The 55,900-nt window shown below is 49.3% G+C and carries 60 protein-coding genes and 2 riboswitches (2 of these 62 only partly in view); of the genes, 24 read left to right on the forward strand and 36 right to left on the reverse strand.

Features of this window, described 5'->3' with window-relative positions; translation table 11 throughout:
* From ACSZLD_RS12700 to ACSZLD_RS12710, 3 genes are all read left to right on the forward strand, one after another.
* Nucleotides 1-527, forward strand: partial view of a sulfite exporter TauE/SafE family protein gene (locus tag ACSZLD_RS12700; protein ID WP_444685389.1) — the 3' portion only. It extends 217 nt beyond the left edge of the window; 527 of the gene's 744 nt are visible here — the last part of the coding sequence; the start codon falls outside the window, past its left edge; it ends in the stop codon at nt 525-527.
* A 50-nt stretch (nt 528-577) separates the two neighbouring features.
* The gene (gene nei / locus ACSZLD_RS12705) at nt 578-1,405 is read left to right on the forward strand and encodes an endonuclease VIII (RefSeq protein WP_444685390.1); all 828 of its coding nucleotides are present in this window, start codon (nt 578-580) and stop codon (nt 1,403-1,405) included.
* A gap of 403 nt (nt 1,406-1,808) precedes the next feature.
* Nucleotides 1,809-2,243 (forward strand): hypothetical protein, encoded by a 435-nt coding sequence (locus ACSZLD_RS12710; protein ID WP_444685391.1) that lies wholly within the window; start codon nt 1,809-1,811, stop codon nt 2,241-2,243.
* Between the two features lie 165 nt (nt 2,244-2,408).
* On the opposite strand, the gene ACSZLD_RS12715 is transcribed toward ACSZLD_RS12710, so the two are convergent.
* From ACSZLD_RS12715 to ACSZLD_RS12725, 3 genes are all read right to left on the reverse strand, one after another.
* Complete coding sequence (locus tag ACSZLD_RS12715) at nt 2,409-3,083, reverse strand: adenine nucleotide alpha hydrolase family protein (RefSeq protein ID WP_444685392.1); 675 nt, start codon at nt 3,081-3,083, stop codon at nt 2,409-2,411.
* A gap of 34 nt (nt 3,084-3,117) precedes the next feature.
* On the reverse strand, nt 3,118-3,384 hold the full coding sequence (locus ACSZLD_RS12720; RefSeq protein ID WP_377909265.1) for a TIGR03643 family protein: 267 nt from the start codon (nt 3,382-3,384) through the stop codon (nt 3,118-3,120).
* A gap of 83 nt (nt 3,385-3,467) precedes the next feature.
* Nucleotides 3,468-3,668 carry a DUF2188 domain-containing protein gene (locus tag ACSZLD_RS12725; protein WP_168007251.1) on the reverse strand — a complete coding sequence of 67 codons (201 nt, stop codon included), beginning with the start codon at nt 3,666-3,668 and terminating at the stop codon, nt 3,468-3,470.
* A gap of 168 nt (nt 3,669-3,836) precedes the next feature.
* Here ACSZLD_RS12725 and ACSZLD_RS12730 point away from each other — a divergent pair, with 168 nt between their 5' ends.
* Nucleotides 3,837-4,718, forward strand: a complete 882-nt coding sequence (locus tag ACSZLD_RS12730; RefSeq protein ID WP_377909264.1) for an SDR family oxidoreductase — start codon at nt 3,837-3,839, stop codon at nt 4,716-4,718.
* A 112-nt stretch (nt 4,719-4,830) separates the two neighbouring features.
* On the opposite strand, the gene ACSZLD_RS12735 is transcribed toward ACSZLD_RS12730, so the two are convergent.
* On the reverse strand, nt 4,831-5,139 hold the full coding sequence (locus ACSZLD_RS12735) for a HesB/YadR/YfhF family protein (protein ID WP_377909263.1): 309 nt from the start codon (nt 5,137-5,139) through the stop codon (nt 4,831-4,833).
* Nucleotides 5,140-5,154: 15 nt separating this feature from the next.
* Nucleotides 5,155-5,394: a ferredoxin family protein gene (locus ACSZLD_RS12740; protein WP_377909262.1), complete on the reverse strand. Its 240-nt coding sequence runs from the start codon at nt 5,392-5,394 to the stop codon at nt 5,155-5,157.
* Nucleotides 5,395-5,539: 145 nt separating this feature from the next.
* Between ACSZLD_RS12740 and ACSZLD_RS12745 the strand changes: the two genes are divergently transcribed.
* Nucleotides 5,540-5,872, forward strand: a complete 333-nt coding sequence (locus tag ACSZLD_RS12745; protein WP_444685393.1) for a thioredoxin family protein — start codon at nt 5,540-5,542, stop codon at nt 5,870-5,872.
* Nucleotides 5,873-5,967: 95 nt separating this feature from the next.
* On the forward strand, nt 5,968-6,792 hold the full coding sequence (locus ACSZLD_RS12750) for a squalene/phytoene synthase family protein (RefSeq protein ID WP_377909260.1): 825 nt from the start codon (nt 5,968-5,970) through the stop codon (nt 6,790-6,792).
* 801 nt (nt 6,793-7,593) lie between these two features.
* On the opposite strand, the gene ACSZLD_RS12755 is transcribed toward ACSZLD_RS12750, so the two are convergent.
* Both ACSZLD_RS12755 and ACSZLD_RS12760 read right to left on the reverse strand, forming a co-directional pair.
* Nucleotides 7,594-8,283, reverse strand: a complete 690-nt coding sequence (locus ACSZLD_RS12755) for an RluA family pseudouridine synthase (protein ID WP_377909259.1) — start codon at nt 8,281-8,283, stop codon at nt 7,594-7,596.
* Nucleotides 8,280-8,936: an MOSC domain-containing protein gene (locus tag ACSZLD_RS12760; protein WP_377909258.1), complete on the reverse strand. Its 657-nt coding sequence runs from the start codon at nt 8,934-8,936 to the stop codon at nt 8,280-8,282. Before ACSZLD_RS12760 ends, ACSZLD_RS12755 begins: the two co-directional genes overlap by 4 nt.
* Before the next feature lie 102 nt (nt 8,937-9,038).
* Here ACSZLD_RS12760 and ACSZLD_RS12765 point away from each other — a divergent pair, with 102 nt between their 5' ends.
* Complete coding sequence (locus ACSZLD_RS12765) at nt 9,039-9,260, forward strand: hypothetical protein (protein WP_377909257.1); 222 nt, start codon at nt 9,039-9,041, stop codon at nt 9,258-9,260.
* Between the two features lie 21 nt (nt 9,261-9,281).
* Here ACSZLD_RS12765 and ACSZLD_RS12770 read toward each other — a convergent pair whose 3' ends face one another.
* The 6 genes from ACSZLD_RS12770 to ACSZLD_RS12795 all read right to left on the reverse strand — a co-directional run bounded on the left by ACSZLD_RS12770 (nt 9,282) and on the right by ACSZLD_RS12795 (nt 19,162).
* Entirely contained in the window at nt 9,282-10,148 is an 867-nt protein-coding gene (locus ACSZLD_RS12770; RefSeq protein ID WP_377909256.1) for a DegV family protein, read from the reverse strand.
* A gap of 863 nt (nt 10,149-11,011) precedes the next feature.
* Nucleotides 11,012-13,681 carry a pyruvate, phosphate dikinase gene (ppdK, locus tag ACSZLD_RS12775; protein ID WP_444685394.1) on the reverse strand — a complete coding sequence of 890 codons (2,670 nt, stop codon included), beginning with the start codon at nt 13,679-13,681 and terminating at the stop codon, nt 11,012-11,014.
* The gene (locus tag ACSZLD_RS12780) at nt 13,678-14,490 is read right to left on the reverse strand and encodes a pyruvate, water dikinase regulatory protein (RefSeq protein ID WP_377909254.1); all 813 of its coding nucleotides are present in this window, start codon (nt 14,488-14,490) and stop codon (nt 13,678-13,680) included. The genes ppdK and ACSZLD_RS12780 overlap by 4 nt, the downstream gene beginning before the upstream one ends.
* 308 nt (nt 14,491-14,798) lie before the next feature.
* Nucleotides 14,799-14,945 (reverse strand): anti-repressor SinI family protein, encoded by a 147-nt coding sequence (locus ACSZLD_RS12785; protein ID WP_444685395.1) that lies wholly within the window; start codon nt 14,943-14,945, stop codon nt 14,799-14,801.
* 35 nt (nt 14,946-14,980) lie between these two features.
* Nucleotides 14,981-15,068: riboswitch (cyclic di-GMP riboswitch) on the reverse strand.
* A 205-nt stretch (nt 15,069-15,273) separates the two neighbouring features.
* Entirely contained in the window at nt 15,274-15,957 is a 684-nt protein-coding gene (locus ACSZLD_RS12790) for a response regulator transcription factor (protein ID WP_377909252.1), read from the reverse strand.
* Nucleotides 15,944-19,162 carry an ATP-binding protein gene (locus ACSZLD_RS12795; protein WP_444685396.1) on the reverse strand — a complete coding sequence of 1,073 codons (3,219 nt, stop codon included), beginning with the start codon at nt 19,160-19,162 and terminating at the stop codon, nt 15,944-15,946. The genes ACSZLD_RS12790 and ACSZLD_RS12795 overlap by 14 nt, the downstream gene beginning before the upstream one ends.
* Before the next feature lie 309 nt (nt 19,163-19,471).
* Between ACSZLD_RS12795 and ACSZLD_RS12800 the strand changes: the two genes are divergently transcribed.
* The 6 genes from ACSZLD_RS12800 (at nt 19,472) to ACSZLD_RS12825 (ending at nt 24,855) form a co-directional block, all read left to right on the forward strand.
* Nucleotides 19,472-19,681, forward strand: a complete 210-nt coding sequence (locus tag ACSZLD_RS12800) for a hypothetical protein (protein WP_377909250.1) — start codon at nt 19,472-19,474, stop codon at nt 19,679-19,681.
* Between the two features lie 33 nt (nt 19,682-19,714).
* Nucleotides 19,715-21,220, forward strand: coding sequence for an EAL domain-containing protein (locus tag ACSZLD_RS12805; protein WP_444685397.1), 1,506 nt, complete (start codon nt 19,715-19,717; stop codon nt 21,218-21,220).
* 149 nt (nt 21,221-21,369) lie between these two features.
* On the forward strand, nt 21,370-22,215 hold the full coding sequence (locus ACSZLD_RS12810; protein ID WP_377909248.1) for an ABC transporter ATP-binding protein: 846 nt from the start codon (nt 21,370-21,372) through the stop codon (nt 22,213-22,215).
* A complete protein-coding gene (locus tag ACSZLD_RS12815; protein ID WP_377909247.1) occupies nt 22,148-22,909 on the forward strand; it encodes an ABC transporter permease in 762 nt (253 codons plus the stop codon). The genes ACSZLD_RS12810 and ACSZLD_RS12815 overlap by 68 nt, the downstream gene beginning before the upstream one ends.
* 16 nt (nt 22,910-22,925) lie before the next feature.
* Nucleotides 22,926-23,930 (forward strand): aliphatic sulfonate ABC transporter substrate-binding protein, encoded by a 1,005-nt coding sequence (locus ACSZLD_RS12820; RefSeq protein ID WP_444685398.1) that lies wholly within the window; start codon nt 22,926-22,928, stop codon nt 23,928-23,930.
* 328 nt (nt 23,931-24,258) lie between these two features.
* Entirely contained in the window at nt 24,259-24,855 is a 597-nt protein-coding gene (locus tag ACSZLD_RS12825) for an NAD(P)-dependent oxidoreductase (RefSeq protein WP_377909245.1), read from the forward strand.
* Here the strand turns inward: ACSZLD_RS12825 and ACSZLD_RS12830 are convergent.
* The 8 genes from ACSZLD_RS12830 to sat are packed head-to-tail and all read right to left on the reverse strand — an operon-like array spanning nt 24,834 to nt 33,619.
* Nucleotides 24,834-26,540 carry an NADPH-dependent assimilatory sulfite reductase hemoprotein subunit gene (locus tag ACSZLD_RS12830; protein ID WP_377909244.1) on the reverse strand — a complete coding sequence of 569 codons (1,707 nt, stop codon included), beginning with the start codon at nt 26,538-26,540 and terminating at the stop codon, nt 24,834-24,836. The genes ACSZLD_RS12825 and ACSZLD_RS12830 overlap by 22 nt on opposite strands.
* A gap of 22 nt (nt 26,541-26,562) precedes the next feature.
* On the reverse strand, nt 26,563-28,317 hold the full coding sequence (locus ACSZLD_RS12835; protein ID WP_444685399.1) for an assimilatory sulfite reductase (NADPH) flavoprotein subunit: 1,755 nt from the start codon (nt 28,315-28,317) through the stop codon (nt 26,563-26,565).
* A gap of 36 nt (nt 28,318-28,353) precedes the next feature.
* The gene (locus ACSZLD_RS12840) at nt 28,354-29,109 is read right to left on the reverse strand and encodes a sirohydrochlorin chelatase (protein WP_377909242.1); all 756 of its coding nucleotides are present in this window, start codon (nt 29,107-29,109) and stop codon (nt 28,354-28,356) included.
* An 11-nt stretch (nt 29,110-29,120) separates the two neighbouring features.
* On the reverse strand, nt 29,121-29,864 hold the full coding sequence (cobA, locus tag ACSZLD_RS12845; RefSeq protein WP_377909241.1) for a uroporphyrinogen-III C-methyltransferase: 744 nt from the start codon (nt 29,862-29,864) through the stop codon (nt 29,121-29,123).
* A 1-nt stretch (nt 29,865) separates the two neighbouring features.
* Nucleotides 29,866-30,558, reverse strand: coding sequence for a phosphoadenylyl-sulfate reductase (locus tag ACSZLD_RS12850; RefSeq protein WP_377909240.1), 693 nt, complete (start codon nt 30,556-30,558; stop codon nt 29,866-29,868).
* 19 nt (nt 30,559-30,577) lie between these two features.
* Complete coding sequence (gene cysC, locus ACSZLD_RS12855) at nt 30,578-31,189, reverse strand: adenylyl-sulfate kinase (protein ID WP_377909239.1); 612 nt, start codon at nt 31,187-31,189, stop codon at nt 30,578-30,580.
* A gap of 13 nt (nt 31,190-31,202) precedes the next feature.
* Nucleotides 31,203-32,450 (reverse strand): SLC13 family permease, encoded by a 1,248-nt coding sequence (locus ACSZLD_RS12860; RefSeq protein ID WP_444685400.1) that lies wholly within the window; start codon nt 32,448-32,450, stop codon nt 31,203-31,205.
* A gap of 20 nt (nt 32,451-32,470) precedes the next feature.
* Nucleotides 32,471-33,619, reverse strand: coding sequence for a sulfate adenylyltransferase (gene sat, locus ACSZLD_RS12865; protein ID WP_377909237.1), 1,149 nt, complete (start codon nt 33,617-33,619; stop codon nt 32,471-32,473).
* A gap of 583 nt (nt 33,620-34,202) precedes the next feature.
* Between sat and thpD the strand changes: the two genes are divergently transcribed.
* Entirely contained in the window at nt 34,203-35,129 is a 927-nt protein-coding gene (gene thpD, locus ACSZLD_RS12870) for an ectoine hydroxylase (protein WP_444685401.1), read from the forward strand.
* A 205-nt stretch (nt 35,130-35,334) separates the two neighbouring features.
* Here the strand turns inward: thpD and ACSZLD_RS12875 are convergent, their stop codons facing one another.
* Complete coding sequence (locus ACSZLD_RS12875) at nt 35,335-36,114, reverse strand: SDR family oxidoreductase (protein WP_444685402.1); 780 nt, start codon at nt 36,112-36,114, stop codon at nt 35,335-35,337.
* A 146-nt stretch (nt 36,115-36,260) separates the two neighbouring features.
* Here ACSZLD_RS12875 and ACSZLD_RS12880 point away from each other — a divergent pair, with 146 nt between their 5' ends.
* Nucleotides 36,261-36,791, forward strand: coding sequence for a PadR family transcriptional regulator (locus ACSZLD_RS12880; RefSeq protein WP_444685403.1), 531 nt, complete (start codon nt 36,261-36,263; stop codon nt 36,789-36,791).
* A 5-nt stretch (nt 36,792-36,796) separates the two neighbouring features.
* Nucleotides 36,797-37,279 (forward strand): DUF4188 domain-containing protein, encoded by a 483-nt coding sequence (locus ACSZLD_RS12885; protein WP_377909233.1) that lies wholly within the window; start codon nt 36,797-36,799, stop codon nt 37,277-37,279.
* Nucleotides 37,280-37,352: 73 nt separating this feature from the next.
* Here ACSZLD_RS12885 and ACSZLD_RS12890 read toward each other — a convergent pair whose 3' ends face one another.
* Nucleotides 37,353-38,096 (reverse strand): sugar phosphate isomerase/epimerase family protein, encoded by a 744-nt coding sequence (locus ACSZLD_RS12890; protein ID WP_444685404.1) that lies wholly within the window; start codon nt 38,094-38,096, stop codon nt 37,353-37,355.
* Nucleotides 38,097-38,261: 165 nt separating this feature from the next.
* Between ACSZLD_RS12890 and ACSZLD_RS12895 the strand changes: the two genes are divergently transcribed.
* Nucleotides 38,262-39,140 carry an SMP-30/gluconolactonase/LRE family protein gene (locus ACSZLD_RS12895; RefSeq protein ID WP_377909231.1) on the forward strand — a complete coding sequence of 293 codons (879 nt, stop codon included), beginning with the start codon at nt 38,262-38,264 and terminating at the stop codon, nt 39,138-39,140.
* Here the strand turns inward: ACSZLD_RS12895 and ACSZLD_RS12900 are convergent, their stop codons facing one another.
* Nucleotides 39,141-40,037, reverse strand: a complete 897-nt coding sequence (locus ACSZLD_RS12900) for an Nmad3 family putative nucleotide modification protein (protein WP_444685405.1) — start codon at nt 40,035-40,037, stop codon at nt 39,141-39,143.
* A gap of 74 nt (nt 40,038-40,111) precedes the next feature.
* Here ACSZLD_RS12900 and ACSZLD_RS12905 point away from each other — a divergent pair, with 74 nt between their 5' ends.
* Genes ACSZLD_RS12905 through ACSZLD_RS12915 form a run of 3 tightly spaced genes read left to right on the forward strand, consistent with a single transcriptional unit; the run spans nt 40,112 to nt 42,254 of the window.
* Nucleotides 40,112-40,894, forward strand: a complete 783-nt coding sequence (locus ACSZLD_RS12905) for an alpha/beta fold hydrolase (RefSeq protein WP_444685406.1) — start codon at nt 40,112-40,114, stop codon at nt 40,892-40,894.
* Complete coding sequence (locus ACSZLD_RS12910; protein ID WP_444685407.1) at nt 40,884-41,561, forward strand: DUF2071 domain-containing protein; 678 nt, start codon at nt 40,884-40,886, stop codon at nt 41,559-41,561. The genes ACSZLD_RS12905 and ACSZLD_RS12910 overlap by 11 nt, the downstream gene beginning before the upstream one ends.
* Before the next feature lie 36 nt (nt 41,562-41,597).
* The gene (locus tag ACSZLD_RS12915; RefSeq protein ID WP_444685408.1) at nt 41,598-42,254 is read left to right on the forward strand and encodes an MtnX-like HAD-IB family phosphatase; all 657 of its coding nucleotides are present in this window, start codon (nt 41,598-41,600) and stop codon (nt 42,252-42,254) included.
* Here the strand turns inward: ACSZLD_RS12915 and ACSZLD_RS12920 are convergent.
* Complete coding sequence (locus ACSZLD_RS12920) at nt 42,249-42,713, reverse strand: DinB family protein (protein ID WP_377909226.1); 465 nt, start codon at nt 42,711-42,713, stop codon at nt 42,249-42,251. The genes ACSZLD_RS12915 and ACSZLD_RS12920 overlap by 6 nt on opposite strands.
* A 200-nt stretch (nt 42,714-42,913) precedes the next feature.
* Between ACSZLD_RS12920 and ACSZLD_RS12925 the strand changes: the two genes are divergently transcribed.
* A complete protein-coding gene (locus ACSZLD_RS12925) occupies nt 42,914-43,423 on the forward strand; it encodes a hypothetical protein (RefSeq protein ID WP_444685409.1) in 510 nt (169 codons plus the stop codon).
* Nucleotides 43,424-43,584: 161 nt separating this feature from the next.
* Here the strand turns inward: ACSZLD_RS12925 and ACSZLD_RS12930 are convergent, their stop codons facing one another.
* Together ACSZLD_RS12930 and ACSZLD_RS12935 are read right to left on the reverse strand one after the other, a co-directional pair.
* On the reverse strand, nt 43,585-43,800 hold the full coding sequence (locus ACSZLD_RS12930) for a hypothetical protein (RefSeq protein WP_444685410.1): 216 nt from the start codon (nt 43,798-43,800) through the stop codon (nt 43,585-43,587).
* Nucleotides 43,801-44,022: 222 nt separating this feature from the next.
* On the reverse strand, nt 44,023-44,742 hold the full coding sequence (locus ACSZLD_RS12935) for a C40 family peptidase (RefSeq protein WP_444685411.1): 720 nt from the start codon (nt 44,740-44,742) through the stop codon (nt 44,023-44,025).
* A 644-nt stretch (nt 44,743-45,386) separates the two neighbouring features.
* Between ACSZLD_RS12935 and ACSZLD_RS12940 the strand changes: the two genes are divergently transcribed.
* Nucleotides 45,387-46,247 carry a Cof-type HAD-IIB family hydrolase gene (locus tag ACSZLD_RS12940; protein ID WP_377909222.1) on the forward strand — a complete coding sequence of 287 codons (861 nt, stop codon included), beginning with the start codon at nt 45,387-45,389 and terminating at the stop codon, nt 46,245-46,247.
* A 77-nt stretch (nt 46,248-46,324) separates the two neighbouring features.
* Here the strand turns inward: ACSZLD_RS12940 and rraA are convergent, their stop codons facing one another.
* Complete coding sequence (rraA, locus tag ACSZLD_RS12945; RefSeq protein ID WP_377909221.1) at nt 46,325-46,810, reverse strand: ribonuclease E activity regulator RraA; 486 nt, start codon at nt 46,808-46,810, stop codon at nt 46,325-46,327.
* Between the two features lie 165 nt (nt 46,811-46,975).
* Here rraA and ACSZLD_RS12950 point away from each other — a divergent pair, with 165 nt between their 5' ends.
* On the forward strand, nt 46,976-47,554 hold the full coding sequence (locus ACSZLD_RS12950) for a TetR/AcrR family transcriptional regulator (RefSeq protein WP_377909220.1): 579 nt from the start codon (nt 46,976-46,978) through the stop codon (nt 47,552-47,554).
* Nucleotides 47,555-48,451: 897 nt separating this feature from the next.
* On the opposite strand, the gene ACSZLD_RS12955 is transcribed toward ACSZLD_RS12950, so the two are convergent.
* The 3 genes from ACSZLD_RS12955 to ACSZLD_RS12965 all read right to left on the reverse strand — a co-directional run bounded on the left by ACSZLD_RS12955 (nt 48,452) and on the right by ACSZLD_RS12965 (nt 51,900).
* A complete protein-coding gene (locus tag ACSZLD_RS12955) occupies nt 48,452-50,017 on the reverse strand; it encodes a BCCT family transporter (RefSeq protein WP_377909218.1) in 1,566 nt (521 codons plus the stop codon).
* A gap of 276 nt (nt 50,018-50,293) precedes the next feature.
* Nucleotides 50,294-50,428, reverse strand: coding sequence for a hypothetical protein (locus ACSZLD_RS12960; RefSeq protein WP_377909217.1), 135 nt, complete (start codon nt 50,426-50,428; stop codon nt 50,294-50,296).
* A 506-nt stretch (nt 50,429-50,934) separates the two neighbouring features.
* On the reverse strand, nt 50,935-51,900 hold the full coding sequence (locus ACSZLD_RS12965; protein WP_377909216.1) for a bile acid:sodium symporter family protein: 966 nt from the start codon (nt 51,898-51,900) through the stop codon (nt 50,935-50,937).
* Between the two features lie 178 nt (nt 51,901-52,078).
* Between ACSZLD_RS12965 and ACSZLD_RS12970 the strand changes: the two genes are divergently transcribed.
* The gene (locus ACSZLD_RS12970) at nt 52,079-52,264 is read left to right on the forward strand and encodes a hypothetical protein (protein ID WP_377909215.1); all 186 of its coding nucleotides are present in this window, start codon (nt 52,079-52,081) and stop codon (nt 52,262-52,264) included.
* Nucleotides 52,265-52,314: 50 nt separating this feature from the next.
* On the opposite strand, the gene tenA is transcribed toward ACSZLD_RS12970, so the two are convergent.
* From tenA to ACSZLD_RS12995, 5 genes are all read right to left on the reverse strand, one after another.
* The gene (tenA, locus tag ACSZLD_RS12975; RefSeq protein WP_168008354.1) at nt 52,315-53,010 is read right to left on the reverse strand and encodes a thiaminase II; all 696 of its coding nucleotides are present in this window, start codon (nt 53,008-53,010) and stop codon (nt 52,315-52,317) included.
* A gap of 135 nt (nt 53,011-53,145) precedes the next feature.
* Nucleotides 53,146-53,245: riboswitch (TPP riboswitch) on the reverse strand.
* Nucleotides 53,246-53,293: 48 nt separating this feature from the next.
* The gene (locus ACSZLD_RS12980; protein WP_444685412.1) at nt 53,294-54,079 is read right to left on the reverse strand and encodes a hypothetical protein; all 786 of its coding nucleotides are present in this window, start codon (nt 54,077-54,079) and stop codon (nt 53,294-53,296) included.
* A complete protein-coding gene (locus ACSZLD_RS12985; RefSeq protein ID WP_444685413.1) occupies nt 54,079-54,774 on the reverse strand; it encodes an ABC transporter ATP-binding protein in 696 nt (231 codons plus the stop codon). Before ACSZLD_RS12985 ends, ACSZLD_RS12980 begins: the two co-directional genes overlap by 1 nt.
* Entirely contained in the window at nt 54,771-55,148 is a 378-nt protein-coding gene (locus tag ACSZLD_RS12990; RefSeq protein WP_377909211.1) for a GntR family transcriptional regulator, read from the reverse strand. Before ACSZLD_RS12990 ends, ACSZLD_RS12985 begins: the two co-directional genes overlap by 4 nt.
* A 22-nt stretch (nt 55,149-55,170) precedes the next feature.
* Nucleotides 55,171-55,900: the 3' portion of an ABC transporter permease gene (locus tag ACSZLD_RS12995; protein ID WP_444685414.1), read on the reverse strand. 122 nt of this gene lie beyond the right edge of the window; the window shows 730 of its 852 coding nt (coding positions 123-852); its start codon lies off the right edge, out of view — the gene reads right to left on this strand; its stop codon occupies nt 55,171-55,173.

Raw genomic sequence — 55,900 nt, forward strand, 5'->3', positions numbered from 1 at the left:
TTTTTCGGCTTCTTCCATGGGTAAGCGGCGGGCTGGCCATCGGTTTTCTATTCTTATTCTCTATGGAAAGCGGGCGTGCTATTGAGATCGCACTTGGGCTGATCATTACGGCAATGGTCGTGCTTCAAGTACGCAATATGCGCAATGCGCCATCCGCAAAAGCAGATTATTCAAAACTTTTTCTCGTCGTCATTGGAACTCTCGCCGGCTTTACGACGATGATCGGCAATGCGGCGGGACCGGTTATGGCAATTTTTTTACTTGCTGCCGGACTTCAGAAACAGGCGTTCATCGGCACCGGCGCCTGGTTTTTCCTGACCGTTAATCTGATAAAAGTGCCGCTTTATGCTTCGCTCGGACTCATCACCATCTCTTCCCTGACGTTAAATGCAGTTATGCTGCCTTTTATCCTGCTCGGCACGTGGGCCGGAATTCGTTTGATCCGTCTGATTCCACAGAAGCTCTTTTCTGTGCTGATTCTGATATTAGCGCTCGCTGGAGGTTTAAGGCTGCTGTTTGGAACATAGCCGTCTTATTTCCCTGGAAATGAACACGCCATTGTAAAAGGAGTGATTGGATGCCTGAAGGTCCTGAGATTCGAAAAGCTGCTGACCGTGTTGAAAAAGCAGTGAAAAACAAAAAAGCAGCTGATATTTACTTTGCACATGACCACTTAAAAGGGTACGAAGATGTGCTGCGGGGGGCCATTATCACAGGAGTGGATACGAAAGGGAAAGCGATGCTGACCCGATTTGACAACGGGTACACCGTTTATTCACACAATCAGCTTTACGGAAAATGGGTCATTCGCAACGCCTTCAATTATCCGCAGACGAACCGGCAGCTTCGCTTTGCCGTCCATAACGAAAAAAAATCGGCCCTTCTATACAGCGCTTCTGATATCGAAGTGCTTCCGGATGAGGAAGTTGCTGAGCATCCTTTCATCCGGAAAGCTGGTCCCGACGTGTTCAGCGAAGACGTCACAGTCGATATGCTGAAAGAAAGATTCCACAGTAGAACATTCCGCAACAGGCGCTGGGCTTCGTCTCTTCTCGACCAGGCCTTTGTCGCTGGGATCGGCAACTATCTGCGGAGTGAAGTGCTGTTTGCGGCAGGCGTCCACCCCTCCCTGCGTCCAGCAGACTGTTCCGAGGAACAAGTGACAAAAGCAGCGGAAGCCGTGATACAGATGATGTGGCAGTCGTACCGGCACGCTGGAATCACAAACGATTTGTCGCTTGCTGAAAAGATGAAAAAGGCCGGCCGCCGGCGGAATGAATATAGGCACTGGGTGTTCTCGAGAGCTGAGCAAAGCTGCCACTTGTGCGGAACACCGATCACCAAAATACAGGTCGCTTCCAGAAGGCTGTACTTCTGTGAATCGTGCCAGCCGGAGCCCTCGTAGGCTATCTCATTCGGAATATTAAGAGACATAAACGTTACAGCAGCCTTGTTTAATACCGAAGTGGCTTCTTTTAATAAATGCCTCCCTCGCATAGCTGTTCCGGCATCCTCTTCAACCCGTGTTCTGGATATTGAATGGCTCAACCGTTTCCTCATACCAAGATGGTTTGGGGAAATGGTTATTTATAAGGGCCCCTATTTTATCCGTGATCTGCATTAACTATCTCTAAGAAAATAATGACATACTAGAAATACTCGCAAATAAAAGAATTATAATATATAATTAAATATAAATGAATATTCTAAAAATATTGTCAATTAGTGCTGTAGTCAGAAATTATCTTTAAAAAAGGAGGAGGTTTCTATGGCAAGGAAAAAAAACCGATCACTATCATATTATTACTTTGTCATTTGATGACAATCTGAAAGCGTACCATTTATTTAGCCAGTTGAAGCACTATCATGCGGAAGGGCAAGTTGATTTACACCAGATTGTCGTCATTGAGAGGGAAGAAAACGGATCCTTTGCTTTTAAAGATGCTGCTGATTTATCTCGCTCCAATAAAGCAAGCAAAGGAGCATTGATCGGCATGGCAGTTGGTATACTGGGAGGTCCTTTTGGAATCCTGTTCGGTACATTAACCGGAGGCATGATCGGAACCAGTAAAGATCTAAAAAGATTAAAAACCACTGAAGGGCTATTCAAAAGAACGATTGGGAATATTCAATTAGGAACTACAGGAATCATTGCTATTGGTGAAGAGTATGAAGAATCAATACTGGATGGGCTGGTGCAGGAACTTGGCGGAGAATTGACGAGAACGGACGAAGAACTGTAAGGCTGAATTCTTTGAATGGGTCTTTACAGAATAGGTGGTATGGTCCTCCGGCTAATAGAAAGGAAAATTGCTTTACTCAATGAATAAGGAGACAGCATCGAATGAATCGATGCTGCCTCCTTATGATGCTTCACCTGACCAAAAAACCGAAGACACTGACAACACTCAGGAGACGTTCCCTTCCATTTGGTTAAATGCCTCTTTTAATTCTTCCTCGTGCTGGGGATGAATATCACCTAAAATAATGTGCAGAATGTGCGGTTCACCGTTCAGCTGAACCTTTAAAATGCCTGTCGTAAAATCGGTATGGATCAACTGATAAAATGTTCCCTGGTAGCATTTGCAGGATGGTTCTCCCAGCGAGAATATAAACGATCCGTTCTCCCGGTATACCCAGCCGCTGATTCCCTTATCGTATTCCGGTTCTTTGGCAACATTTGATTTACTCACTTTGTAAATGGTCACATCTACTTCATCAAGTTCGTGGAACAAGTCATTGACGAGCGAACCATGTACAATCAAATCCCAGCGGCTCTGCACTGCTTGCCCAATAATAATATGGTTTACGTCATATTGTGTAGCCGTATCTCCAATAATGCCGGCAATGGTTTCTCCTTTGTGAAGCGGCCGGAAAATCATTGTTGCATTGTATTCATCTGCCCACCGCTGAATGTGATCCCGTTCCTCGATTTTATCCATGGGCTCTCCCTCTTCAGGCGAATACACATGGAGTACAATACAGTCGCTTTTAAATGCCTTCTTCTCAGTCATGCCTCGCTCAATTAAAGCTGCAGCATTGCGGTAGTTGGCAATACACACCAGTACATTTTCTTTTTTCACTGCCTCATCCTCCCTTTTAACCGGGCCCTTTACGTTAATAACTGATTCGTTTTTGATCCGGTGCTTTAAACCTTTCCACACGCGGCGACCGTTTCCTGCTATGTTTTGTTTTTCTCCCGGAAACTCGTTTGCGCCACATCGTAAACGAGGAGCGCTTCATTTCCCTGCGCATCAATTTAACCACTTCTTTTTCCTTCAGACCAACCTGCAGCTCAATCGCTTCAAATGGTGTCCGGTCTTCCCACGCCATTTCAATCACGCGGTCGACCTCTTCTGGAGTTAAATCCTGATGCTTGTGCATGAGCTTCTTCCTTCCATTTATGGTTTAGGAGCTTTTTGACGAAAAACGGCAGCCGGAAGTGATATCCGGCTGCCCATTCAGCTTCAGCTGAAGTCACGCTCTTCTTCAACTTCCATTTTGTTGTTATAAATAAGCAGCCGGCTTGGCGCTTTGTCTTTCGCCATTTCTTCAGCATGCGCAATTGCTTCGTCCTTTTGATCGAATGATGTTTCCGGTGCAACATCCTCAATTTTCACCATCCAGGCAGTTGCATCTTTGTTAGGTCGTACTGAATATTCGCGCATCCAATCCACTCCTTCAAATCGTTGTTACTTCTGCTATTTCCGGATTGTTTCTGCGTTAAACGACTTTTTTAGGAGATAAAGAAAGACCGAACAATGGAATACGCGTTTAAAAGATGGAAATACTGGCAATGATACGCATAACGTAAAAAATGGAGGTCATTCCCTACTATGAGATATGAAGAAGTGAAGAAGCTACAGACAGATGGACAGCCGCAGCAAAGGCAGAACCGGCAGCCGGGTCTCGAAGACAGTGAAATGGAGCCGATGCCAATCTTCGATGATCCTGATTACAAGGGCAGTGAAAAGCTGAAAGGAAAAGTGATGCTGATTACTGGAGGAGACAGCGGCATTGGCCGTGCGGTGTCTATCGCTGCTGCGAAGGAAGGCGCGACTGTCGTGATCTCCTATAAAGATGAACATGAGGATGCGGAAACAACTAAAACATTAGTAGAAGATAAAGGAGCAAGCTGTTTATTAATCGATGGCGACATCGGGAATGAGGCGCACTGCCAGGAGATTGTCAAGCAAACGATTGATCAGTTTGGAAAACTTGATATCCTGATTAATAACGCAGCAGAGCAGCACTTTGCTGAAGACTTACGGGATATTTCGACTGAACAGATGGAACGTACGTTTAAAACAAATGTATACGGCACCTTTCATATGACAAAAGCAGCTTTGGACTATCTTGAGCCTGGGAGTTCCATCATCAATTCAGTCTCCATTGTCGCCTATAAGGGAATGCCTGTACTGATGGACTATGCAGCCACGAAAGGAGCACTTGTTGCACTTACCCGCTCCCTCTCCGAAAACCTTGTTTCGAAAGGGATTCGAGTCAACGGTGTTGCTCCAGGTCCAATCTGGACTCCGCTCATTCCGGCATCTTTCCCGGAAGATAAAGTAGCAGAATTTGGTACAAGCAGTCCGATGGGGCGCCCAGGACATCCGGCAGAGCTGGCTCCAAGCTACATCTATTTAGCTTCAGATGACTCCTCTTATGTATCAGGCCAAGTGTTGCATGTAAACGGAGGCTCCGTCGTAAACGGCTGATGAATCGGCAGACGGTCTTTGGTCCGTCTGCTTTTTTAACGACATGCATCAAAAAAAGCGTCGGGAGTTTTATTCGTCCCGGCGCTTTACATGTGATACGCATAACGGAAATCTAGTCACTCTCGCTGCCTTCATGGTAATTGTAATGAATCTCCTGCTTCTCTTCATCAAATTCAACCGTCAGGTCGTAGCCGTCAAAATACCAGAGATCCTTCTCTTCGACAAAGAACGTAATCCCGTCTTTTTCTTTTTTAACACCTGCAGATTCCGGTGTCTCATGAAGAGCAAAACCTATGGAAAAGCCGCTTTGAATTGGACTCTCTCCTCCGTACTTTGCGAAGAATTTAATCGTGTCTCCTTCATCTGCTTCCACTTCATTTTTAAACCATTTTAATGCTTCATCTGTTATCTCCAGATTCATGCGGCGGCACCTCCATTACCTTCCTTGAAAGAATTCTTCTGCTTTCTTCAAGTATACCTCATCTTTTGGTTCGAGCTCGTGCTCATCAACAATTGCATCTACCGGGCAGACAACGACACATGCACCACAGTCAATACAAATATCCGGATCAATGTAGTATTGTTCTTTCCCTTCTTCTATACAATCCACCGGACAAACATCGACGCACTCTCCAGCTTTTTCCCCTTCGCAGGGACTCGTGATGACGAATGCCATAAAGCCTTCCCTCCTTCCAAAATCTATTATGATACCGTTCCTCTTTTTTATACTCTCAAAACATGGGATCGGATTTACAGTAGCGGCACCCGGGAAGATATGAGAAAATATAGCACAGAAGAATCTGGATCGGAGAGGGTGCTTCATGAGAATGATGGAAAGCTTGCACGAGGTGGAAGAGATTATTACTGCAGAGCCGCTAACATTTGTTTACCTTTCCCGGGAAAATTGCTCTGTCTGTCACTCGCTCAAACCGCAGCTTGAGCGCTGGGTTGAGGATGAAGCCGGACTGAGCCCGCTTGCAGTTTCTGTCGATGACATTCCGGAAGCTGCGGGAAGGTTTGAAGCATTCACTGCTCCCGCCGTCATTCTCTTCGTGAAGGGCAGAGAAAAATGGCGGGCCGCCCGCTTTGTACGGGAAGAGGAAGTTCGCAATGTTTTACGGCAGTGGCGCGAAGCTGCAGACGGACATTATTAGAAATAACGCGTGGAATACGTTATACTGAACTACTGGATGAGCAATTTCGGACAGCACCGCACTTGAGGCGGATTGAATATAGAGGAGGAATTAGTGTGCAGACGGAAAAGCAGCAGCAAAAAGAAGCGATGAAGATGCTTAAGGATACAAGCCGAACATTTTACATTCCCATTACGCTTCTTCATCCAGAATTGAAAAAGACAGTGGCTTCTGCCTATCTTTGCATGCGGGCAATCGACGAGATCGAAGACAGTGAGATTCTTGCCAACCCAGTAAAAGCATCGCTGCTGAAACAAACAGAAGCACTTCTTGAACAAGAGCAGTTTCAAACTGCGGCATACGAAGAGCTGACTGCTCCTTTTGCTGCTGAACTTCCTGAAGTAGCGCTTCGTCTCGGAGACTGGCTGGATACATGTCCGCCTGACTACGTGCATAAAGTGAAGCAGTTTACAGCTGAGATGGCTGGAGGAATGGCTTACTGGGCTGAACACAACTGGAACATTCAAACAAAAGAGGATTTGGACGATTATACGTACTACGTCGCTGGCCTTGTCGGCGTGATGCTGTCGGATATTTGGGAGTGGCACGATGGAACGGTAACGGATCGTGATCTCGCTATCGGTTATGGACGCGGGCTGCAGGCCGTTAACATCCTGCGTAATGTAGAGGAAGATGCGGAGCGCGGCGTCTCTTTTATCCCTGATGGGTGGACGATCGACGATATGTTCGATTACGCGGAAGGCAATCTCCGTCTTGGGAGGGAATACATGAACGGTGTTTCCACTAAAACGATTCTGCTCTTCTGCCGCATTCCGCTTGCACTGGCGGAAAAAACGCTTAAAGCACTGAAAGACGGCCGTGAAAAAATGTCACGTGCTGAAGTCGAAGAAACCGTTGCTCGAATTCAGCGCGACGTATAATGGTCATATATGGGCAGGGGCACCTTGAAAGGTGCCCCTGCCCAAGCTTTTGATAAAGTCATTTCAGGTGAATGACCTTGCACCTGCCTGCATCTACGGACACTCGCTTTCCGGAGGGAACGGCCTCAGCTAACCGCTTCCTTCTTCCGTCGGAAGCGCTGGATCTTCGCCTCGTTCTGATCCTCTCGGAGTCGAGTTTCCTCCGATTTAGCAGCTGGCTGTCCGATTGAAACCTTGGTGATGATCCACACGAGCTTGTTCCATCTAGAGAGAACCTTTCGTTAGGCAGCGCTTCGATGTCGAATCGGGATGAACGTCAACGTATTCACCAAAAAAAGCCGCAGCGCCCAGCGATTGGAACGTTTTTCTCCATTAAACAAAACCATTTCCCCTTTGTGTCCGGCGTCCCGGTGGAAGCTGCGCAGCCTGAAGATGCCGTGCCGTTCAGATCTGCGAACGGCATGAAAAGCGCGAGCGGAGCCGGAACATGTCTTGAAGGCTTCTTGTGAGAAGCCTGAGTCCGAGTGAAGCCTCATCGCCGTTCGAACTTGAACGGCATGAAAAGCGCGAGCGGAGCCGGACTATGTCTTGAAGGCTTCTTATGAGAAGCCTGTGTCCGAGTGAAGCCGCGCCATCCTTCCCTTCGTACGGGATCATCCTGAGAAATAGCTGAAGGGCAAGCCCACGGCAGGCTCGGTAAACAGAGGGGAAAGTCAATCAATCGAATAAACATGTAAACAAATTGACCTTATCAACACTCTGGACAGGGGCACCTTGAAAGGTGCCCCTGCTTGTTTGTGTTTAATCTAAAAAGGAAAACGCAGCTTGCCCAAACTGATTCCACGGATATTCTTTAGGTGGAGAGGACAGCACTTCAAGCGGCTCCCGTTTGACCGGGTGCGTAAGGCCAATACGTGCAGACCAGAGTGCAATTTGTTCGCCCGGCTTGTTGACAGAAGACCCGTACTTCTGATCACCGTAAAGCGGACAGCCAGTTTCAGCAAATTGAACACGGATCTGATGTGATCTTCCGGTGAGAAGCTGAATCCGCACGAGCGCCAATCCGTTATGCTGTGCGAGTGTTTCGTAGGTAAGCAGCGCATGCTTTGCGCCTTCTGTCCCCGGCTTTCTGACGTACACCTCATTTTTCTGCCGGTCTTTCCACAAATAATGCTCCAGTGTGCCGGCACGTTCAGGCGGGATGCCGCGAACGACAGCCAGATACGTTTTATCCATCTGCTGCCGTCTGATAAGGTCGGATACGCGAGACGCAGCTTTTGACGTTTTCGCAAACAGGATGGCTCCTCCTACGGGCCGGTCAAGCCGGTGCAGCAGCCCCAAATAGACGGCGCCCGGCTTCTGATAGCGGACTTTTATATCCTCCTTTACCATATCAAACAGGCTCGTATCCTTAGATTCGTCTCCTTGAACGGGGATGTTAACCGGTTTTTCCACGGCAATTAAGTGGTTATCTTCATACAATATGTTCACGTTGACTGATCACCCTCTGCTTTCCTGATTATGGAGCGTAGCTGCTGCTTCCAAACGTCAGCGAGAGTTGGAAGGGACGCTAGAACTTCCACCGCCTCAAGCCCGCCCTCCTGCTGGTACATAATCCGATTGGCTTCCATCACGGTCATTGTGCTTTTTTGCCTTTCAAGCAGATTCCACTCGTCACCCTTTTTTACCATTCCTTCTTTGAGGACACGAAAGTACCAGCCGCTCCACCCTGTCTCCCGGACCTTTACCGGAAAGGAAGTATCACCGTATCGCAAAGCAAGCTTGAAGCACGGCTGACGCGGCTGGGAAAGCTGCACAATCGCTCCTCCGATCTGGTAAACATCACCGATATGCGCGGTACTCTCGGTCAGCTCACTTACCGTTATATTTTCTCCGAATGCTGCAGGCGGCAGCTTCCGTTGAAGCTTCTGTTCCCACCAGCTGTAATGTACGGCGGGATATACACAGACGGCTTTATCTTCTCCACCGTGGTGCCGAAGATCTGCCTGTCCGTCTCCCTCAAATTGCTGGATATGCAGGTAAATCGGTCCTGCTACCGGTTTCTTCACAATTGCAGTCGTGACCGGCCGCTTTGCCCAATGGTACGTTTCCGGTCGTCCAATACTTAGTTCTGCTACATTCATCGCCAGCTCTCCTTCCTTTACCTGGGATCTATTTTACTATATTCTTAGGCTGCAGAGAAAAAGGAATCATATCTGCTGGAACTTGATGCCGGGAGGTCAATAATGGAAGCATATGAGCGAGACGGGTACTTGAAACAGACAGCTCAGTTTATGATGGCAGAAACTGGTCTGTCAGAGCAGGAAGCCTATGCACGCATTCGCAAATCCGGCCTCATCGGCAAGCTGCGCTCCGAAAAGCAGCTGCCTGCACATTCACCGAGAGAACAGGCCTCCCTTCTTATCCATTCAAAAGAGATTACATATAACGATAAAGAGCCGGACTAGGCTAGTCCGGCTCTTTCCTGCTTATGCGTTTCGATCGATTTCGTTGTTCCAAATCAGGGCGAGCGTTCCTTCACCAGCGTGTACGGCAATAGACGAACTGATCTCCCCGACGGTTACTTTCAAATCAGGAAAAGCATTAATAATGTTTTTGCGAAGCTCTTCTGCCTTTGGAAGTACATTTCCGTGCATAATTTGCACCTGGCGGATTTTTGCACGGTCCCGTGCTTGTTCAAGCAGCTCCATCATCCGGCGGACAGCCTTCTTTTCAGAACGAACCTTCTGAAATAAATCAAACTTTCCTTCATTCGTAATACGCAGGATCGGCTTGATTTTCAGGATATTTCCCAGCAGGTAGGAAGCACCGGACATGCGGCCTCCTTTGTAAAACTGCTCTAAGCTTCCAAGCAGAATATAGCTTTCTGAATGCGAAGCAAGTGCCTGCAGTTTCTCTCCGATGAACGATGGCTCCACGCCCTCTTCCGCAAGGTGCATTCCCTTCTCCATGAGCGTCGTGATCGCGTATGACATCGAAAGTGAATCAACCACTTCCACCGGAAAATCAGCCAAATCGCGTCCCTGTACCGAGCTGGAGTACGTTCCGCTCAACTCACTGGAAATATGAATGGCGACTGCCGCGTCATATTTTCCTTTCAGTGACTCATACAGCTCTGCAAACCTTCCTGGGGAAGGCTGTGACGTTTTAGGCACTTCTTTATTGGTCCGAATTTTTTCGTAAAGCTGATCGGTCGTTAATTGAACCCCATCATCGTACGTATTTTCCTGAAACGTGATTGACAGAGGCAGGACGTAGACATCCGGATGTGCGGCCATTTCCTCTGTGATATATGCTGTACTGTCAGTCACCCAGGCAATTCTCTTCTGCGTCATCGCTATCCTCTCGCTTCCTTAAACCGTTTTCACCATTATACACGCTGCCAGAAATTATTACTAGGTTATAAAGGTTGATAACAAATATTGGAATATTTTTTACTATAAAGAAGTTCATTGCAGCAAATGCAAAAGACTCTCCTTTTTAAAGGAGAGTCCCAGAGTGTTGATAACGTTATTTCAGGTGAATGGCCTTGCATCTGCGGACCCTCGCTTTCCGGAGGGAACGGCCTCCGCTAACTGCTTCTTCCTTTCGTCCGCCGAATCTTCGCCTCGTTCTGATCCTCTCGGAGTCGAGGTCCTCCGATTTAGCAGCTGGCTGTCCGGTTGAAACCCTGGTGATGATCCACACGAGCTTGTTCCGTCTAGAGAGAACCTTTCGTTAGGCAGCGCTTCGATGTCGAATCGGGATGAACGTCAACGTACCCACCAAAAAAAGCCGCAGCGTCCAGCGATTGGAACGTTTTTCTCCATTAAACAAAACCATTTCCCCTTTGTGTCCGGCGTCCCCGTGGAAGCTGCGCAGCCTGAAGATGCCGTGCCGTTCAGATCTGCGAACGGCATGAAAAGCGCGAGCGGAGCCGGACTATGTCTTGAAGGCTTCTCATGAGAAGCCTGTGTCCGAGTGAAGCCGCGCCATCCTTCCCTTCATACGGGATCATCCTGAGAAATAGCTGAAGGCAAGCCCACGGCAGGCTCGGTAAACAGAGGGGAAAGTCAATCAATCGAATAAATATGTAAACAAATTGACTTTATCAACAGCCTAAGACTCTCCTTTATAAAGGAGAGTCCTGGGTCAATCATATTTTATCACTGCTTGCTGCTTTATATCATGCCATTACTCATCAATCAGGGCCCAGCCCTTAGTTTGAGACAGCCTCGCTGCTCGCTTGCTTCGAACCGGCACGTATCGCTGCCTGTGCTGCTGCCAGTCTTGCAACAGGTACACGGAAAGGGGAACAGCTGACGTAGTCGAGTCCCTGCTCTTCACAGAAGGCAATGGAAGAAGGATCCCCGCCATGCTCTCCGCATATTCCAGCTTTCAAGTCCGGCTTTGCGCCGCGACCAAGCGTGACCCCTTCTCGTACGAGTTTCCCGACACCGTCTCTGTCCAGCACGACGAAGGGATTTGTTTCCAAAGTGCCGTTGTCTACATAGCGTTGAAGAAACTTTCCTTCTGCATCATCACGACTGTACCCAAATGTTGTCTGGGTCAAATCGTTTGTACCGAAGGAGAAGAAGTCAGCTTCAGCTGCAATCTGATCTGCTGTAAGAGCAGCCCGGGGCACTTCAATCATCGTCCCGACCGTATACGTAAAATGAACCCCGGTATCGTCTGTGACCCGTGCCGCTGCGTCTTCTACGACCTGGCGCATGTCGCGCAGTTCATTCACGTGTCCGACTAGCGGAATCATCACTTCCGGCTCCACCTTCATCCCGTTCTGTTCCAGTGCAGCAGCAGCCCTAAAAATCGCTTCTGCCTGCATATCGTAAATTTCCGGATTCGTCATGCCGAGACGACAGCCGCGGTGCCCGAGCATCGGATTAAATTCATTGAGCTCCCTCAGCTTGCGCAACAGTCGCTGCTTTTGCTGCAGAAGCTCCGAATTTTCGCCTGTGACCTGCAGCTTAGTCGTTTCAACGAGCAGTTCTTCGAGATCCGGCAGAAATTCGTGCAGCGGCGGATCGAGCAGACGGATGGTTACCGGACGTCCGGCCATCGCTTTAAAAATCCCTTCAAAATCCTCCTGCTGCATCGGCAGAAGCCGCCTCAGCGCTTCCTCTCTCTCAGAAACCGTTTCAGCAAGAATCATGCTGCGAACAACCGGCACACGCTCCTGTTCCATAAACATGTGCTCTGTCCGGCACAGCCCGATACCTTCCGCCCCAAACTCGACCGCCTTCGCGGCGTCTACAGGATTATCCGCATTTGCCCGCACCCCGAGACGGCGGACATCATCGGCCCAGTTCAACAGCTGCTGAAACTCACCTGAAAGTTCCGGTTCAACCATCGGTACATCTCCCTCAAACACTTCACCAGTCGCACCGTCGATCGTAATCAGATCAAGATGGGAGAGCGTTTTATCCTGAACGCGGATTGTTTTGTCCTGAAGGTTGATTTTCATGCCTTCACATCCGCAAATACATGCCTTGCCCATTCCTCTTGCGACAACGGCGGCGTGAGAAGTCATTCCCCCTCTGCTCGTGACTACAGCCTCTGCGGCAATAATACCGTGAATATCATCGGGAGTCGTCTCTGGACGGATTAAGATGACATGCTCTCCACCCTTATAGCGGCGGTCTGCCTCGTCGGCATCAAAAACAATCCGGCCGGTAGCTGCACCCGGCGAAGCTGGCAGTCCTTTCACGAGCGCCTGCCGCTCATAGCCATCGTCAATGCGGCGGTGAAGCAGCTGATGCAGCTGATCCGGATCAACACGGTCAACAGCCTGCTCTTTTGTCAGCACTCCTTCTTCTACCATGTCCACCGCAATTTTTACTGAAGCCTGTGATGTCCGTTTACCATTTCGTGTCTGCAGCACGTACAGCTTCCCTCGTTCTACGGTAAACTCAATGTCCTGCATGTCTTCATAATGAGATTCCAACCGGCTGCAGACGGCCTGGAACTCTTCGAACACCTCCGGCATCACGTCTTTCATTGTAGATATCGGCTGCGGCGTCCGAATCCCTGCCACTACGTCTTCTCCTTGTGCATTGACGAGGTACTCTCCGTACAGCAGTGCCTCTCCGGTGGAGGGATTTCGCGTAAACGCCACACCTGTTCCGGAATCATCACCCATATTGCCGAAAACCATACTTTGGATGTTAACCGCTGTTCCCAGGTTATGAGGGATTTGATGAAGCTTCCGGTAGATAGTGGCTCTGTCATTATTCCAGGAATCAAACACTGCTTTGATGGACAGCAGCAGCTGCTCATGCGGGTCAACAGGAAACGGGCGCCCTGTATGGGTGTCGACGAGCTGCTTATACGTCTGAATCAGCTCCTGCCAGTCTGCGGCAGTCATTTCCGGGTCTGAATCGTAGCCTTTGCTTTCACGATATTTTTCAAGCTCCCGCTCGAAAAAGTATGTCTCTACTCCGAGAACAACATCACTGAACATTTGGATAAAGCGCCGGTAGGAATCATAGGCAAATCGTGGATTATCCGTCAGAGAGGCCATCGCTTCTACTGTCTCGTCATTCATACCGAGGTTCAGTACGGTATCCATCATTCCAGGCATGGACGCAACCGCTCCTGACCGAATCGAAACGAAGAGCGGATCAGCCGCGCCGCCAAGCGTTTTCCCTGTCTTTTTTTCCAAGTCTTTAAGCGCTGCAAAGGTTTCCTGCTTCACCTGATCAGAAAGCGTTTGGCTGTTCGTGTAGTAATCAAGGCAGGCCTCTGTCGAAATTGTAAATCCTTCTGGTACCGGCAGGCCGATGTTCGTCATCTCCGCAAGGTTGGCCCCTTTGCCGCCAATCAGTTTTTTCATATGACGGTTTCCTTCTTCAAACGCGTATACAAATGTCATGAAATGTGTCTCCTTTCCAATTTGAGTACTTCTAAAATGTAACTGGCTGTTTCTTCTACCGCTTTATTCGATACATCAATAACCGGGCATCCGACCCGCTTCATTATTTTTTCTGCAAATTCCAGCTCTTTTAGGATTCGGTCGAGGCTTGCGTAGTCTGCTTTTTCCGTCAAGCCCATCGTACGCAGCCGAATCCGCCGGATGTCATTCAGCTTTGACGGGGAGATCACCAGTCCAATGCAGCGCTCACGCGGAAGCTCGTAAAGCTCTTCCGGAACTGCGACCTCTGGTACGAGCGGCACGTTCGCTACTTTGAACTGTTTGTGCGCCAGGTACATGGAAAGCGGTGTTTTGGAAGTCCGGGAGACGCCGATCAGCACCAGATCCGCCTTTTTCAATCCCGAGGTATCCTGTGCATCATCGTATTTAACCGCGAATTCCACTGCTTCGATCCTTCTGAAATACGCTTCATCCAGCTGCCTGATCCGCCCAGGTTCTTTTTTTGGCTGTTCATTAAACGTCTCACTCAGCATCGACAGCAGTGGATCGAGCAGATCGACGGAAGGGACGGAAGTTTTTTCTGTCAGCGTTCTCATTTTTTGCTGAAGCTCCCCTAATACCAGGGTATAGGCTACTACAGCTCCAGCTGTCTCCGCTTCTTCTACGATACGCTCCAGCTTCTCCGGTGTCTGCACGTGCGAATATCTTCTTACCTCCGTTTTATCTTCAGTAAATTGGGTAAGCGCTGCTTGTACCATTCGGTCTGCTGTTTCTCCTATTGAATCGGATACAACAAATACTAGTCTCATTGCTTCCTCCCTCCCCCTAATGTGACATACTAATAAAAATAAGTATAGCACATTATTTTTCCCTATCAAGAGGAAATTTCCATCTGCAGAAAAAAGGGTAAACGTAGAAACGAATAAGTGCTATGCACGGATAAATTCACGAAAGTCCCACATAAGACGGTAAGCACATCAGCATTCGCGTCTAAACAGGGTGCCCCTGGCCGCAGCTTTCTTGAAACAGCTGTCACATAAGCATTTTCACCCGTTATTCAGCTGCAAAAAAAAAACGGAATCAGCAATAATTGCTGATTCCGGTCTTCCGGTGACGATTACATGCATTGCTGATCTGCCTTTAGCGAATGGCTGTTTTCCTGTTTCATTTGAAAGAACGCTCTCACTTCTTCAGGAGAAAGGCCCATGCTCCGCGCTTCCATAACCAATTGTACCCAGCTCTCTGCCCGTTTCAGTTCATTCATGCCCTATCCCACCCTATGTTAAGTATTTGCTCCACATAGGCGGCCCGGCCGTCGTAGGCACCCCACGCCCTTAGACCCGAAGCTTTGCGCCCCTGCTTTTCAACAGGTTTGCCGTTTTTCTCTGCAGAATGTTGCGGAAACTCCATTTTCCTCCGTGTCTGCCCACCGTCCTCTAAAACAAGCTGCAACGTTCTGTATGTGTTCACTCTACAAAACAAAAGTTAAAATAAGGTTAAATAATCATAATTTTTTAAAAATAAATGTGACTTTTTTTGTCATGTCTTTATTTCCAGTATACAGCGCTTTTTAATCAATCCTTTATACCTATTTATCTGGCTGCGAATTTGTATCCAAAGCCTCGTACCGTTAAGATATAATCTGGATATTTAGGATCCTCCTCAATTTTCTTGCGAAGGTTTCGTATGTGTACTGATACGGTCTTTAAATCTCCATACATGTCGATCCCCCAGATATGATCATAAATCTGCTCTGCACTGAATACTTGTCCAGGGTGTTTCATTAAGTACACGAGAAGCTGATATTCTTTTGCGTAAAGCGAAACCGCTTTTCCGTTTACAGTCACCGTATAGCTCTCTAAATCGACCGCGATGGAGCCGGCACGAAGCTCATTTCGGTCATCGCGGGGTCCACTGCGGCGGAGATTCGCTTTGATTCTGGCTTCGAGCTCAGCAAGATCATACGGCTTCGTTAAATAATCATCGCCGCCTGCGTTCAGGCCTTCAATTTTATCTTCAGATGAACGCTTACAGCTGATAAAGATTATTGGACTTTCAGTAAGTTCACGCATGTTTCGGCAAACGTCAAATCCTTCCATACCAGGAAGCAGGATATCCAGTAAGATCAGCTCCGGGTCGACCTGCTTTACTTTGTCAACCGCCTCCATGCCGTTTCCGACAGCATAAACACTGTAGCCTTTTTTCTCCAAATATAATGTCGTGATAGCCCGGATATCCTCATCGTCTTCTACGAGCATGATTTTATGTTGATCCATGACTGCTTGCCTCCTCTTCAAATCGAGCATGTGCGGCCAATACCGGAATACAGAAGCTGAACGTCGTACCTTCGCCGATTTCACTTTCCACCCAAATCTCACCGTGGTGCCGTGCGATAATTTCCTTCGCAATGGCGAGCCCGAGCCCTGTACCAGTAGATGGTTTTCCCCGGTCGCCTGTCGCTTTGTAAAACCGCTTGAATATATGCTCCAGCTGATCCTTTTTCATGCCTCTTCCATTGTCGGTGATGCGGATCACTGCTCCGCCGTCAAATTCACGGTACCCTGTATCCTGGCGTGTTTCCACTGATATGTGAATGCTGTTTCGCGTGAACTTGCGCGCATTTCCGATCAAATTGTTGAAAACCTGCATCATCCGGCCTTTATCAATCGATACATACCACTGTCCCTTTTCAATATGATCGTAGGTAATAGCAGGGAAATGAATATCTGATTCAGACAGCTCCATTGCGAATGTCTGGTGAACATCGTTTAGCCAGTCCGTCAGCTCAACTGTTTCTATTCCCATGTTCATCTGACCCGTTTCCAATTTTACCAGCTCAAACAAATCAACGATCAGCCGGTCAAGCAGTTGAATCTTCTTATCGACAATTTGAAGGTAGTTTTCATCAGAGGGATCAACAAACCCTTCCCGGACCGTATGAATGTAGTTTTTCAAAAACGTAACCGGTGTGCCAAGCTCGTGTGAAATGTTGGACAGCATTTCCACTCTCGCTGCTTCCATGTGAGTAAGCTGGTCGTTTTTCACTTCGAGCTCCGCATTTTTACGACCGAGCTCAGCGGTACGTTCATCCACCATTCCTTCCAGCATCAAATTGATATTTTCAAGCTCCTGCCTTCTCGATTCCAATTCCTGTACAGCCCCCGAAAGCTTTAAGTGTGTATCTACCCGAATCATCAATTCCCGTCTGTCGATCGGCTTGACGAGATAATCATTGGCACCTGCACGATACGCTGCCAGCCGGTCTTCAATTAGATTTTGAGCGGTGAGCAATAGTACCGGCAGCTCTGTATAGGAAAAGCGTGTCCGCAGCTCTTTACAGACGCTGAAGCCGGAAAGACCCGGCATCATCACATCCATAATTACCAAATCAAACGACTGCTTTTCAAGTTTTTCCATCACCGTCAGTCCATCGGGAGCCGCGGTGACATCGTATCCTTCAAGCTGAAGGTAATTAACGATCACCTGCAGATTCACGTGGTCATCATCGGCAGCAAGAATGCGCTTCGCTCCAGCATGGTTCCGCTCCAGTTCAGCTATAGAGTCAGCGGCCGGCATAAACTGTCCTGCTGCCTGCTTAGCGGCTGGAAGCGTAAATGAAAACATCGACCCTTTACCGGGGTCTGATTCAACTTCAATCCTTCCGCCCTGCAGCTCAATCAAACGTTTCGTCAAATGCAGACCGATCCCCATTCCTTCCCGGTAATATCCCTCAGCATCCCGGCCGCGTTCAAACGGTTCAAACAGCCGGCGGCGTTCTTCCTCAGAAATGCCGATCCCGGTATCCCGGATATAAATGGTCACCGTTTCCTCGCTCTGGGAGCCGCGAATGCGAACGGTTCCTTCCTTCGTATAATTCACGGCGTTGATGAGCAAATTATATAAAATTTGCTGCAGGCGGTGCTCATCGGCAGCAACATTTGGCAGCTGCCCCACTTCGTTAATGATGGTAAGAGATTTTTCTGCTGCAAGCGGCTTTACCATCTCGCAAGCAAGTTCTACAGCAGGCTTCAGATCAACCTCCTCGACGCGCATGTCAAAGTCCTGATTTTCCATACGCGAGACGTCCACGATATCCCCGATCAGATAAGACAGCCTGCTGCCGCTGCGGATAATAACGTCCAAATGCTTTTTAGCAGCTTCATTCTGTTCACCGGCGATGCCTTCCCGAAGTGATTCTGCGATGCTGATCATGCCATTCAGCGGCGTTCGCAGCTCGTGCGTTGTCATTTGTAAGAACTCATTTTTTAGCCTGTCGGTTCGCTGCAAGGCTTCAAGTGCTTCCTGCCTCGCCTCCTCTTTTTCTTTTTGAATAGCGGTAATTTTGTTTGCCAAAGCGAAAGAGAAGAGCACGAGCTCGACAGACGTGAAAATCTGCCACGCATATTTCGTGAAAAAAGAGTATGGAACAAAGCCGAGATCGGTAAAAATAGATATTAAAACACCGATGACAAAGAACTGCCACGCAAACAGAAAGTAAATGGAGGGGCCGAATCCCTGCCGGTAGCGGATGAGTGCCGCCGTCAGAACAGTCAGGACCGTCGCGACGCTTGCGATTACGATTAAATTAAGTGCCAGTGGATATGAATAGGCCCAGACTCCGAGCAGAATGAGGTTAATGGAGAAGGCCATATACATATAAATGAGAGATCTCGGCACTTCCTTCCTAAGTTCAAGAAAGTTCACAGCAAAGATAATCGCCATCATGTTGGACAACAGCATAAAAAACAAGATCGCCCGATTGTTAAACCAAACTGCTTCCGGCCAAATGAACTGATAAGCAAGACCTGTAAACGATAGGAATGTGAATAAATTCACGATAATGAAAAGGACGTAGAATAAGTAGCTGGGGTGCCGGAGTGATAAGTAAATAAAGAAATTGTAGAGCGCCATAACCGCCGCAAGTCCTGCAAGCAGACCGAGTATTAAATAATCCCACTGTGTTTGTTCACTGTAAACCCGCTGGTTGTTCAGCTCCAGCGGAAATTGCATCGCTCCCTCTGTTTCAAAGCGCATGTAATGAGTCATGAGACCCTCTGTTTCCGCATAGTCCACCGGAAAAACAAAGTTGCGGTTGTTGCGCGGACGTTCTCTGTATGGGACAAGATCCCCTGTTTCGACAGAGGTCACGGTTCCATCCGCAAGCTCTGTATAAAGTGTGACGTGATCCATCGTCGGACTGAGCAGCTTAAGAAACCATTCGTCCTCAGCTGCTGAGGCATCTACCTGAAACCGGACCCAATAAACATCCGTTGTATAGCCAAAGCTCGGTGCATTCCTTGTAAACGACTCAAACGGCCTATCGCGGATCTCGTCAAAATTCCGTTCACCTGTCTCATCAATAAACACTTCCATTTGTTCGTGAACAATAATACGCTCGCCGTCCAGACCCGGCTCAATAGGAGCAGAGAAGGCTGTCACTGGGAACAGTATCAGACCTACAAGAAAGATAACCAGCTTCATATTGCTCCACCATCCTCTGTCGGCAAAAAAAGTCCTTTCACGCGACAACGCATTCGTGCGCCAAAAGTTTTGCATTCAAATCAGTATGTCTATTCATTTATGAGTAAAGACTCAATAGCTTTCAACATTATCCCACTATTGAATTATATCATATCTGTATTATGATGATGATAGAAATAACTTACTATTCAGACACCCGTCCGTGCTGACGATTGCAGAAGAGAAACGGTATTTGCTTCTGTTTCTATGCACGTATTGATCTGCTCACGTGTTTAACAGGACAAACTGCTTTGGAGAGGAGGGACCCTGATGCATATCGAGCCCCATGAGCTGCCCTACTATCATTCCCTGCGGCAATTCAGTGCGACAACGCTCCAGACTCTTGAAGCGCTGATTGGACGCGGGACCGTTTTTATCAGCCATACGACTGACGAGATGTTTACGGTAATATCAACTGCCGGCGACGGTTCTATACCGCTGCAGCCTGGTTCGTCCATGCCTTTGGAGGATGCTTACTGACAGCTTATTAAAAACGGCGGCGGTCTGCCGCTGATGATTCCAAACGCCCGCAAACACGACATTGTCTGCAGTTTAAAAATCACAAAAAAGCTCGGCATTCAAGCATATGCCGGGGCACCCATCACCCTTTCAAACGGAACTATTTTCGGAACTATTTGCATTTTGGACAAACGCCCGCGCTCCTTCACGGAATCAGAAGCCGAGCATTTGCAGAACATGGCTTCCCTGCTTGCCAATGCCATTGAGCTGGAATATGTGAATATTCACGATCCGCTCACAAACGCCTATAACTACGCATTTTTGCAGCAGCGTGCTGCTTCTTCGCTGCGAGAGACAACGGTCTTCCATGTAGATATTGATCATTTTAAGCTGCACAGCGATTCACTCGGCCTCGAGGACGCCAATACGTTGCTGCTCCAGCTGGCAGAAAGGCTGAAGCGGGCTGTTTCAGAAGGGCTGATCGTACGGATCAGCGGAGACGAATTTATCATTCTCGTGGAACAGCCGTTAACGGAAGGCGGTATCCAGCGACTATCTGAACGAATTCACACCACGTGCGGACAGCCTTTTTCAATCAGCCGCAGACCAGTACGTTTGACTTGCAGCATCGGGACTTCCGTTTCCGGAACAGACGACATTCAGCTGGATGAATTGCTGCAGCAGGCTGCGATTGCCCTGCAGGAAGCCAAAAAACAGGGGTACGATCAAACTGTCATGTATGAGTCCGGAATGCACACTTCCTATTCTTATAAACGGACGATCGTACGCGATTTGCCGGAAGCGCTGCGCTCGGGCAAGCTCGCACTCGTCTATCAGCCGCAGTTCCACACAGAGAGTGGAGAGCTCCGCGGAGTGGAAGCGCTGATCCGCTGGCAACATCCCGAGTTGGGTTACATCAGTCCTGCTGATTTTCTGCCAATCGCAGAAGAAGCCGGACTGATGCATGCGATCGACAGGTGGGTTATTTTTGAATCCTGCCGTCAAATTGCCACCCTTCCGATTCCTGTAGGTCTGGCCATTAATGTTTCCTCCTTTCCCTCTAAAGGCGGCTATTTAATTTCTTATATACAAGAAGTGATTCAGGAAACCGGTATAAAAGCCTCTCAGCTGGAGTTCGAATTAACAGAAACATCGGCACCCTTATCTATGGAGAAGCTGAAAAACTTTATCGAGTCACTGCGCCAGTTGAACGTACGAATCGCACTTGATGATTTCGGCACTGGCTATTCCAGCCTGACCTATATCCAGCAGCTTCCGCTTCATACTTTAAAGCTTGACCGAAGCTTTATTGCGTCGCTGAACGGCTCCATTCAATCCGAAAAAATTGTGGAACAGATGCTTGCCGTGGCAGGTCTGTTCGAACTGGACGTTATCGCTGAAGGCGTGGAAACAAGCAGACAATGGAGCCGTCTCCGCGAGCTGCGCTGCGGTTTCGTACAAGGATATTACTGCGCAAAACCAGTAGCCCTCCCTATTTTAAAGGCGTATCTTCAGCACGATCCTACCTTCTCGAATGAAAATGGACCCCCTTTGTTTTAAAAAGAAGGGGGCTTCTTTTTCATTCCGATATCCCACCTTTCCAATCAGAAATTAGATGAATGGCATTGACAGAAGGTTCCACCATGGTATACTTAATTTTATTATTCCAACTAAATTAATCAACATTATGCGTTTAAGAGGTGAATGCTTTGGCAGAAGTTACGATTCAGCACGTCGAAAAAACCTTTCCCGCAACAAAAGATAACGAATCATTTACCGTATTTGATGATATCGATCTGACCATACAGGATGGTGAATTTGTTTCCCTGCTCGGTCCTTCCGGCTGTGGAAAGTCCACGCTGTTAAATATCGTGGCTGGACTCGAGCCGGCAACCGAAGGACAAGTATCAGCAGGAGGTAAAGCGATTACCGGTCCTGGTGCTGACAGAGGGGTCGTCTTTCAGGAAGCCGCTCTGATGCCATGGCTGAACGTCCGTGAGAACGTCGAATTTGCGTTAAAAAAACAGTTTTCCAAAGCGGAATCCCGCTCGCGCGCCGAAGATTATTTAAAGCTCGTCCACTTGAGCCGTTTTATGTATGCCTATCCTCATGAGCTTTCCGGAGGAATGAAGCAGCGGGTATCCATTGCCCGCGCCCTTTCAATGGACCCGGAAGTGCTGTTGATGGACGAGCCATTCGGAGCGCTTGATGAGCAGACGAGAATGATGCTCCACAAAGAAGTGCAGTACATCTGGGAGACTACCGGAAAGACCGTGCTGTTTGTCACGCATAATATCCGTGAATCCATTCTTTTGTCTGATCGCATCGTTCTCATGGGCACGAGACCCGGCGGTATCCGCGGCGAGTTCAAGGTTGATCTGCCGCGGCCGCGTGATCCAGCCTCCGAAGCGTTCACATCGCTTGAAAAGCAAATTATGGAGATGCTGGAAAAAGAGATCGAAAAAGTGATGAGAGAGGAGATGGGGGATGACTTCCGCAGTAAGAAGGCTGGTTTTCTTTATCGTTCTAATCGCGATATGGGAGATCATATATAGAATTTATTCACAGCAGACAGCTATGTTCCCTTCCCCTCTCGGATCGGTGGAACAACTGTACATAGGCCTGTTTGATACAGGTATTCTCCGCGTAGCTCTTGGGGAAAGCCTTGGCAGAATTGTATTTGGTTTTCTGCTTGCTTTAATCATCGGCGGTTTTCTCGGCGTTCTGCTCGGTGTTTCCAAGCTGGCTGACGAAACACTCGGATCACTCGTGATTGCGCTGCAGTCAGTTCCGAGTATCGTGTGGCTGCCAATCGCACTGATTTTGTTTCAGGGCGGCGGCGGAGCTATTCTGTTCGTCGTTGTACTCGGAGCTACGTGGCCGATGACGATGAACATGCGGATGGGAATGAAAAACGTCCAGCCGATCCTCATGCGGGCAGCGCGCACGATGGGCTACAGCGGCAGTGAACTCGTCTGGAAGGTAATGATTCCAGCAGCAGTGCCTAATGTGCTCACCGGCGCAAGACTCGCGTGGGCCTTCGGGTGGCGGGCGCTGATGGCTGCTGAACTGATTGGCCGAGGCGGACTTGGACGTACGCTGATGGACGCACGTGATTTTTACAACATGGATCTTGTTGTCGCCATCATGATCATCATTGCCACGATCGGACTTATAGTTGAGTATTTTGTTTTCAGCAAGGTCGAAAAGCGTGTCCTGTCCAGATGGGGACTGCAGACGAATACATAAGAGGAGTGAGTGATATATGAAGAAGTGGGGACTACTGGCAGCCGGGGTGCTGCTTTTGACAGCATGCGGAACAGATGAGGATGACTCAGCGGGAGCTGCAGGCGGAACAGACGCTGTTGAAATCGGCTATTTTCCTAACCTCGATCACGCAGCGGGCATTGTCGGTAAAGAAAAAGGATACTTTGAAGAAGAGATTGACGCGGATGTCGACTACCTCAACTTTCCAAACGGCAACGACTTTATTGAGGCGCTTGATACCGGCGTCATTGATCTGGGCTATGTCGGACCGGGCCCTGCAATCAACTACCACCTTGCAGGAGGAGATGTCGTCGTCGTAGGCGCAGCTGCGAACGGAGCGACCTTAATCGTATCACGTGAGGACTCCGGTATTGAAACGATCGAAGATTTCTCTGGTAAATCCTTTTGCACGCCTGGCAACGGCTGCACACATAACGTCCAGCTCGAAATGATGCTGAAGGATAAAGGCATGGAAACGAACCGCCTTGGCGGGGAAGTGGAGCATCAGTCACGCGTTAATCCGGCCAGCATGGTCGCGATGTTTGAACAGGGACAAATCGACGCAGCAGCGGCGCCGGAGCCTTGGGGAACGCTTCTTGTCGAGGAGCATAACGCAAATGTCGTCACCGAATGGAATGAGGTCTTTCTTGGTGAAGAGCTTGCGAGCGTTGTCATCGTAACAACAAATGAATTTCTGGAAGAAAACCCGGAGACTGTTGAAGGTGCTCTCCGCGCTCATAAACGAGCAGTTGACTATACGGCAGAAAATGAAGCTGACACGCTTGTAACAGTAAATGACCTGCTCTACAGCCTCACTCAGACTCGACTGCCGGAGAACGTGCTTGAAGCAGCCTGGGAGCGTATGGAAATCACGACCGAAACACATGCAGATGCTCTTCAGGCCTGGGCAGATGCATCCTACGAACTGGAATTCATTGACGACGACCCGGATCTGGACGGTTTTGTCGATACGAGCATTCTTGATGATATCGTCGCCGAATAAAGGAGGTTCTGCAGATGAAATGGGTCATCCTACCGCTCATCGCAGTATCCCTGCTGTTCACTGCAACGGGCTCTGCTTACGAGGAGCCATTTGATCCGACACGGTTTATGGACTACTGCCATTAACAATATGCGTGCAGAAACAGCCAGCAGATCAAGCATTCTGCTGGCTGTTTCCTAATGGTGTTAGTCTTGATGAACGGGTAATGCTGTATCACAGCGGCCGTCAGGTTTGGGAAGATTTATACACCGTTCAGCTACTCTGTCCAGGTGCACTTCGCCTGCGGTATACTGCTAACAACACAATGGATTTAAAGGAGAGTGATTCGATGGAGCCTGTCGGTTTGAATTTGACGAATAAGCATGTTGTCATTATTGGCGGAGGAAATGTGGCCTTCCGAAGGGCAAAGCGTGTATTTTCAGCCGGCGCGTCGATTACGATCGTCAGTCCGGAATGCGCGGATGATATGACGCGATGGATCAGTGAGCACTCAATCCAGTGGGAAAGACGAAAAGCAGTTCCCTCCGACACCAATACTTTTCTGCTTATACTCGCTGCAGGAGAAGACGTTCACGAGGCAATCTACAGCTGGGAGCCTGGGGCCTGCCTGATTAATGATGCGGCGGACAGCAGCAAGGGGTCGATCGTTTTCCCCGCGGTCGTCCAGCGCGGGCAGATAAAGGCTTCCGTGCATTCCGGCGGGGCTGGTCCGCTGTTTGCTAAATCGCTTTGCAGCAAAATAGAGCCGCTCGTTGCAGAGGAGGCCGCATACGTTTCTTTTTTAACAGCTGCACGAGAACTGGTTACCGCCTCTTCTCTATCCGCTGAAAAGAAAAAAGCGGAGCTGGAGTCTTTGCTCCATCCCCGCTTTAGAAGCGCTGAACTTCAGCAGCATAAACTTGCTCAGCTGCGCACCTTTTCGTGAAAATTAACGCCATCCGTCGTTGCTTCAATAATGCCGCGGCGGATAACAAAATCACCAAACCGTTCCCCGGTTTCCTTTTCTTTTGCGAAGGAGGCAAAGATCGGCTGCAGTTCCTGCAGAATCTGCTCTTCTCCGATATTTTCCCGGTACAGCTTGTTCAGCCGGTCTCCTTTAAATCCGGCGCCAAGGTACATGTTATACGTCCCCGGTCCTTTTCCGATAAAGGCAATTTCCCCAAGCGACGGTCTTGCGCATCCGTTCGGGCAGCCGGTCATCCGGATAATGATCTCTTCATCACGCAGACCGTTCGCATCCAGCATATCCTCCAACTTATCAATCAACGAAGGCAAATACCGCTCCGATTCGGCCATAGCAAGTCCGCACGTCGGAAACGCTACGCACGCCATGGAGTTTCGGCGCAGTGCTGAGTTCTCACGACCGTCTGTTAAACCGTATTCGGACACGATTGCCTCGATCTGCTTGCGGTTTTCCGGTTTAACATCTGCAATGATGACGTTCTGATTTGGCGTGAGCCGGAACGTTCCGTCATGCACCTCTGCTACCCGCTTCAATGCCGTTTTCAGCTCATATCCGCCGCTGTCGGCAATACGGCCGTTTTGAATGAATAAGGTCAGATGCGATAGGCCTTCTGCATGGTCATCCCACCCGTAAATATCGCCGTTTCGGTCAAACGAATACGGCTTTGCCGGTTTTACTTCCCAGCCGAGACGTTCATTGACTTCGTTCCGCACCGTCTCGATGCCAAGCCTGTCGACGGTGTATTTAAAACGGGCATACTTTCGCTCAGAGCGGTCACCATAGTCCCGCTGTACAGTCAGGATAGCTTCTGCTGCTTCCGCTGCTTTTTTAGCCGGGACGAAGCCAAGCATTCTGCCAAGCTGCGGATACGTCTTTTCATCTCCGTGCGTCATGCCCATTCCGCCCCCGACGAGAATGTTATACCCAAGCAGCCTTCCTCCGCTGATAATCGCAATAAAGCCAATATCCTGTGAATAAATATCAACATCGTTTGACGGCGGAACTGCCACACCTATTTTAAACTTCCGGGGCAGATACGTTTTTCCGTACACCGGCTCCTGCTCTTCTTTCGTGTCGATCAGCTTTTCTTCATCCAGCCAGATCTCGTGGTAAGCCCTCGTTTTCGGAAGCAGACGCTCGCTGATATCCGCGGCGGAGTCATATACCTTTCGATGCGCATCAGACTGGGAGGGGTTTGCTGCGCACATGACGTTTCGATTCACATCGCCGCAGGCAGCAATGGTGTCCATCAGCGCCTCGTTCATCTGCTGCAGGCTCGTTTTCATGTTCCACTTCAGGATGCCGTGCAGCTGAAAGGTCTGCCTCGTTGTCAGCTTCATCGTGCCGTTGCCGTATTCATCTGCAAGCCGGTCCATCGTCAGCCACTGCTCCGGCGTTGCCACCCCCGCCGGAAGCCGGACGCGCACCATAAACTGATAGGCAGGCTCCAATTTCTGCTTGCGCCGTTCTTCACGCAAATCACGGTCATCCTGCATATAGCTCCCGTGAAACTTCAGCAGCTTTGTCTGATCCTCCGGAATGCCGGCACTGATACGGTCCTGGAAAAACTCCTCCAGTCTTCCCCTCAAATAGCTGCTGTCTTGTTTTATATGTTCCGTTTCACTCGGCTTGCCGCTTGTACTCATCTAACCTCTCCTTTCTATTGCATCAATATACATCCCGCTGATAGCGCTTTTCGCTTCTTAACTCTTTTAAATAGGCTTCAGCTTCCTCTTCGGAACGCCCGCTCTCCTTTACAATCACCGTTCGCAGTGCCTCATGCACATCTCCTGCCATGCGATCCTTATCGCCGCACACATACAGAAAGGCGCCGCGTTCCAGCCATTCAAACACGCTCTTGCTTTGTTCTAAAATACGGTGCTGGACGTATATTTTTTCGTCCTGATCCCTTGAAAATGCCGTATCTATCCTTGTTAAGAGCCCGTCTTTATACCAGCCCTGCCACTCTGTCTGATACAGAAAATCTGTCGTGAAGTGCTGATCTCCGAAAAACAGCCAGTTGTCGCCTTCCGCTTCCCGTTCCTCGCGCTCTTCCATAAACGATCGGTATGGAGCAACTCCGGTTCCGGCGCCAATCATAATGATCGGTTTTTCGTCTGCAGGAAGCTTGAATGATTTGTTGGACTGGACGAATACCGGCAGTGAAGATCCCGGTTCACCGCGTTCCGCACACTGTATCGAGCAGACCCCGTTACGCTCCCGGCCGTGAGACTCATAGCGCACGGCACCGATCGTGAGGTGTACTTCACCCGGATTTGCAGACAAGCTGCTGGCAATCGAATAGAGACGAGGCGGGATTGGACGAAGGCTGTCGACCAGCTGCTGGGCCGTAAAGGTCCACGGCGCTTTGTCCTGAATCAAGTCGACAAGATCCCGCCCTTCCATATAGCTTTTCCTGTCTGCCTCCTCTAACGCAGCCAGCTGGTCTGAATAAACCGCAAGCTTTTCCAGCAGCGGCTTTGTCAATACCGTAATTTCAAGCTGCTCCAACGCTTTTGCAAGCGTCTTTTCTTCCTTGCCTGACAGGACCGTTTCCTGGCCATTGAAATCCAGGACGCCAAGCAGCTCTTCTACGAGCACCTGATCGTTAACCGGCAGAATGCCGAGGCTGTCACCAGGCTCATAGGTCAGCCCTGATGCTTCCAAGTCCAGTTCAATATGCCTCGTTTCTTTCGCGGACCCTCTGCCGTTTAAGGAGAAATTGGTGACAATCTCTGCTGGAAACGGATGTTTTTTTGAATACACTGCTTTTTCCTGCAGCGCTGTCGGCTCACTGGCAGGCAAAACCGGCTCTCCGTCTGCAAACTGCTGCTCTGCCTGCTTCAGCCACGTCGCTGCTGGCTCCTCGTAATCTACATCGCAGTCGATTCTTTCAAGAACTCGCTCTGCGCCGAGCTTTTCCAGAATTCCGTCAAAATCTTTGCCTGTCTGGCAAAAATGCTCGTAGGAGCTGTCGCCAAGCGCCAGCACAGCAAAGCGCATGTGGGACAAATCAGGCGCTTTCTTGCTGAATAAGTAATCGTATAAATCCAGCGCTTCATCAGGCGGGTCGCCTTCACCGTGCGTACTCGCAATAAGAATGACATCCTCCAGGCTGCTGAATTTTTTAGGCTTCAGATCGCCAGCAGCGACAACGCTTGCTTCCAGTCCGAATGCTCCGGCAGCCTCCTCGGCAAGCGCCGCTCCATTTCCGGTCTGGGAAGCTGTAAGAATCGTCAGACTTCTCGATTCCGTCTTTGTTTCCGAGGCGGGACGCTCCAGCACCGCGGTACCCGCTGCTCCAGCTGCAGCCGTAAAGCCTGCCAGCCACTGAACCTGAGCTTCTGTCAGCTCCGGCAGCAGCTCATTTAACAGTCCTGCCTGTTTTTCCGTAAACGGGCTGTTTTGTGCACTAACTTGCAAGTTCACTCTCCCCTTTCTGCGGCCGTTTCTGGCCATTTAGATCCACCACGCCATATGCTCATCCAGTCTGTTTTCAATCGTTTCCGCATGCAGTGCCTGTCCGGCTCGTTCTGAAAGCGCCTCGACCATCAACAGGTGCGCGCCAAGATATGGGGCCAGCCTGAACGGTGAAGCAGCCACTTCGCGCTCCATTGACTCGTACAACAATCCAGTGAACCATAAGTAAGGCAGCACAATGACATCATCGTATTTAGCTGCACTCTCCATTCCTTCTGCGAAAGACGGTTTGCACGCCGCCAGATAACACGTTTCTACTTTTTTCACACCGAGCCTTCGCTTCAGCCTTTTCGCTGTCAAACGGACAGCTGATTTCGTTTCCGGCGAACGGCTGCCTCTCCCGACGAGCAGAATGACCGTGTTTTTTGTAATGGCACCTGCTTCTTCTGCGCGCCTGGCCAATGCTTCGACAGTACGCTGCTGAACCCCCAGAGGCCGCCCGTATGTCACTCGAATATGCGGAAATTCCTCACGAACGTGTTCAAGCTCCTCCGGGATGTCAGCATAGTAATGCCCGGCGCTCAAAAGCAGCAGCGGCACAATAGCGATAGACGTCGCTCCGTTTTCCACGAGCTTGGTAAACCCGTCCCTGATGGTAGGACTTTCCAGCTCCAGAAAGCAGAGCTCCTGGAGCGGCGCTTCGACTCTTGCCTCCACCTGTTGAATAAATTGAATGGATTCCTCTTTTGTTTTCGGTGATCGACTGCCATGTCCGATGTAAAGTACACCCTGCATATGCTCCTCCTTCAGCTCACCACTTCTTCTCTGAGACTGCCGTTCAGTCTGCTCATCAAGCCGACCACTTCTCCAATCACAATCATCGCCGGCTGCGGCGCCCCCGCCGCTTCTTCTGCAATGGCATGAAGCGGAGCTGTGACCACTACTTCGTCTGCAGTCGTTCCATTTGAGATAACAGCAGCCGGCATGTCAGCTGGCTTTCCTGCCTGGATGAGCTTCTCGCAAATGAGACGAATATTGCCGCCACCCATGTAAATGCACAGTGTATCCATACTGTTCGCCGTGTGATGCCAATATGCGTCATCGTCCAGCTTAGTAACTCCTGCTATAATGCCGACCGAAGAACTGACATGACGATGGGTGACCGGAATGCCTGCGCTTGCCGGTACAGCAGCGCCGGACGTGACACCAGGGATTACTTCAAACGAGAGTCCGGCCTCTTTCAATGCAATGGCCTCTTCGCCGCCTCTGCCAAAGATAAACGGATCTCCGCCCTTCAGCCTCGTAACTCGCTTCCCGCTCAGAGCGGATCGAATAAGCATTGCATTAATATCCTCCTGGGAAACGGCATACCCACCTGGTTTTTTCCCGCAGTAAACAAGTGCCGCGTGTGGACTGGCCTCTTTCAGCAGTTCCCGGCTGACAAGCCTGTCATAGTAGATAACGTCCGCTTCCTGTATGGCTCTTAATCCTTTTACGGTGATCAGATCCGGGTCTCCCGGTCCAGCACCTGTCAGTTTTACTGGATACATGTCAGTCCTCCTTTTTCGTCGGCAGATGCAGGCCGCATTCCGTCTTGCCGGTGCCGGCCCAGCGTCCATCGCGATTGTCTCCTCCGTCTGACGGGACGGTGCATGGAACACAGCCGATACTCGGGTAGGAGCGGTCGTGCAGCGGATTATAATCCAGCCGGTGTTCATCGATATAGTTCCATACATCCTCCCATGTCCAGTGGATGAGAGGGCATATTTTCACGCTGTCAAATTTCGCATCTTCCTGCACAAATTCCGTATGCTTTCGTGACTCGGACTGTGCCCGTCTCAGCCCGGAAATCCAGGCTGGCACACCGTGAAGCGCACGCTCCAACGGTCTGATTTTCCGCAGATAGCAGCATTGGTCCGGATTGCGCTTCCAAAGCTCCGGTCCGTATGCTTCTTCCTGCTCTGACAGCGTCAGTTCAGGCTGCTGCATCGTCATGCGAAGCTCAGGATATCTCGACTGAACCCGGTCAATCAGCTCATAGGTTTCGTTAAAGTGAAGATGTGTATCCAGAAAGACAATTTCAGCTGGAACGCTGAATCGGTGAAGCAGATCAATCAGCACCATGCTCTCTGCTCCGAAACTGCACGCATACACGAGATCTTCCTTGTACGTTTCTGCCGCCCAGCGCAGAACACCCTCTGCACCTTTCGTTCCGTCCGTTATCTGGTCAAATGATCGCTGCATACGATCTGCCTCCTTTCATTCAGCGGTTGTTCGCTTCTGACGAAATCACACCTTTTTCCTGCAGATACGTGATCAGCAAGGACACATTTTTCTCTATGGAATCCTTCCCTGTATCAAGTGTTAATTCCGGTGCTTCAGGCTCTTCATACGGATCATCAATCCCGGTAAAGTTACGGATCTCTCCTGTCCGGGCCTTTTTGTAAAGCCCTTTCGGATCCCGCTCTTCACAAACCGCAAGCGGTGCTTTCACGAATACTTCCGCGACATCTTCGCCTAGAGAAGCTTTTACGCCCTCTCGGTCCTTCTCATATGGAGAAATAAATGCCGTTAAGGTCACTAACCCTGCGTCTGCCATCAGCTTCGCTGCTTCTCCGACACGGCGGATGTTTTCTGCTCGATCTGCTGCTGAAAAACCAAGATTCTGATTCAATCCCATCCGGACGTTATCTCCGTCCAGCCTGTACGTTCTTACTCCTTGCTGATGCAGCTCCAGTTCAAGCGCTGCAGACAGCGTGGACTTACCGGAGCCGGACAAGCCTGTAAACCAAAGCACAAAGCCTCGATGACCGTTGAGCTTTTCCCGGTCTTCTTTTCTAACGTGCGAATCGTGCCAAGTTAAATGAGAACTCACATGTTTCACCCTTTCAGCTGAAATCAATCCATATTGCGCTGACGACAACCATCGTCACAATAAAATAAAGTAAATTGAGCGGCATCCCCACGCGGACAAAATCCATAAAACGATAGCCGCCGGGCCGGAACACGATTAAATTAGTTTGATACCCAACCGGTGTCGCAAAGCTTGCCGAGGCCGCAATGGCTACTGCAGTGAGAAATCCTGCCGGATCCTGTCCGGACTGAAGCGCTGCTGCTACTGCAATCGGAAACATCACGACAGCAGCCGCGTTGTTTGTTATAAACTCCGTGAAGATCGATGTCATCAGGTAAACGGCAGCAAGCACGCCGATCACTCCAAGCCCTGCAGATACAGCGACCAGATGCTCAGCAAGCCAGACCGCCGTTCCTGATTGTTCCACTGCTGTACCAATACCAATCGCATAAATAATGATGAGCAGCACATCCACCCGTATGAACCGGTGCAAGCCCTTTAAAGGAAGAACCCTGCCAGCAAGCAGCACAATGACAGCACCAAACGCCGCTTCAAACATCGAGAGAAGTTCAAGTGCAGCTGCTCCTACCATCACCGCAAGGACCAGCAGCGGCAGCATACTTCCTTTTCCTTCAATCATTGCAGGCGGTTTAGGGTCCGACTGCTTCGGTTCGTGATTCGGCATAATCCGGTAACCAATGGTCACCATATAAAGAATGCCAAACACGGCTGCCGGAACACCGACTGCTGCCAATTGGAACATGGAAAATCCACTCATCCCCCGATCCAGCATCAAGCCGTGTATTAGCAGGTTTGTAGAGGTTCCGATGAGGGTGATCGTTCCTCCGAAAATCGCTGCGAACGAGAGAGGCATTAGAAATTTAGATGGTGAAATCTGCCGCTGCTCGCACCAGCGCTGAATCATAGGGGAAAAAATAGCGACGATTGGTGTATTATTCAAAAATGCCGACATGCCCGCAATTGGAAACATCATCGATAAAAGCGAACGCCTTTTTCGCTTCCCGCTCCCCAGGCCTGAAAAGATAAGTCTCTTTAACGACGGATGGCTCTGAACAGCTCCGGCCACTAAAAACAATAGCGCCACCGTCCACATCCCTTCGTTCGTTAATCCGCTCAGCGCCTGAGATGTATCAATTGCACCGCCTATCCACAGTACGAGCAAAGCAGCAAGCAGGATCATATCAGCGCGCAGCCACTCTGTGATGAGCAGGCCGACCATGACCGAAATCACGATCAGGACAAACCCGATTTCAACCGTCATGACGGACCCCCTCCTCGCTTTTACTGCACCGCTGCTTTTTGCAATCCGTTGATCAGTACTTCTGCTACTTCTTTTCTAGAGAACTCTTCTGGCAGAGATTCACCGTTTCGCAGACGCTCTCTTACTTTTGTTCCGCTCAGATGAACATGGTGGTCGCCGTCATGCGGGCACGTTTTTGCCGTCCCCATGTTTTTGCACGTTTTGCAGTAAAAGGCGTGCTCAAAGCGCATTAGCGTGACCCCAAGCTCTTGTTCAAACGGAGCCGTGTATTCTTGTGCTTCATACGTACCGTAATAGTCGCCTACTCCGGCATGATCCCTTCCGATAATGAAATGGGTGCAGCCGTAGTTTTTGCGGACGATGGCGTGCAGCAGTGCCTCCTTCGGTCCTGCATACCGCATCGCTGCTGGATATACGACCAGCGCTGTGCGCTCTTTCGGATAATAATGATCGAGCAGCACCCGGTAGCTTTTCATGCGGACATCAGCCGGTATATCATCAGACTTCGTATCGCCAACGAGCGGATTCAGCAGCAGTCCGTCCACTGTTTCCAGCGCACTCTTCTGAATATACTCATGGGCCCGGTGAACCGGGTTTCGCGTCTGAAAGCCGACTACCGTTTTCCAGCCCTTCGCTTCAAACAGCTGGCGGGTTTCCGCAGGAGAAAGGTGATAGTCTCCAAACGCATGCGGAAGACGTTTTAACAGGGTAATCTCCCCTCCAACAAGCAGGCTTCCTCTGCTGAACAGAGCGGCTACCCCGGGATGCGCGGGATCCGACGTACCATAAACAATTTCGGCCTCCCGCTTTAAATCAGCCCGGAACGTTCCCCGGCTCTTAATAAGGCCGTAAATCGTTCCTTTTTCGTCTGTCAAAGCCGCTTCTTGTCCAGTTGATAAGAACGCTGCCTCCTTTTCCGTGACGGGCAGAGTGATAGGCACAGGCCATATGCTGCCGTCCGTCAGTCTCGTATTTCTCAGCACACTCTCATAGTCATCCTGATCCATAAAGCCTGTCAGCGGACTGAAACCGCCAAGACCGATCAACTCCAGATCGGATAAGTTCCATGAACGAAGCGTGACGACCGGCAGGGAAGCTGCTCGATCCCTTTCAGCCTTATTTTCAGACAATCGATTGATTAACGTACCTCCGTGCGCCTGATTTACCATCGTATCTTCCCCTCTCTTAACACATTATTCTTACCAACTTACTCGACTTTAAAATCATAAAAAAAATACCGGCTGGTTTTATGTGATGTATTGAAGATTAATGGATATAACAAGAAAAATCAATACTAAATCTGACAAAAAACATATTTTACACATTATTCGCATTAATATAGTCGGTTATTAAAATGAAGCACGTTATTTTTTCTAATTCACCTTTAGCCTGGGCAAACGTCTGAATGAGTCTGATGAGTGATCGAGGCTTACGGTTTTGACGATTTCGATCACTCGACATCCAGCAACAGAATTTTTGAACTGCTTTTTCTTACATTGCAGATTCTCCCCTGCTTTCTTCGCAGTACGAAACAAACCGTTGTACCTATGATCATTTATTAGCACAGTATAAAAGTCTTAATATAGAGAAAATTTGTTTAGTTAACCTGACAGCGGGTACAGATTTGACAGGTGAAAACAGCATTTATTTGGTAATTCATCATACTTAGGTATTTTAATTTTGCTCTCTATTTGTAGTTCATAAGATGACAAACACGCTGTTTTCCCAACACTTTTTTAGGAGGAATTTAGAATGGTCAAAGATCTTTACCCGTCCCGAATTAATGAAACATCCCAGATTGTCAGACGTCAGGATCCGGTGATTCACAATGAGAACGCCCGAACGGAAGGGCCGCTTTCTGCAGAGCAGGTCGATTTTTACGAGGAGAACGGCTACATTTTGCTGAAATCGTTTTTCCAGGGAGAAGAGCTAAAAAAATTAAAGCAGGAGCTTGACAGTACAATGGAGGATCACCAGCATAAAGAAGGTCCGGATATTATAAAAGAACCGAGCAGCAACGAAATCCGTTCCATCTTTGAGGTTCATAAAGATAAAAGCTACTTTGAAAACTTGTCAAAAGATGAACGGCTCGTCTCTATTATGGAGCAAATTTTAGGCAGCCAGGTTTATATTAATCAATCCCGTATTAATTTTAAGCCAGGATTTAAAGGAAAAGAGTTTTACTGGCACTCTGATTTTGAAACGTGGCATGTCGAGGACGGGATGCCTAGAATGCGTGCACTCAGCTGCTCGATTGTCCTGACAGATAATTACGAGTACAATGGACCGCTCATGCTCGTACCGGGTTCTCATAAATGGTATGTGCAGACTGCAGGCGAAACGCCGGATAACAATTTTGAATCGTCCCTGCAGAAGCAGGAGGTCGGAGTTCCGGATGAAGACAGCATGCGCTGGCTAGTCGATCAGGCTGGCGGACGAATTGACCGTGCCACTGGTCCAGCTGGTTCCGTACTCCTGTTTGAAAGCAACACGATGCACGGCTCAGCCGGCAATATTTCACCTTACCCGCGCAGCAACGTATTTTTTGTTTACAATTCAATTGAGAACAAGCTGGAACAGCCGTTCAGCGGCAAGGAGCCGCGACCGGAATTCCTCGCTAACCGCGAGAACATCCAGCCGATCCAGCCGGTATCAACTAAATCGACAGCACGTCAGTAAATTATTGATGTATCATCGGCACTCCAGAAAAAAATCAGCGCACGAACGAAGCAGCTCTTTTCAGGGCTGCTTTTAGATTGTCGGCAAAGTTTCGGACGCATCGCATCTGCCTGTATTTGCGGGCACTCGCTTTTCGTATGTGGCTGAATCAGGTGAATAACGCTTTAAAAAACCGCACACCCATTTGGATGTGCGGACGTTTCCGTTATAAGAGGGAGGATCCTCCATCGATAAACATTTCTGTACCGGTTATATGCCTGGACGCGTCTGATGCGAGAAAGGAGACGAGATCGGCTACCTGCTCCGGCTCACCAGGGCCTTCCAGGGGCTGGTCTCCTTCCGGATATTCGACCGGAATTTCGACTTTTTCCAGCTCTTTTTCCTTAGGATATGTTTTGCTGCCGATGTCCGTTTCAATGAATCCCGGACAGATGACGTTGACCCGGATATCGTAGTTCGTCAGTTCAAGTGCCGCCATCTTACCAAAAGCGAGCTGACCGGCTTTCGTGCTGCTGTAGGCAGACATCCCAAAGTTTGAGAATACACGCGTACCGTTAACTGAGCTCGTTAAAATAATACTGCCGCCATTTTCTTTCATATGAGGAATGGCTGCTTTTACCGTATGAAATGTTCCGTTCAAATTAATTTCAATCGTTTTATTCCACTCGGATGATTCGAGATCCTCAATCGGTGCAACCGTACCGTTCACGCCGGCGTTTGCAAATACGATATCCACGGAGCCAAATGTATCCGCTGCGCGCTGAAACGCATCCTTTACCTGCTGCTCGTCAGTTGTATCAACTTCTGCTGAAATGACATCGCCATCAAATTCTTTTTCGGCTTCCTGAAGGGCTTCTCCATCTACATCTACAAGGCAAATCTGGACACCCTGTTTTGCAAGCTGGAGCGCTGCCGCTTTCCCCATTCCGGATCCTCCGCCCGTTACAACAGCTGTTTTCCCTTTTAGCGACGTATATGTATCCATGTGACCCACTCCTTTTTCCTTATCTTGGAGGTTTCTTCCCCTATTAACGCTTAATCAAACCTTTCTCCTTTGCTATAGACAAGAAGTTGAAACCAGTGTATTATATCAATTAGATACTATCAATTTGATATATAAGAAGGTGACGTATGGCAAAACAAAACCGGACCCGTTTTGCGCTTCTCGGTCTCCTTGCATCGGAGAGCTTGACTGGTTATGAAATGAAAAAGAAGATCGACGGGAGTCTGAACCACTTTTGGAAGATCAGCTTCGGCCAAATTTATCCGACGCTGAATGTTCTGGTGGAGGCAGGTGAAGTCGAAGGAGAAGAAGAGAATGGCAGCACCCGCTACAAGTTGACTGAAGCCGGCAGGATGGCATTGACAGGCTGGCTGAGGCAAGTGCCGGATGAACTGCCGGTGCAAAAAAACGAGCTGCTGCTGAAGCTTTTTTTCAGCCGGCATGAAGACCACCGTGAAACAATAAAGAAGCTGGAAAAGCATGAACAGCTTCTGACCGCAAGACTGGAAGTCTATGAGCAGATTGAATTGTCTCTTATGGAAAGCTGCGGTTCGTCACCGGACTTGCCTTACTGGCTGCTTACTGTTCGTCATGGCATCGCCGTGACCGAGGCAGGACTCGACTGGTGCCGGCAGTCGATCACATTCATGAAGGAGTGAAAACAATGAAGCAGATTTATGCGCCTCCTCACACTGTCCTACCGGATAAGCCGCTGACCGTATTTATTATTGGCATGCGCGTCAATAAGCCGCTCTCAGTTAAAAACTGGTTTCCTGTCTTTAAAGCGATGGGGCCGATGATTAAAGAGCTTTACGAAAACAAAGACAGCGGATTTTATTCGCTGGAAACGATGTTTGGCTGGAAATCCATCCACCTTGTTCAATACTGGGAATCGGAAGAAAAGCTGTTCGCTTACGCACACGAAGATCGGCACCGTAAAGCATGGAAAACCTTTATGCAGCTGGCAAGACGCTCTACCGCAGCAGGCATTTACCATGAAACGTATGCAGTTGAGTCATATGAAGCCATCTATGCAAACATGCCCAAATTCGGCCTTGCCAAAGCAGCCGGACACGTTCCTGTTACAGCTGAGACGCGCCAGGCTGCTGCCCGTATGCGCGCCAGCAGGGAACAAAAAGCGGAGTAAAAGGCACTGCTATCACCAAAAAAAGAAGCGTAGGCTCAAGAACTGACCCACGCTTCTTTCCTGTATACAGCTTCTAAAGCACAGATGAAGTAAGATGCTCGTAGCTTTTTTTGATGCTTTTCATCGCGCCGATGCGAGACTGGTCCTGTTCCACAATCAGCCACTGCACACCGGCTTTTTCAGCTTCGCGCACGCAGGCTTCGATATCAATTCCGCCTGTGCCGAGCTCAGCAAAATCTTCCGTTCCATCTGTCGTCATGTCTTTCAAATGAATAAGCTCTGTCGAGTCCGCATACTTTTTAATCCATTCAACCGGATTTTCTCCGGCTTTCACAAGCCAGTAAATATCAATTTCCGCTTGAATGCCAGGCGTATTCCATATTTTCTTGAGAGGAATCACCGTCTCAATCGGCTTGAGTTCGAAATCATGATGGTGGTAGCTCAAACTGATCCCTTCCTTGCTGCAGGCAGCTGCAATACGTCGCAGGTCGCCAATCACCGCTTCATAGGCTGTAATCGAGTCGCGGTCTTCTTCATCTAAATAAGGACAGACGAGCCTTGTGCAGCCGATCGCCTGATGAAATGCAATGGTATCGTCCAGGTTATCTCGCAGCTGATCTATCGGAACATGGGAAGCTGCAGGCTTGAGACCGGTCTCCTCCAGCAGATCCTTTACCTCATCAGCAGTAAGTCCTCCAAATCCTGCAAATTCCACTCCTTCATAGCCTACTTTGGCTACCTCGCGGAGTGTCCCTTTGAAATCCTGTTCGGCTTCTTCCCTGAGCGTGAAAAGCTGTACAGCAACTGGCAGTGTCAATGCATTCACTCCTTTGAAAGCGTTTCTCTTATTGTATCAGAGTTCGTTCCCATGCTTGATAAAACCGATTATTTTCTGGATTTTTACAAATCTTCGACAGCACACCATTTGCCGATTGAGGTTTCTCTTTCAGCCCGGATGGTAATAGAGTGGTGAGGTGATAACATGTCAAAAGCAGAACTCCTGTATGATGCAAAAGCGCTGCTCGCTGAAGGTCCATTCTGGGACGAAGATAATCAACAGCTTATATGGGTGGATATTGAAGGGAAAAACGTTCATTTTCTTGATCCATTAGGTGAAAATGAAACACATTCATTCGATCAGCGGGTCGGCTGTGCTGTTCGCTCCATCAGCGGAGATATCTACGCCGGTCTTGACCATGGGTTCTACCGGTATGATCCGGAATCAGGCGAGCTCCACAGCATCTATGATCCGGAAGAAGATAAACCAGGGAACCGTTTTAATGATGGAAAATGCGATCCGAAAGGCCGTTTTTTTGCAGGAACGATGGTGTTGGAAGGGGAAGACGGGGACGCTGCCCTATACTGCCTGAACGGCGGCAGAACCGTCTCCACTGTGTTGACCGGTGCAACCGTATCAAATGGAATGGCGTGGGATGAACGCAAAGAAGTGTTTTATTATATCGATACGCCGACGCACGAAATCCGCCGCTATCCATACAACTTTGAAGATGGCACACTTGGCGAGCCGGATGTTGTGTATACTGCTCCTGACGACGGCGGACACCCCGACGGGATGACAATCGATGAAGAAGGTAAGCTCTGGGTCGCCTTTTTTGATGGCGGCTGCGTGCGGCGCATCTGTCCGGATGAGCAGCAGGTGCTGGAAACGGTCGAAGTCGCTGCTACGAACGTTACTTCCTGCTGCTTCGGCGGCAAAAATATGGATGAACTGTTTATTACGACCGGACGCGAAGGCCGGACCGACGAAGAACTGGAACAGGAGCCTCATGCAGGTGGTATATTCAAATACCGTCCGGGTGTCTCCGGGGCTAAATCCTACCGCTATGATGATCAGGCATAATCAGGAATAGGCAGAGCGGAACAGCTGCTCGACCCAATCTCTTGACTGTGAATCAAGTTTACTGATGTACTCCTGTCCGCGGGCCGAGGATTGGACATAATAATCGCTCTTGCTGGCCTGCAGCCAATTTTCTTCTTTCTGCAAGTACGTAGGTCGATAAGCCTCTTCATAGAACAAGGCCGGAAGCCTCCATATTCCCGGTCTGTTTTTGTGTAAAGACGATGACAGCTGCAGCTCTGGTTTTAATCGCGGAAAATACCCGCTTCCGGGAATCCCGCTGCCAGGAAATAATTCAGCAGCAGCTGCATAGAGGGTATTGTTCTTCTTTCGGAACGCTTCAGCGGTACCGTGAGGATGGAAGCGCCGAACCTCTTCAGGCACCTGCTCAGGCAAGGTCCACACGTCTCCAACCCGCAGCCACCCGTATAAGAAGTAGACTCCTTCTGTCCAGCCTGCTTCCGGATCGAGCTTGTGCAGCCGTGCCGGAAGCGGCTTAAACCGGCTGAAAAAAAGAAAAAGGCTCCCCTTCCCTGTTTCATGACCGTGCAGATGACCTGCTGCAGCACCTGACTGGCCGAAAACGCCAAAATCCGGACCAGCATCCAGCCATTCCGGTTTCCCGAGCACGGGATCATAGTGGGCCTTTCCTTCAGAAGCTGCTTTGGCACGGCTGCTGTATCGAAGAGCCGGATGCTGAATCAGCTCGTACATCGACGAAGCGTTAAGGCCGGGAAGCGCGTCTGACGAAAGCGTCAGGTCACGATAGCGGAAAGCTTCCCGTTTTTCCGTTTCCGGGATCGGGAGTACCACATATTTCCCCGTTTCAGGATCATACGGGGAATAGCCATAGCCAGCTGATGAGTCAAATCCTTTCCGGCTGAAGATTAGGTTTTCCATTTTTCCCACACCTTTCTCATCTCGGTTTCATCGGCTTCGTTCAGGGAAAAGGAAACCAATGGAGGTGAAGCATTATGCCCTATTTTACATCAAATTCATTAAAGCTTTATTACGAAGATACAGGCACCGGCCCTCCGCTGCTCCTGTTTCCACCGCCGGCCCTCGGAAGCTCGCCGTTTATTCCCCAGCAGGAAGCGCTGCCGACTGGCATCCGGCTCCTGACATTCCACCCGCGCGGCAACGGGTACAGCGAAACAGACGGCAAAGAAACAATAGCCTCGTGGGCTGATGATGCAGCAGCCCTTCTGGATCACCTGGGAATTGAACAGGCGGCGCTGTGCGGCTATTCCATGGGAGGGGCACCTGTGCAGGATTTTGCTATCCGCTATCCCGAACGTGCTGCTTGCCTTCTGCTGCTCTGCACGTTCCCTGAAGTCAATACGAAACTGCTCGAAAAGAAGATCGGGCTCGGTGAACTGCTTACCGAAAAGCAGTGGACAGGCATTCTCGGCCGTGCTCTCGGAACGACGCATTCCGCGCGCACCGATATCGAAAAAAACGTATGGGGAACGGCGGAGCAGTCAGACTCTGAAGCGATCAGGCGTCTATACACGAGCGGGCGCCATTACTCAGCTTTACCGAAGCTATCCTCCGTTCGTGCACCTGTCTATTATATTTACGGACGCTGGGATCCAATTGCCCTTCCATATGTGAATCAATATAAGGCCGTTATCCCGCATGCTCGGTTTATTCGCATATCAGAGGGATTTCACCAGCTCCCGACACGCGCTTCAAGTCAGGTTAACAGCATCATCCGCTCGATTGTAAAGGAGGAGGACGCACCTCATGCCGACTAAACCGACTGCGACGCAGACGTGGGAAAACATGCTGCTTTACCATTTGGAGGTAGACCCGAACAGATTGGCTGAAGCGCTGCCAGAACCGTTCCAGCCATCCCTTTTTGAAGGAAAAGCCTGGCTGACAACGGCCTGCTTTACGTGCCGAAGCAGCAGTGCTGTTTTTTTCGGCCGTTCGCTCTCACTGCCTGTATACGAAGAAGTGCAGGTACGCACCTACCTCGACTACGACGGCGATCCGGGTCTTTACATGTTTTCATCTGATGTGTCCCACCGCTCGGTCGTTAAAGGGGCGAGATTGACGCTGAAGCTTCCTTTTTACGAAGCATCAATCGAACGGCGCCGGGATACGGCCTACCACGTCATGAGTAAACGGCTGACAAGCGATGCACGCTTCCAGGCTGCATTCCGGCCTGGAACGCAGCGGGATACAACGACTTTTGCCGACTGGGCAGGAAATCGTTCTTGTATGTGGAAGAAAACGAAGAACGGTGTTGAGAAAGCAGTTATTAATCCCGGCGGCTGGGATCTGTACGAAGCCGAAGCCGAGGTCTCTTCCTCCGGTATGTACCCGTTTCTTGCGGAGGATGCCTTTACCGGACGTTCGAGGGTCCAATTTTGCCCGGAGCGCGTGACCCACTTTTATCCGTTCCAGCGGACGCGCTGATATGATAGGCTTAGAGAAGAGACTGGAGGCGGTACGATGACAAATTGGGCGTTTGTATCTGACTTTGACGGCACGATTTCACAAAAGGATTTTTACTGGATTGTGATCGAGAAATACTTCCCCGAAGGAGAAGCACTTTATCATAAATGGCAGAACGGCGAAATGAAGGACATAGACTTTTTGAACACCATATTTGCCTCTATCGGGCAGCCTGAGGAGACGATTAAACAGGATATCGCGGGCATCCCCCTCGACCCTCACGTCAAACCATTCATCGAACAAATCAAAAAAGCCGGCGGTGATTTTATTATCATCAGCGCCGGATGTGAGTATTATATTCACGAACTGTTGGCACTTGCGGGTATTCACGATGTACCGGTCTATTCCAATCCCGGCCACGTTGAGAACGGCGGCCTTCATTTGACCCCTGATCCGGCAGACCGCTTTTATCACGAGCGCTACGGCATCGATAAAAAAGCTGTGATGCAGGAGCTCGGCAGCCGGTACGATACGCTCTTTTTTGCAGGAGACAGTGAACCGGATTCTCATCCGGCATCTCTTGCGACGGTGACTTACGCAATGAAAAAGCTGCCGCCTATTCTTGATCGAATGGGAACGCCGTATGAGAAGGCAGATGATTTTTCGGATATAGCGTCAGACTTAAAAAAGCGAGGCGTACTTGACCGGTCATGACCGTCGGTACGCCTGGTTTCTGTCGTGCAAAAACGTTTCAATCTGCAGCTGATGGTGTTCATCGTGCGCGCCGAAAAAGGCATCGAGCTCCGCTGGGGTCCACGTTTTGTCAGAACCTTGCTGTGGCACGCTCTCCGGCGCAGTTTCCTTCAGCATGGTAACAAGTGCCTGTCTCGTTTCAATAAAATCGCGAATGAGGCGGTGCGCACTGCGTCCTTCAAGAGCTGCAACAGCGGACCGATTGTAGACATCCGGCACCGGAAACGGCGGAATTGGTTTTCCTGCCTGCATAGCTGGCATTACGGACTCCAGCAGGAAACGGTCCCAGTAAAATAAATGCCCGATTATTTCTCTCGTTCCCCACTTTGCCGGGGCGGTCGGCGTTTTCAGCCATGTTTCATTCTGTTCCTCCAGCATCCCTGCAAAGGGGATGATCGCTTCCATTTTCCATTCTGCCATGTCACATTCCTCCATACTGCATGTACGTGCTACGTTTCAGTATCACGGTTACAGGACCTTTCTGTCAAACGCGGGTCCTCCTGCTGGTTTCTAATCTCCTGTGTATATGTGCTTATTTCCCTCGGTTTTTTGTTAATATCTGACTCAACAGGGTACAGGCAATTAGAAAGCCAATCGCGCTAACTGAAAGGAGCTTACCAATGGGATTTTTCTCGTCTGACAAAGATAAGGACAGCAAGATGCCAAAACAAAACGACCGTTACATTCTTGCGATGGAAGAATTTCAAAAGGCGAAATTCTCAGATGACGAAAAAGCCCGGGAATATTTGCAGCTTGCGTTCCGGGAGGCAGAAAATAACGTATTCGATATGCACTTCTGGTACAATCACGCCATCGATTATTATTGCAGACAGCTGAGCGACCCGGAAGCAGAAGCAAAGTGCCTGCAGCTGTGCAAGGAAAATATGGCAATAGCTCCTGATATTATCGCAGCGTATAAAAACGAATATCATAAAGAATCATTGCTGGACTTTATCCCCCCGTCTATTCCTGCCTTTTTAACAGCAGCAGAAATTTATGAGGCAAATGGGGAATACAGCAATGCGGCTGAGGTCAGTGAAAAAGCAGCGGAGCTTCGCCTGCGCGACGGAACCCCGGGCGGTTTTAAAGCGAGAAAAGAACGGCTGGAAAAAAAACTTTACCGCACCTGAGTCAAAGATGAACAGATTGCATGTTGCTTACCCCCTGCCCAACGCTGGCGGGGGCTTCTTGTTGCTAACTGGTTTACGGCCTGCTGTTGAGTTGATAAGCACGAGCTGACCATTAAAAAATGCCTCAGGCAAACCCTGAAGCATACTGGTGAAGCCTGTGCCTATTCATTTTCTTCAAAGATCACTTCGAGTTTGGCTACATCTCGGAAATGAACCATATACTCTTCACCGTCACTTGTGTGAAGCGCAATTTTTTCTCTGCTCTTTCGCTTTTCCTTCAGCATGCTGACAATTTCGTTGTCCCCGGTGATTTCTCTTTCCGGATCGAGCGCTGCTACATGTTTTTTGCCATCCTTAAACGTATACACCATTTTCATCGTTTGTCACCTCCGGTTATGGTGATATGATACCCTACTTCTTCCGGAAATTAACGCCTATGTTCGAAATAGATCGCCGATCACACACACCAGCCGTGATCATACAGAACAAAACAGCTATCTGCAGGAAGACAATCCCTCTCACCTGTGTGGGCGATTAACCCATCTTCAAACGGACGAAAGAAAAGCCTCCGCTCGTGAAAGCGGAGGCTTCGTTTTCTATTACATGCTGCGTGCACCGATGTACGTGCTGCTCCAATAAGGGTTTGTGCTCATATTGGAAATCGTTACACCTGTAGAAGATCCAGCGTGAATAAATTCATTGTTTCCTAGGTAAATCCCTGCGTGGGAAGGACCTGTACGTGTTTCAAAGAATACGAGATCTCCCGGCTGCGGGTTGGATACCGGTGTACCTGCACTCCACATTCCAGCTACTGTACGTGGTACATTTTCACCGTTCTGCTGGAACGCATACTGGATGAAACCGCTGCAGTCAAATCCGGATGGGCTCGTACCGCCCCATACGTAAGGAGATCCAGTCAAGCTGCGTGCTGTAGAAATAATACCGTCCGCATTGCTTACATCACTTGTTCCCGCTACCTGGGAAGAAGAATCAGAGCTTGATGAGCTGGATCCGGAAGATGCTGTGCTGCCGAAACCGTCAAGACCTAAAGAAGACTGTGTTGCTGGTCCAGCTGTCCCGTAGAAGTTTCCTGCCGGGCTGGAAATACCATTTGAAGACTGGTAATCCTGCACTGCTGAAAGCGTCAATGGACCAAATACGCCATCCACGTTAGAAGAGCTATTATATCCTGCATCTGCTAAAGATTCCTGCAGTTCTCGAACATCGTCACCACGATCTCCCATACTCATCGCGTCTGTTACCGTTGGTGCTGCAAAAATCGCTCCGGCTACTGCTAGGCTAAGTGCAAATTTTTTCATGTGTAAACACTCCCACTTTCTCTCTAATTTTTTTAAGGTTTCTCTTTATCTTTTAGGTAATCTGTTTAGATTTAAACTGTATTTTTTCGCTAACAGGTTTCACTGTACAGATGATCGGGTAATAATAAAACCCCTTTTGTTTATTGTTATTGTTTTAACATTGCTTTGTTATCTCCCTGTAATATCTGTATTGTTCTCGTTAAATTAATAGACAAAAAACGCGTAACCTTCAAAAAGATAGTAAATTAACGGCTCTTTTTCTTATTTTTCAGTTAATTATTCAGGTTTTTCAGTTTCTTTATAGAAAGGTTTGTTATCCCGTACGGTTGAATAGGAGGAAACATCACCGCCTTTCGTGAGGCTTGGCTTATTCAGACTGCTCAGCTTCCCCGCTCGGGATCTTTTCAGCTCATTCCACCACAAATGTCTCTTGTTCTCGCTTCGTTCACCCACGCTGCAAAGCAAACGAGTGAAACTGTTTCCTCCTTTTTCTAAAAGGAAAAGCGAAGAATAAGAAGGCGCAGGCGTATTATCTTTATATCAATCTCAGCCATTAGCAGATCTTTTAAGCAAGGGCCCTTGTTAGACATTGCCTCTCGCCTCCAGCTATACTAAACATAACTTGATTCAAGGAGGAAGCCGCTTTGCGATTACTTGCAGTTGATATGGATGGAACACTTCTCAACGAGGATAAAACAATATCGAAGGAAAATATTGAGGCGTTTCATGAAGCAGAGGAGGCGGGTCTCGAAGTCGCGATTGCAACCGGACGCGCTTTTTATGATGTCTTCTCCATACTTGAACGCTATACGATCAATCCGTGGGTGATTAATATGAACGGCGCCTGTATTCACCGCCCGGACGGAACGATGTTCGATGATCTGCCGCTCCATGGACACTCGGCCTCACCGGTGTTGTCCTGGCTTGAAGAACAGCAATACTATTATGAAATCTCTGCTCACGATGCGATTTATGTACCTGAAGGTGCAGAAGACCGAATTAAAGCAGAATGGGAGCTTCTCCCGCCTGGACCGGAAAAAGAGCAGATCATGCAAAAAATGCTGCATGCCCAGGAAAGCCAGCAGGGGCGCCGCTACATTCGCTCGTTTGAAGAAGCACTTGAGCGGGATATCACGATTTACAATATTTTAGCCCTCTCGCTTATCCCTGAACGAGTGAAAGCGGGCTGGGACAAATTCAGCCACCTGCAGGAGGTTTCGGTCGTTTCTTCTGCTCCCATTAATTTTGAACTAACCTCCCCGGCTGCGTCTAAGGGCAATGCACTGGAAAAGCTTGCTGCCTATAAACATATTCCTGTTGAAGAAACAGCTGCAGTTGGAGACAGCTTCAATGATGTGTCGATGCTGAAGCAGGCAGGCAGAGGCTTTGCGATGGGCAATGCTCCAGATTCGATCAAACAAATTGCTGCAAGCACGACGAAATCCAACACTGAACACGGCGTGGCAGAAGTCATTTATGAGCTGCTTAAGGCGAAAACACCTTAATCAAACGAGGCGAGCCGGCTTTTATGTCAGCAAAAGAGCTGACCATCTGCTGCTGATCAGCTCTGAAAATAGGTTGCTTATCTGCCTGATGGTTTTTCCGGCAGCACGGCAACGCCGTCTTTATCGGCACACACCCACATGCCCGGCTCCCAGAGAACGCCAGCCATATTGAGTGGAACATCGGTATATCCTTTTCCCCCTTTATGGCTTTTTTGCGGCCTGGTTCCCAGTGCAGCGACGCCGATATCTATGTCACGCAGCTCATCAGCGTCCCGAATGAACCCATAGAGAATGACCCCTGCGATCCCCCTCTCCGCTCCAATAGCAGCAAGATTGTCTCCAAGTAAGGCAGTTCGACCGCCACGTCCTCCACCGTCAACGACGATGACCGTCCCTGCTTCTGCTTCTTCCAGCATCCGCTTCACTAACACATTATCTTCAAACACACTTACGGTACGAACTGGACCTTCAAACTGCGTGCGTCTGCCATAATGAATGAGATGCTCCTGCATCGTCTGAACGGTTTGCGGATACTCGTCGCAAATATCAGTAACTGGCTTCATGTTGAACCTCCTTTTTGTTTTCCATTACTGCTTTTCGCCAAATCCGTGCATTTTCCTTTTTTTAACGTAAATGAGGGAAGCTTTTTCCCACTATTTCCTGCTGAAACCTTTCGGATACGGGTATAGGTTAATATAAGAAGTCTTCAGTTAAGAAAGGAGGCGCAAATGACGGATATACGAATCAAGCGCACGAAGCAGGCGCTCAAGCAGGCACTGCTGGAACTGCTTCAGTACAAAGCTCCCGCGCACATTCAGGTAACGGAGCTTGTGAATCGGGCAGGCCTCAACCGGAGTACATTTTATCAGCATTACGGTACCATTGAAGCACTGCTGGATGAATTGAAGCAGGACGTAATCGAGGATTTAATTTCAGCGTACCGTCAGCCCCCGCTGCTCACTACTGATGTCATGCACCATGCGTTTTATTCTGTTGCTGTGCGTATGATTGAACACGTGGAAAAGCAGCAGGATTTTTATGAAATTATGCGCGACTGCGGCGACCTGCCTCGCTTTCGCAACAAAATGATTCTGCTCTTAAAACGGGTGCTTTTAGAGGAGGAATCCGCTGCAGAAGAAAGCGGAGTCGCCGAAAGCTTTGCTGCCTACCACGCTCATGCTGTTGCCGGCTTGATTGCTGACTGGATGGACGGCGGCTGCCAAAAAGATGCTTCCGAAATGGCTCGGGAACTGAAAATGCTGCTTCGTTATCATCCTGGATCAGGGGCTCGTTTTCGTGAACTATAAGTTTCACAATGCCGTGCGCTGCGCTGCACGGTTTTTCTGTGAATTAAAACGGGAAAAAGCGGGAATTAGACCTATTTTTCTCTTTTTCTTTAAAAAGGTATCGTTTTTACTAGTTTTATGTGGTTAAATAGATGTTAGCCCGTCATATAAGAACATTCGTTCCACCGTCTCTACTGTCACTGACTGGTCAGCAGACACCGAGTCTGCCATCGAAACCATCTAAGAAGAAGCCATTATATTACTATATTTGAATAGACCACGTACTGAATATCGTCCGGTTCCTTCTAAATACTTGAAACAATTGCTCAATGCAATCAGGGGGAATGAACGTTGGACATGAACCACCGCCGCCTCCGTAAATTGGAGTCGGAGCATCAAGACCTTCTGCGGGACATACGCCAGCTAAAGCGGAAAGCGGAAGCACTCGTCCACGCTCGAGCCCGATACTCAAGCGCTCATGTGAAGCAGAAATACCAGACGCGGCTTGCCGCCGTGCACCGGAATCTGCATAAACTTGAAACAGCCAAGGGTCTGCAGGAAACAGAGCTAGCTCGCCTGCGAAACCTAAAGCGTTAAACACACATAGCGCTGTACAGTCAGCCTGCAGGATGAAACCTGCAGGCTTTTTTGCGTCTTGAATAAACTGTTTCTGTTGCACACCGCTCTGGTATATTCGCATTGATATACCTTGCCGCGACGTTAGACGGCAGACCGCACGCTGCTTCTGTAAGTGCAGATAAGTCTGAGTTATTGCGGAGCGCAAGCTTCCCGCGCTAAGCGAAGAACTGCACAAAATTAAATAACCATTTACTTCAAATAACTTGTCCGCCAGCCTGAAACGGGCTGCACGGTCTCATAAAGCTTTTTTTGAGTTAGTTCAAAACGTACCTGGCGCTGTCATGAGTCTCGTTTGCGAACGTTATATTTCCATGCCTCGTCCTGCTTGATCATCCGGATCGCAGCCCAGATCGTTAGAAACTGGATAATGATAATCGGAAGCCCCATTAAACCGGATACCACTTCGAGCGGCGGCAGTCCACCGATGCGCATCATGACGAGTGCAACGCCTGCAATAATCGCTGCAACGATAATGCGGAGCATGCGGGACGGCTCGTTTTTACTCATGTCCTGGGTGCTGGAATAAGCTGCAATCGTATACGTAGTTGAATCCAGCGTCGTAATCAGAAAGATCATGGCGACTACAGCAAATACGATCAATGCAATCGTTGCAAACGGCAGCGTCAGCAGAATTTCCGGGATTAACGCCATTTCATCCATTGACTGCGCCATTCCCAGTATATCCATATCACCGTTCACATGCCGGTGAACGCCCAGTCCCCCCAGCACTCCGGTTGCTGCCCATGAAATCGCTGTCGGCGCGAGCAGATAGGTCAGAATCATTTCTTTTATCGTCCGTCCCTGCGAAATTTTAGCCGCAAATACGCTGTGCAGCATAGCCCAGGTTGCACTATATGCAAACCAGAAGACCGTATTACTTTGCACGTGGCTGCTCCCTTCTCCTCCAAGTGAATCGGTGTAAAGAGAAATATCAACATAGTTCGTCGCCAGTGTGCTTAAGCTTTCCGTAAAGTAGTTTAATATAAAAACGCCGGGACCGACGGTCATGATAAACAAGGCAAAGCCTCCGGCCAAATACATATTGAACGTACTGAGCCGCTTAATTCCACGATCAATACCGACGTATGCACTGATAGAGAAAAAGATGACCCACATAATCGTAATAATGAGCGTTAATGTGAACGTGACCTCTATGTTAAACAGCTGCGATAAGTTATGTGTCACAATCGGCGTTCCCAGGCCAAGTGTCACGGCAGCTCCGGAGAGAATACTGACGAGGAAAATCATGTCGAGTACTTTTCCGCCAAGTCCATCTGTAAACCGGTCGCCGAATAAACAGCGGCAAGCCTCCGATACCCGCATCAACGGCCGCTTTCGAACGTGCAGAATATAGCCGAGCGCTGGAGCTGCCATCACGAAAATAGCAAACACCTGAAAACTCCACATAAACATGCTGTAAGCATTCCCCATCAACAATGCTTCTGTAGACCCTGCATCCATGCCAAACGGCGGATCATTCGCGACGTTTGTCCACTCCACCATGCCGGTTCTCATAATCGTCGAGCCAAGCCCCATTGCAATTAAAATGGAGGCATATTCAAACAGAGTAAATCGCGGCTTCTCAGCCGGGTCGCCAAGCACGACGTTGCCAAGCTTGGAAAAAGATAAATACAGCCCTGCTCCTAGTAAAATAATGGCGTACCAGATGTAGCCCCAGTTGAACACCGCCACAATGACATCGAATGTATATTCCAGCACTCCAAGCGCCTGGTCTTCATAAAGCGACAGCGGAACAATCATGGCGATAATAATAAGCAGCGATGGTAAAAAGAGCTTATAATCGATCAGCTTTCCTTCCGGTCGCTGGTCCTTATTTTGTTCCATCATCCTTCCTCCTATTCTTTCCATCCTAATTATTAGTCTTTCCAACTATTTGTTTTCCTTTTAACTGTCATCCAAAACATATTTGCACGAAACTGAGAATTCGTGCTCACACGATATCTGGCTTTCTGTATCTTTTTCCTTGGTTGTATCCGCAAAAAAACAGCTCCGCTGGAAAAGCGGAGCTGTTTTCAAAGTGTGGATAAAGTCATTTTAAGTGAATAACGTTGCACCTGCCTGCATCTACGGACACTCGCTTTCCGGAGGGAACGGCCTCAGCTAACCGCTCCCTCCTGCTGTCGGAAGCGCTGGATCTTCGCCTCGTTCGGATCCTCCTGGAGTCGAGATCCTCCAATTTGGCAGCTGCCAGTCCGGTTGAAACGCCTGGTGATGATTCACACGTGCTTGTTCCATATGGGTGGAACCTTTATATAGGGAACGCTTCGATGTCGAATAAGGATTACCAGTGCTTTCACGTATGTACCATGGAACAGTCGTATCTACCGATCGGAACGTTTTTCTCCAACAAACAAATCCATTTTCCCTTCGTGTCCGGCGGGGACGTGGAAGCCGCGCAGCCTGAAGATTCCGTGCCGCTCAGATCTGCGAGCGGCATCCACGCAAGAGCGGAGCCGGACTGGGCCTTGAAGGCTTCTTGTAAGAAGCCTGTGTCCGAGTGAAGCCGTGCCTTTCTTCCCTTCATACGGGATCACCCTGAGAAATAGCTGAAGGCCAGCCCACGGCAGGCTCGGTTAACAGAGGGGAAAGTCAACCAAACGAATAAATAATTAAGTTGAGACTTTTTCAACAGCCTGAAAACAAGGAAGGACATTATTCATATGTCACTTTTGCCTATCGGTCCTGCTGTTAGCTTTTCATTTTCAAGCCGCCCGCTGTTTTGCATGGTCAACACCGAAAAGCTATGACACGCGAGATTGTTGATTCAATGACTTCGGGTCCGGCTGCTTTCCACGGCTCCAATACGATACGAGTGCCGGGCCGGAGATGTTATGCCATACGGAAAAGATTGCACTAGGAAGTGCTGCAAGCGGACTGAAATGAGCCGTTGCGAGCGCTGCGCCTAAGCCGGAGTTTTGCATGCCTGTTTCAATGGAAACCGCCCTGCGCTTGGTTTCGTCAAGTCCGGCCCATTTAGCAGCCAGGTAGCCGAGGGCCAGTCCAGCCCCGTTATGCAAAATCACGGCTGCAAAAACGGCCGCTCCGGAAGTCACGATGTTTTCAGCATTAGCTGCGACAACACCTGAAACGATCAACATAATGGCGCCGACCGAAACCAACGGCAGTGCCGCCTGGCCTCTCTCGACAGCAGCCGGAAGAAATCTTGCTGCTAAAATCCCGAGTGCTATCGGAATCAAAATGACCTCCACAATCGACATGAACATATCACCTGCTCCGACCGGAAGCCATTGATTCGCAAGGAGAAAGACGATCAGCGGAGTAAACAGCGGTGCCAGCATCGTCGACACACTGGTCATCGCGACTGATACCGGTACATCTCCTTTTGAAAGATAAACCATCACGTTCGACGCTGTCCCGCCTGGACATGCTCCGACCAGCACCAGTCCTGCCGCAAGTTCAGGCGGCAAATTGAGCAGATAGGCAATGCCAAAGGCTGTCAGCGGCATGATCAGAAACTGTGCCAGCAGACCGATCGCAACCGGCATTGGCTGCTTGGCTACTACTTTAAAATCGGCAAGCTTCATCGTCGTTCCCATACCGAACATGACGATCCCCAGCAGAATAGTAATGTACGCACCGACCCAGGTAAACGTTGCCGGTGACAAATACGCAATAAATGCTACGACAAGAACGATCAGAGCAAAGTAGCGGCTGACTAATGCTCCGATTTGCTGAACAGCTTTCATGGATAAAAACTCCTTCTAACAATAAAATGTACCACGAAAAAAGAAAACAGCAGCCGCTTGGGCGCTGTTTTCAAACTCGCGTAAGTATTCTCACAGTGTAAATAATTCTGACAATATCCGCAATACCTTTTTCCATATTTCTGCTGTGATATGCTGGAGTGAGAAAGGGAGGCTTATCATGAACCTTGTGAAACCGCTGCTCTGGATCAATTTAATTGGCAGTCTCGCTGCTCTGATCGTTTACGCCGTGACAGCTGACCGCTTCAACTACCGAGATGATTTTCTTATTCTCGTCGGTCTTTTTGCCGGCGTAAGCGCTCTTGGTCTGCTGCTGAGCCGAAACCTGCCAAATGAAAAGCAATAATGAGCAAGGCACTGAATAAGAATCGTTTTTTCAGTGCCCTGTTCTGTCGTTTACAATGACGAGATGCTGCTTTGCAGTCGGACCGGCCATTCTTCCTGCTCATACGCCATCGTCCAGAATTGATGCTCAAGCTGGCTGCTTTTTAAAAAATGGGAGAGCATCAGCTCTTTTTCACGTTCTCCTGCCTGCTCCGCGCAGGCATCGATCTTCGCCATGAACGTTTCTGTGATCGTGCCGACTTCATCGTTTCCGTAAAAGCTGATCCAGTCGTAGAATGGGTGCTGCTTATCCGGATTAACCTCTGACTTCAGCTTGCGGCCGATTTCCCAGTATGTCCATGGACATGGAGCGAGCGCAGCAAGTGTTTCCCCAAGGCTGCCGTTAATGGACGCTTCCATCATATGGCGCGTATAGTGATGAGCCGTCGGTGCAAGCGGCGCTTTCTGTAAATCTTCATAGCGGACGCCTGCGACTTCACAGAAGTTATTGTGCGGATGAATTTCCTCATTCAGAACGAAGCCGATCTGCTCCTGAAAAAACGTCATATCCTCTCTGGTTGTGCATTTGGAAACGGCGAGACCATAGATCCGGCAGAAGGTGGTCAAGTATTCATAATCCTGCATGACGTAGTGGATCAGTGCCTGCTTTGGCACATTCCCCTCCCCGATTCCTTTTACAAACGGGTGCTCAAAAATCGCATTGAAAATAGGGTCTGCTTCCTGTCTCAGCTTTTCTGAAAATCGCATTGTGTAGGCCCTCCTGATTATTCCGGCGTACCGGATGATTTGGACGAACACCCACTCTCCGGACACGAAAAAAGTGCTTCTCAGTCCGGAGAAAGAGAAGCACCTGAAAGCGTAAACGGTCTTCACGCGACCATTTCAGACACATTCCCACTTTCCTCCGCTGGTATCAACCAGATCAGGTTCAAAGGGTCCGGCGTAAGCCGTCTCAGCCTTTTGGGCTCCCCTAGTGGATATTCTGTTTTCACTGTATCAAAATTCCCAGCTGTTTACAACTGTTTCCTGGTTAGGCCTGAACAAAGCGGTCCATCAGCCACGAAAACAGGGCAATAACGGCAGTAATCGCAAGCAGTTCGAACGCAATTTCTCCAGCGAATAAATAAATGCCTTCTTCTACTTCCAGCTGAAAAGTCGCACTTCCCACAACAGCCTCTTGAAGCTGCGCCTCCGCATCAAACAGCTGTCCGTGCCGAAACATCGCTTCATAGACCGGCATCTGCGTAAATCGCATAATTGCATACACAAACACACCCCAGACGGCGATACCGACTGCCCAGCCAAACGGCTTGATGATTCGCATCATCAAAATGGTAAACACCGCTCCTAATCCAAGCGTAATCCCAACTGACATCAGCAGGCCGAGGAGCAGCGGATACAGTGCCCGCAACGCATCAGAGATTACGGCAATCCCGTTCTCTTCCACTTGCTGCGCATGTTCGCCAAAGAGACTGAGTGTCCAAAAACCGACGGCCGTCAGCAGCACTACCGAGATCAGAAACTGTGTGAATCCTACCGCGAGCTTCGAGGTGACGAGCTTCCAGCCGGATGCCGGGATATTCAGCCACGTCCACTGCGTTTTTCCTTTCCATTCTCCATGGAATGAGAGTGCCCAGACGAGAAACAGGAACACCGTATGAATTCCAACGCTTAAAAATCCAAGTAAAATACTGTAGCCGGATCCGGTAAAGGCAAAGTAAATCATCGCGGCATATGCGAGCAGAAGAATGCCCATGATGACGGCGAATCGCGGGATACTTTCCTGCCATTCCTTTTTCCATAGCGATAACCACATTAGACCGTCACCTCCCGCAGAACGTCTATCAGTGATTTCCGTTTCTCTTCTTTCAGGTCCTCGACGTTCCGGTCGACAACGATTCGGCCTTCGTGCACGATCAGTACATGATCGAGAAACGGTTCAAGCTCTTTTACTTCGTGGCTTGTGATCAGGCAGAGCTGGCGGTCGACGTCCAGATGCGTCACGATCAGCTTGAGAATGTCTTCCCGCACTAGCGGGTCCATCCCGGAGAGTGGTTCATCCAGACAGAGCACAGGTGTTTTCCTTGCCATCGTTACCGCGAGCTTTACCCGCGCTTTGTTTCCGCGCGAAAGCTCTTTGACTTTATCAGACTCATGCAGCTTCATTTCCTTCAGCAGCGTCATGGCAAGCTCTTGGTCAAAGTCGGGATACACTCCTGCTGCAAATGAGACGGTGCCTTTAATCGTCATGTAATCGTAAAGCGAATCCTCCTCCGAGAGGTAAGCGGCAACCGCGCCGCTTTTTCGACCTGCTTGTTCACCATTCAGCTCGACTGATCCGCTGCTGGGACGGATCAATCCGCAAATCAGCTTTAAAAGCGTTGATTTGCCGCTCCCGTTCGGTCCGATGATACCGGTGATGCCGGCTTTCGGCAACTGAATTTCCAATTGGCTGAGCGCTTCTTTTCTTCCGTATTTTTTCGTCAGCTTGTGCAGATTCACCTCTGTCATGACGAACCTCCCTTTTCATCCCACGCATGCTGAAGCAGTCCGATTGCAGTATCTTTGTCGATGCCGAGCTGCTCCATACTATATTTAAACCGGTCTGCCTGTACGGCAGCCTGACTGCGGCGCAGTTCTTCGATCACCGGCTGTTCGGTAGTCACAAATGTTCCCTGTCCTCGCTTTGATTCCACGATGTTTTCACGCTCCAGCTCCATATAAGTTCTTGAAACCGTATTCGGGTTGACCCCTGCCTCCGCTGCCAGCAGGCGGACTGACGGCAGCTTCTCACCCGGCGCAAGATCACCGCGGCAGATCCGCTGGCTGATATGATCCATCAGCTGCTGATAAATCGGCTGGTAGTCATTGAATTCCATAGCCATTCCTTCACCTCTCTACTCCGTTCTAATCGAGCACGTCCTGTACGGTGAACCGCCAGAAGGAAACAGCGAGAAAAGCAGCTCCATGAAGCGCCATCACAAGACCGGAAACAGCAAGTGAGACGTCCAGTACGCCGGGAAAGCCCATAAAGCGTGATGCCAGATCCGTATGCGAAAACAGAAACACGTTTGCGATGCTGTAATCTGCAATCAGCATTGCAGCTGTGCTGCCGGTAAACAGCAGCACGAGCGAAACTCCGATTCCGAGTGCGCTGCTTTTAAACACGGTGCCGATCATAAAGGCAATTGCAGTAAACAGCAGCAGATCCACAAACCAAAGGCTGTACATCGCGGCGATATAGCTGTAAACCCCGTGTGCCGTCATCCCATCCATTGCCGTCTGCACCACATATCCCTCCGGAAGATTCCATCCATAGAACAGCATACCTGATACAAACGAGGAAGCAAACAGCAAACCTGTCATGACGAGTCCGAAGAGGACTACTGCTCCTAGCTTCGACAGCAGAATCTGCCACCGCGAAACGGGCCGGATCAGCAATAGCTTAATCGTTCCCTTCGCATGTTCGCCAGCAGTGATGGTGGCTGCTGCGATGACGGTAAACATCGTGACGATGCTCATCAATGCTGCGTTCTCAATAACCGGCACGAGAATATGCTCCTCACCGGCGTAGGCGAGCCCCTCCGCTTCCGCATAAGCGGCTTCTGCCTCCTGCATGTCTACTGACTGCGGAGCC

It is taken from the genome of Alkalicoccus luteus, assembly GCF_052061695.1.
Taxonomy (GTDB): domain Bacteria; phylum Bacillota; class Bacilli; order Bacillales; family Salisediminibacteriaceae; genus Alkalicoccus; species Alkalicoccus luteus.

Coding starts and splice junctions, on each gene's coding strand:
- ACSZLD_RS12970 (WP_377909215.1), top strand. CDS start 52,079: ATGAACCTTGTGAAACCGCTGCTCTGGATCAATTTAATTGGCAGTCTC.
- ACSZLD_RS12795 (WP_444685396.1), bottom strand. CDS start 19,162: ATGAAGCTGGTTATCTTTCTTGTAGGTCTGATACTGTTCCCAGTGACA.
- ACSZLD_RS12965 (WP_377909216.1), bottom strand. CDS start 51,900: ATGAAAGCTGTTCAGCAAATCGGAGCATTAGTCAGCCGCTACTTTGCT.
- ACSZLD_RS12935 (WP_444685411.1), bottom strand. CDS start 44,742: ATGAAAAAATTTGCACTTAGCCTAGCAGTAGCCGGAGCGATTTTTGCA.
- ACSZLD_RS12745 (WP_444685393.1), top strand. CDS start 5,540: ATGAGAATGATGGAAAGCTTGCACGAGGTGGAAGAGATTATTACTGCA.
- ACSZLD_RS12720 (WP_377909265.1), bottom strand. CDS start 3,384: ATGCACAAGCATCAGGATTTAACTCCAGAAGAGGTCGACCGCGTGATT.
- ACSZLD_RS12925 (WP_444685409.1), top strand. CDS start 42,914: ATGGGATTTTTCTCGTCTGACAAAGATAAGGACAGCAAGATGCCAAAA.
- ACSZLD_RS12770 (WP_377909256.1), bottom strand. CDS start 10,148: ATGACGCAGAAGAGAATTGCCTGGGTGACTGACAGTACAGCATATATC.
- cobA (WP_377909241.1), bottom strand. CDS start 29,864: ATGTATCCAGTAAAACTGACAGGTGCTGGACCGGGAGACCCGGATCTG.
- ACSZLD_RS12860 (WP_444685400.1), bottom strand. CDS start 32,450: ATGACGGTTGAAATCGGGTTTGTCCTGATCGTGATTTCGGTCATGGTC.
- ACSZLD_RS12780 (WP_377909254.1), bottom strand. CDS start 14,490: ATGAGACTAGTATTTGTTGTATCCGATTCAATAGGAGAAACAGCAGAC.
- ACSZLD_RS12905 (WP_444685406.1), top strand. CDS start 40,112: ATGCCCTATTTTACATCAAATTCATTAAAGCTTTATTACGAAGATACA.
- ACSZLD_RS12840 (WP_377909242.1), bottom strand. CDS start 29,109: ATGCAGGGTGTACTTTACATCGGACATGGCAGTCGATCACCGAAAACA.
- ACSZLD_RS12885 (WP_377909233.1), top strand. CDS start 36,797: ATGAAGCAGATTTATGCGCCTCCTCACACTGTCCTACCGGATAAGCCG.
- ACSZLD_RS12960 (WP_377909217.1), bottom strand. CDS start 50,428: ATGGAACAAGCACGTGTGAATCATCACCAGGCGTTTCAACCGGACTGG.
- ACSZLD_RS12815 (WP_377909247.1), top strand. CDS start 22,148: ATGACTTCCGCAGTAAGAAGGCTGGTTTTCTTTATCGTTCTAATCGCG.
- thpD (WP_444685401.1), top strand. CDS start 34,203: ATGGTCAAAGATCTTTACCCGTCCCGAATTAATGAAACATCCCAGATT.
- ACSZLD_RS12920 (WP_377909226.1), bottom strand. CDS start 42,713: ATGGCAGAATGGAAAATGGAAGCGATCATCCCCTTTGCAGGGATGCTG.
- ACSZLD_RS12740 (WP_377909262.1), bottom strand. CDS start 5,394: ATGGCATTCGTCATCACGAGTCCCTGCGAAGGGGAAAAAGCTGGAGAG.
- ACSZLD_RS12895 (WP_377909231.1), top strand. CDS start 38,262: ATGTCAAAAGCAGAACTCCTGTATGATGCAAAAGCGCTGCTCGCTGAA.
- ACSZLD_RS12910 (WP_444685407.1), top strand. CDS start 40,884: ATGCCGACTAAACCGACTGCGACGCAGACGTGGGAAAACATGCTGCTT.
- ACSZLD_RS12880 (WP_444685403.1), top strand. CDS start 36,261: ATGGCAAAACAAAACCGGACCCGTTTTGCGCTTCTCGGTCTCCTTGCA.
- ppdK (WP_444685394.1), bottom strand. CDS start 13,681: ATGACATTTGTATACGCGTTTGAAGAAGGAAACCGTCATATGAAAAAA.
- ACSZLD_RS12915 (WP_444685408.1), top strand. CDS start 41,598: ATGACAAATTGGGCGTTTGTATCTGACTTTGACGGCACGATTTCACAA.
- sat (WP_377909237.1), bottom strand. CDS start 33,619: ATGGTAAATCAGGCGCACGGAGGTACGTTAATCAATCGATTGTCTGAA.
- ACSZLD_RS12790 (WP_377909252.1), bottom strand. CDS start 15,957: ATGGATCAACATAAAATCATGCTCGTAGAAGACGATGAGGATATCCGG.
- ACSZLD_RS12730 (WP_377909264.1), top strand. CDS start 3,837: ATGAGATATGAAGAAGTGAAGAAGCTACAGACAGATGGACAGCCGCAG.
- rraA (WP_377909221.1), bottom strand. CDS start 46,810: ATGAAGCCAGTTACTGATATTTGCGACGAGTATCCGCAAACCGTTCAG.
- ACSZLD_RS12875 (WP_444685402.1), bottom strand. CDS start 36,114: ATGGATACATATACGTCGCTAAAAGGGAAAACAGCTGTTGTAACGGGC.
- ACSZLD_RS12785 (WP_444685395.1), bottom strand. CDS start 14,945: ATGAATGAACTGAAACGGGCAGAGAGCTGGGTACAATTGGTTATGGAA.
- ACSZLD_RS12980 (WP_444685412.1), bottom strand. CDS start 54,079: ATGTGGTTATCGCTATGGAAAAAGGAATGGCAGGAAAGTATCCCGCGA.
- ACSZLD_RS12955 (WP_377909218.1), bottom strand. CDS start 50,017: ATGGAACAAAATAAGGACCAGCGACCGGAAGGAAAGCTGATCGATTAT.
- ACSZLD_RS12950 (WP_377909220.1), top strand. CDS start 46,976: ATGACGGATATACGAATCAAGCGCACGAAGCAGGCGCTCAAGCAGGCA.
- ACSZLD_RS12825 (WP_377909245.1), top strand. CDS start 24,259: ATGGAGCCTGTCGGTTTGAATTTGACGAATAAGCATGTTGTCATTATT.
- ACSZLD_RS12900 (WP_444685405.1), bottom strand. CDS start 40,037: ATGGAAAACCTAATCTTCAGCCGGAAAGGATTTGACTCATCAGCTGGC.
- ACSZLD_RS12985 (WP_444685413.1), bottom strand. CDS start 54,774: ATGACAGAGGTGAATCTGCACAAGCTGACGAAAAAATACGGAAGAAAA.
- ACSZLD_RS12820 (WP_444685398.1), top strand. CDS start 22,926: ATGAAGAAGTGGGGACTACTGGCAGCCGGGGTGCTGCTTTTGACAGCA.
- ACSZLD_RS12850 (WP_377909240.1), bottom strand. CDS start 30,558: ATGCAGCGATCATTTGACCAGATAACGGACGGAACGAAAGGTGCAGAG.
- ACSZLD_RS12805 (WP_444685397.1), top strand. CDS start 19,715: ATGATTCCAAACGCCCGCAAACACGACATTGTCTGCAGTTTAAAAATC.
- ACSZLD_RS12765 (WP_377909257.1), top strand. CDS start 9,039: ATGGAAGCATATGAGCGAGACGGGTACTTGAAACAGACAGCTCAGTTT.
- ACSZLD_RS12725 (WP_168007251.1), bottom strand. CDS start 3,668: ATGCGCGAATATTCAGTACGACCTAACAAAGATGCAACTGCCTGGATG.
- ACSZLD_RS12735 (WP_377909263.1), bottom strand. CDS start 5,139: ATGAATCTGGAGATAACAGATGAAGCATTAAAATGGTTTAAAAATGAA.
- ACSZLD_RS12830 (WP_377909244.1), bottom strand. CDS start 26,540: ATGAGTACAAGCGGCAAGCCGAGTGAAACGGAACATATAAAACAAGAC.
- ACSZLD_RS12760 (WP_377909258.1), bottom strand. CDS start 8,936: ATGAATGTAGCAGAACTAAGTATTGGACGACCGGAAACGTACCATTGG.
- ACSZLD_RS12990 (WP_377909211.1), bottom strand. CDS start 55,148: ATGGCTATGGAATTCAATGACTACCAGCCGATTTATCAGCAGCTGATG.
- ACSZLD_RS12930 (WP_444685410.1), bottom strand. CDS start 43,800: ATGAAAATGGTGTATACGTTTAAGGATGGCAAAAAACATGTAGCAGCG.
- nei (WP_444685390.1), top strand. CDS start 578: ATGCCTGAAGGTCCTGAGATTCGAAAAGCTGCTGACCGTGTTGAAAAA.
- tenA (WP_168008354.1), bottom strand. CDS start 53,010: ATGCGATTTTCAGAAAAGCTGAGACAGGAAGCAGACCCTATTTTCAAT.
- ACSZLD_RS12800 (WP_377909250.1), top strand. CDS start 19,472: ATGCATATCGAGCCCCATGAGCTGCCCTACTATCATTCCCTGCGGCAA.